Annotated in this window: 51 protein-coding genes (1 of these 51 running past the window's edge); 5 read left to right on the forward strand and 46 right to left on the reverse strand. The window is 63.0% G+C overall.

The features are described 5' to 3' along the window. From AB1792_05745 to rodA, 5 genes are all read right to left on the reverse strand, one after another. A partial coding sequence (locus tag AB1792_05745; GenBank protein ID MEW5701712.1) for a hypothetical protein occupies window positions 1–196 on the reverse strand: 196 nt, incomplete at its 3' end. Window positions 197–356: 160 nt separating this feature from the next. After that, window positions 357–1283, reverse strand: a complete 927-nt coding sequence (locus AB1792_05750; protein ID MEW5701713.1) for a GGDEF domain-containing protein — start codon at window positions 1281–1283, stop codon at window positions 357–359. 136 nt (window positions 1284–1419) lie between these two features. Then, the gene (gene xerD, locus AB1792_05755) at window positions 1420–2409 is read right to left on the reverse strand and encodes a site-specific tyrosine recombinase XerD (protein MEW5701714.1); all 990 of its coding nucleotides are present in this window, start codon (window positions 2407–2409) and stop codon (window positions 1420–1422) included. A 9-nt stretch (window positions 2410–2418) separates the two neighbouring features. Further along, window positions 2419–3183, reverse strand: coding sequence for a ComF family protein (locus AB1792_05760; GenBank protein MEW5701715.1), 765 nt, complete (start codon window positions 3181–3183; stop codon window positions 2419–2421). Between the two features lie 2 nt (window positions 3184–3185). Then, a complete protein-coding gene (gene rodA / locus AB1792_05765; GenBank protein MEW5701716.1) occupies window positions 3186–4409 on the reverse strand; it encodes a rod shape-determining protein RodA in 1224 nt (407 codons plus the stop codon). 299 nt (window positions 4410–4708) lie between these two features. On the opposite strand from rodA, the gene AB1792_05770 reads away from it, so the two are divergent. Further along, the gene (locus AB1792_05770; protein MEW5701717.1) at window positions 4709–5803 is read left to right on the forward strand and encodes a hypothetical protein; all 1095 of its coding nucleotides are present in this window, start codon (window positions 4709–4711) and stop codon (window positions 5801–5803) included. A gap of 96 nt (window positions 5804–5899) precedes the next feature. Here AB1792_05770 and mrdA read toward each other — a convergent pair whose 3' ends face one another. From mrdA to rfaE1, 28 genes are all read right to left on the reverse strand, one after another. Continuing rightward, window positions 5900–7708, reverse strand: coding sequence for a penicillin-binding protein 2 (mrdA, locus tag AB1792_05775; GenBank protein MEW5701718.1), 1809 nt, complete (start codon window positions 7706–7708; stop codon window positions 5900–5902). Next, window positions 7705–8220, reverse strand: coding sequence for a hypothetical protein (locus AB1792_05780; GenBank protein MEW5701719.1), 516 nt, complete (start codon window positions 8218–8220; stop codon window positions 7705–7707). The genes mrdA and AB1792_05780 overlap by 4 nt, the downstream gene beginning before the upstream one ends. Next, window positions 8217–9035: a rod shape-determining protein MreC gene (gene mreC, locus AB1792_05785; protein MEW5701720.1), complete on the reverse strand. Its 819-nt coding sequence runs from the start codon at window positions 9033–9035 to the stop codon at window positions 8217–8219. Before mreC ends, AB1792_05780 begins: the two co-directional genes overlap by 4 nt. Window positions 9036–9058: 23 nt before the next feature. Beyond that, window positions 9059–9511, reverse strand: coding sequence for a PTS sugar transporter subunit IIA (locus tag AB1792_05790; GenBank protein ID MEW5701721.1), 453 nt, complete (start codon window positions 9509–9511; stop codon window positions 9059–9061). A 49-nt stretch (window positions 9512–9560) separates the two neighbouring features. Further along, the gene (locus AB1792_05795) at window positions 9561–9725 is read right to left on the reverse strand and encodes a Trm112 family protein (protein ID MEW5701722.1); all 165 of its coding nucleotides are present in this window, start codon (window positions 9723–9725) and stop codon (window positions 9561–9563) included. 134 nt (window positions 9726–9859) lie between these two features. Next, entirely contained in the window at window positions 9860–10837 is a 978-nt protein-coding gene (locus tag AB1792_05800) for an acetyl-CoA carboxylase carboxyltransferase subunit alpha (protein ID MEW5701723.1), read from the reverse strand. Further along, window positions 10838–11920 carry an MraY family glycosyltransferase gene (locus AB1792_05805; protein MEW5701724.1) on the reverse strand — a complete coding sequence of 361 codons (1083 nt, stop codon included), beginning with the start codon at window positions 11918–11920 and terminating at the stop codon, window positions 10838–10840. After that, window positions 11917–12825, reverse strand: a complete 909-nt coding sequence (locus tag AB1792_05810) for a glycosyltransferase family 2 protein (GenBank protein ID MEW5701725.1) — start codon at window positions 12823–12825, stop codon at window positions 11917–11919. Before AB1792_05810 ends, AB1792_05805 begins: the two co-directional genes overlap by 4 nt. A gap of 185 nt (window positions 12826–13010) precedes the next feature. Then, window positions 13011–13757: a polyprenol monophosphomannose synthase gene (locus AB1792_05815; protein ID MEW5701726.1), complete on the reverse strand. Its 747-nt coding sequence runs from the start codon at window positions 13755–13757 to the stop codon at window positions 13011–13013. Between the two features lie 129 nt (window positions 13758–13886). Further along, window positions 13887–15083, reverse strand: a complete 1197-nt coding sequence (locus AB1792_05820) for a glycosyltransferase family 4 protein (GenBank protein ID MEW5701727.1) — start codon at window positions 15081–15083, stop codon at window positions 13887–13889. 8 nt (window positions 15084–15091) lie between these two features. Continuing rightward, window positions 15092–16561, reverse strand: a complete 1470-nt coding sequence (locus tag AB1792_05825; GenBank protein ID MEW5701728.1) for a glycosyltransferase family 2 protein — start codon at window positions 16559–16561, stop codon at window positions 15092–15094. Window position 16562: 1 nt separating this feature from the next. Further along, window positions 16563–18779 (reverse strand): hypothetical protein, encoded by a 2217-nt coding sequence (locus tag AB1792_05830; GenBank protein MEW5701729.1) that lies wholly within the window; start codon window positions 18777–18779, stop codon window positions 16563–16565. A 23-nt stretch (window positions 18780–18802) separates the two neighbouring features. Next, entirely contained in the window at window positions 18803–19900 is a 1098-nt protein-coding gene (locus AB1792_05835) for a DegT/DnrJ/EryC1/StrS family aminotransferase (protein ID MEW5701730.1), read from the reverse strand. Window positions 19901–20028: 128 nt separating this feature from the next. Beyond that, a complete protein-coding gene (locus AB1792_05840) occupies window positions 20029–21375 on the reverse strand; it encodes a dihydroorotase (GenBank protein MEW5701731.1) in 1347 nt (448 codons plus the stop codon). Next, the gene (locus tag AB1792_05845; protein ID MEW5701732.1) at window positions 21372–22358 is read right to left on the reverse strand and encodes an aspartate carbamoyltransferase catalytic subunit; all 987 of its coding nucleotides are present in this window, start codon (window positions 22356–22358) and stop codon (window positions 21372–21374) included. Before AB1792_05845 ends, AB1792_05840 begins: the two co-directional genes overlap by 4 nt. A 156-nt stretch (window positions 22359–22514) precedes the next feature. Beyond that, the gene (gene pyrR / locus AB1792_05850; GenBank protein ID MEW5701733.1) at window positions 22515–23123 is read right to left on the reverse strand and encodes a bifunctional pyr operon transcriptional regulator/uracil phosphoribosyltransferase PyrR; all 609 of its coding nucleotides are present in this window, start codon (window positions 23121–23123) and stop codon (window positions 22515–22517) included. Between the two features lie 198 nt (window positions 23124–23321). Then, complete coding sequence (locus AB1792_05855; GenBank protein ID MEW5701734.1) at window positions 23322–24734, reverse strand: ATP-binding cassette domain-containing protein; 1413 nt, start codon at window positions 24732–24734, stop codon at window positions 23322–23324. Window positions 24735–24831: 97 nt separating this feature from the next. Continuing rightward, complete coding sequence (gcvPB, locus tag AB1792_05860) at window positions 24832–26289, reverse strand: aminomethyl-transferring glycine dehydrogenase subunit GcvPB (GenBank protein MEW5701735.1); 1458 nt, start codon at window positions 26287–26289, stop codon at window positions 24832–24834. A gap of 17 nt (window positions 26290–26306) precedes the next feature. Beyond that, entirely contained in the window at window positions 26307–27179 is an 873-nt protein-coding gene (locus AB1792_05865; GenBank protein ID MEW5701736.1) for a tetratricopeptide repeat protein, read from the reverse strand. 26 nt (window positions 27180–27205) lie between these two features. Then, the gene (gene gcvPA, locus AB1792_05870) at window positions 27206–28597 is read right to left on the reverse strand and encodes an aminomethyl-transferring glycine dehydrogenase subunit GcvPA (GenBank protein MEW5701737.1); all 1392 of its coding nucleotides are present in this window, start codon (window positions 28595–28597) and stop codon (window positions 27206–27208) included. 26 nt (window positions 28598–28623) lie between these two features. Next, window positions 28624–29004, reverse strand: coding sequence for a glycine cleavage system protein GcvH (gene gcvH, locus AB1792_05875; protein ID MEW5701738.1), 381 nt, complete (start codon window positions 29002–29004; stop codon window positions 28624–28626). A gap of 348 nt (window positions 29005–29352) precedes the next feature. Then, complete coding sequence (gene accC, locus AB1792_05880; protein ID MEW5701739.1) at window positions 29353–30765, reverse strand: acetyl-CoA carboxylase biotin carboxylase subunit; 1413 nt, start codon at window positions 30763–30765, stop codon at window positions 29353–29355. Window positions 30766–30922: 157 nt separating this feature from the next. Next, window positions 30923–31105 carry a TRASH domain-containing protein gene (locus AB1792_05885; protein ID MEW5701740.1) on the reverse strand — a complete coding sequence of 61 codons (183 nt, stop codon included), beginning with the start codon at window positions 31103–31105 and terminating at the stop codon, window positions 30923–30925. Between the two features lie 300 nt (window positions 31106–31405). After that, window positions 31406–32518 (reverse strand): PilT/PilU family type 4a pilus ATPase, encoded by a 1113-nt coding sequence (locus AB1792_05890; protein MEW5701741.1) that lies wholly within the window; start codon window positions 32516–32518, stop codon window positions 31406–31408. Between the two features lie 238 nt (window positions 32519–32756). Further along, window positions 32757–33230 (reverse strand): acetyl-CoA carboxylase biotin carboxyl carrier protein, encoded by a 474-nt coding sequence (gene accB / locus AB1792_05895; protein MEW5701742.1) that lies wholly within the window; start codon window positions 33228–33230, stop codon window positions 32757–32759. 48 nt (window positions 33231–33278) lie between these two features. Next, on the reverse strand, window positions 33279–34367 hold the full coding sequence (locus AB1792_05900) for a Xaa-Pro peptidase family protein (GenBank protein ID MEW5701743.1): 1089 nt from the start codon (window positions 34365–34367) through the stop codon (window positions 33279–33281). 160 nt (window positions 34368–34527) lie between these two features. Continuing rightward, window positions 34528–35040, reverse strand: coding sequence for a D-glycero-beta-D-manno-heptose 1-phosphate adenylyltransferase (gene rfaE2, locus AB1792_05905; protein MEW5701744.1), 513 nt, complete (start codon window positions 35038–35040; stop codon window positions 34528–34530). Window positions 35041–35185: 145 nt separating this feature from the next. Continuing rightward, complete coding sequence (rfaE1, locus tag AB1792_05910; GenBank protein ID MEW5701745.1) at window positions 35186–36211, reverse strand: D-glycero-beta-D-manno-heptose-7-phosphate kinase; 1026 nt, start codon at window positions 36209–36211, stop codon at window positions 35186–35188. An 85-nt stretch (window positions 36212–36296) separates the two neighbouring features. Here rfaE1 and AB1792_05915 point away from each other — a divergent pair, with 85 nt between their 5' ends. Next, window positions 36297–36593, forward strand: a complete 297-nt coding sequence (locus tag AB1792_05915; protein ID MEW5701746.1) for a DUF3467 domain-containing protein — start codon at window positions 36297–36299, stop codon at window positions 36591–36593. A 142-nt stretch (window positions 36594–36735) separates the two neighbouring features. Here AB1792_05915 and AB1792_05920 read toward each other — a convergent pair whose 3' ends face one another. From AB1792_05920 to AB1792_05965, 10 genes are all read right to left on the reverse strand, one after another. Continuing rightward, the gene (locus AB1792_05920; protein MEW5701747.1) at window positions 36736–38541 is read right to left on the reverse strand and encodes a hypothetical protein; all 1806 of its coding nucleotides are present in this window, start codon (window positions 38539–38541) and stop codon (window positions 36736–36738) included. Window positions 38542–38763: 222 nt separating this feature from the next. After that, window positions 38764–40116 (reverse strand): TldD/PmbA family protein, encoded by a 1353-nt coding sequence (locus AB1792_05925; GenBank protein ID MEW5701748.1) that lies wholly within the window; start codon window positions 40114–40116, stop codon window positions 38764–38766. Beyond that, entirely contained in the window at window positions 40113–41555 is a 1443-nt protein-coding gene (locus AB1792_05930; GenBank protein MEW5701749.1) for a TldD/PmbA family protein, read from the reverse strand. Before AB1792_05930 ends, AB1792_05925 begins: the two co-directional genes overlap by 4 nt. 123 nt (window positions 41556–41678) lie before the next feature. Then, window positions 41679–42752 carry a lipopolysaccharide heptosyltransferase II gene (gene waaF / locus AB1792_05935; protein MEW5701750.1) on the reverse strand — a complete coding sequence of 358 codons (1074 nt, stop codon included), beginning with the start codon at window positions 42750–42752 and terminating at the stop codon, window positions 41679–41681. A 177-nt stretch (window positions 42753–42929) separates the two neighbouring features. Further along, a complete protein-coding gene (locus AB1792_05940) occupies window positions 42930–43808 on the reverse strand; it encodes a lysophospholipid acyltransferase family protein (GenBank protein MEW5701751.1) in 879 nt (292 codons plus the stop codon). A gap of 15 nt (window positions 43809–43823) precedes the next feature. After that, window positions 43824–44801, reverse strand: a complete 978-nt coding sequence (locus AB1792_05945) for a hypothetical protein (protein MEW5701752.1) — start codon at window positions 44799–44801, stop codon at window positions 43824–43826. 3 nt (window positions 44802–44804) lie between these two features. After that, a complete protein-coding gene (locus AB1792_05950; protein MEW5701753.1) occupies window positions 44805–47228 on the reverse strand; it encodes an AsmA family protein in 2424 nt (807 codons plus the stop codon). 257 nt (window positions 47229–47485) lie between these two features. Beyond that, a complete protein-coding gene (locus tag AB1792_05955; protein MEW5701754.1) occupies window positions 47486–48175 on the reverse strand; it encodes a metal-dependent hydrolase in 690 nt (229 codons plus the stop codon). A gap of 155 nt (window positions 48176–48330) precedes the next feature. Further along, the gene (locus AB1792_05960) at window positions 48331–49047 is read right to left on the reverse strand and encodes a sigma-70 family RNA polymerase sigma factor (GenBank protein MEW5701755.1); all 717 of its coding nucleotides are present in this window, start codon (window positions 49045–49047) and stop codon (window positions 48331–48333) included. A gap of 283 nt (window positions 49048–49330) precedes the next feature. After that, on the reverse strand, window positions 49331–50185 hold the full coding sequence (locus AB1792_05965; protein MEW5701756.1) for a M23 family metallopeptidase: 855 nt from the start codon (window positions 50183–50185) through the stop codon (window positions 49331–49333). A 1186-nt stretch (window positions 50186–51371) separates the two neighbouring features. Here AB1792_05965 and AB1792_05970 point away from each other — a divergent pair. From AB1792_05970 to AB1792_05980, 3 genes are all read left to right on the forward strand, one after another. Further along, window positions 51372–51941 carry a sigma-70 family RNA polymerase sigma factor gene (locus AB1792_05970; GenBank protein MEW5701757.1) on the forward strand — a complete coding sequence of 190 codons (570 nt, stop codon included), beginning with the start codon at window positions 51372–51374 and terminating at the stop codon, window positions 51939–51941. A 17-nt stretch (window positions 51942–51958) separates the two neighbouring features. Continuing rightward, on the forward strand, window positions 51959–53026 hold the full coding sequence (locus AB1792_05975; GenBank protein MEW5701758.1) for a DUF4097 family beta strand repeat-containing protein: 1068 nt from the start codon (window positions 51959–51961) through the stop codon (window positions 53024–53026). Window positions 53027–53260: 234 nt separating this feature from the next. Beyond that, complete coding sequence (locus tag AB1792_05980; protein ID MEW5701759.1) at window positions 53261–54448, forward strand: hypothetical protein; 1188 nt, start codon at window positions 53261–53263, stop codon at window positions 54446–54448. A 292-nt stretch (window positions 54449–54740) separates the two neighbouring features. On the opposite strand, the gene AB1792_05985 is transcribed toward AB1792_05980, so the two are convergent. The 3 genes from AB1792_05985 to AB1792_05995 form a co-directional block, all read right to left on the reverse strand. Beyond that, entirely contained in the window at window positions 54741–55604 is an 864-nt protein-coding gene (locus tag AB1792_05985; GenBank protein ID MEW5701760.1) for a sigma-70 family RNA polymerase sigma factor, read from the reverse strand. A 17-nt stretch (window positions 55605–55621) separates the two neighbouring features. Further along, a complete protein-coding gene (locus AB1792_05990; protein ID MEW5701761.1) occupies window positions 55622–57109 on the reverse strand; it encodes a Do family serine endopeptidase in 1488 nt (495 codons plus the stop codon). A gap of 355 nt (window positions 57110–57464) precedes the next feature. Then, window positions 57465–57671, reverse strand: the final stretch of a protein-coding gene (locus AB1792_05995) for a beta-galactosidase (GenBank protein MEW5701762.1). 2031 nt of this gene lie beyond the right edge of the window; the window shows 207 of its 2238 coding nt (coding positions 2032–2238); its start codon lies beyond the right edge, outside the window; it ends in the stop codon at window positions 57465–57467.

Consider the following 57671-nt stretch of genomic DNA (forward strand, 5'->3'; position numbering starts at 1 on the left):
CCTCGCCGACCAGCACCAAGAGCATCTCCTGGAGTTCCCCCCGCCGTCGATCCAGAACGACCGCATCCTCGGTCGGCAGGCGGCGTCGGATTTCCTCTGAACCCATCGCCGTCAGGCACATCCCGGCGGTGGCCTCGACAATCTTATCGAACTCCAGAATCGCCCGCACGCTGTCGGTGGACACTGACGACGTCATGGCGCGCAATATAATGCCACGATTGTGTGCCCGCGATCTCTGATCGCGGTTCTTCGTGTCGGAGTCGCCCCGCTATCCGCGATCAGAGATCGCGGGCACACAAGAACCGCACACACGGGGAGGATTCCAGAAACCAGAGGACGGGGGCTCCTGTGGCGTGTCAGTACTTGGCCCGGCGCTCGATCATGAAGTTCGAGCCGGGCAGGGTCTTCGTGTAGTGCTTGAGGTCCGCGACCATGTGGGAGATCTCGCCCACGTGGGAGAAGGTGTCGCCGTGGTTCACCACGACGGCGATTGAGAGAGTCATCAGGCCATACGTCTCCGGCATGCCGCGGCGGTTCTTGGAGATGATATAGCCGTTGCGGCGGTCGCGGGGCTCATAACACAGGCCGATCTCGGCATCGAACCGGTCCAGGATCGCCCGGCAGGTGGATTGGACTTTCTTCGGATCGATCAGAAAGACAAAGTCATCGCCGCCGATGTGGCCAACAAACGCATCCGGCTGATGTTCAAAGACAATCTCACGGATGATCCGCGCGCACATCTTGATCACGCGGTCGCCGTAGAAGTACCCGTAGTAGTCGTTGTAGGCCTTAAAGTCGTCGAGATCGGCATAGCAAACGGCGAAGCGCTCGTGCGCGGCGATCCGCGCGGCGATCACCCGTTCGATGGTGGTGGGGCCGGGCAGACGGCTGGAGGGATTCACATCCAAGTCCCGCCAACTGCGGCGAAAGGCCAGACGCAGACGGGCGGCTGCGGCCGGATCAGTCAGCGATCCGATGATCAGATCGTCGATCACGGACTCGAGAATCTCGGTGGCCGCGTCGCATTCGCCTTCGGTCTGCCAGAGAACCACCGGAACGACGGCCAGTGCCGGTAGCCGCTTGGCATGCGCCGCCAGCGACAGCATCTGCTTCCCCTTCGATCCCATGGGAAGGACGACCAAGTCGAGCACCGTGTGCATCGCCAGATCGGCCAACTGCCGCAGCCCGTTGAACGGGACGATTTCGGGATGAAACGGGGCCAGTGCGCGCTGCACTGCCCGCGGCCACTCGGTCGTGCCGTTCTCACAATAGGCGCAGATCATCGCATCACACTCCGCCTGCGAGGGCAGAGCCCGATCACGTGCATCTCTGTCCCGCCCGACCCGGGGAGCGCTTGATCCCCACTCGTATTTTCGACCGCGGAGGGAGACGAATTGACCGGCGTTTATGTCGAGCCGTTCAACCGTTCGACGGCTTCGGTGTGGCTTCGAGGGGATGGAAGCGCTGGTGCACGCGGCGCAGATGTCCTCTGTCCAGATGCGTGTAAACCTGTGTCGTCGATACGGATCGGTGTCCGAGCATCATTTGCACAGCGCGCAGATCCGCGCCGGCCTCGACCAGGTGCGTGGCAAACGAATGGCGGAACGTATGCGGCGAAACTCGATCGGCCACGCCGGCCCTCAGGGCCGCCTTGCGCACGATGCGCCAGAGTCCCATCCGGCTGAGCCCTTGGCCGCGCCGGTTGAGGAAGACGAAACCGGGATCGTCATCGACCAGATCATCTCTTCTTGCCCCGCGCAGGTACGTCGTCAATGCGCGTGCCACGACGTCCCCGAACGGAACAAGTCGCTCACGATCACCCTTCCCGCGAACGCGAAGGAAGCGCGAAGGGAAATCGACGTCGCTGAGACCCAGCGTCGCCGCCTCCGAGACGCGCAGACCGCACCCGTAGAGAACGGCGAGAATCGCCCGGTCACGGACTCCCAAGGGATCATCCATCGGCGGCGCGAGGAGCAATGTCTGCATCTGGCGAACCGAGAGCACATCGGGGAGCTGGCGCGGCAGTCGCGGCGTCCGGATGGCACGGGCGGGATTCTGTGGACAAATCTCATTCTGCAGAAGGAAGCGGTGGAAGCTCTTTACCGCCGATAGGGCGCGTGCCACCGACGCCGGCGACAATCCGGCCCGTGTCTGGCGCCCCAGAAACTCCCCCACGAGACGGGAATCGACCTGGCGGGGATCGCCGATTCCCTGGTCGGCGCAGAAGGCCGCATAGCGCGCCAGGTCACGACGATACCCCAAGAGCGTGTTGGTGGCACGTCCGGTCACCAGCACAAGGTGGTCGAGGTACTGCCCAATCCAGCGGTCGAGCGATGATCGTCCCGATGTGGAACCCGAACCCCGACGCGTCCCCGCCCGGGATGACTCAGAGACTCGCTGGCGCGGCACGCGGTCCCCTCAAGCGTTCCGGGCGGCAGGGCCCAAGTTGAGCGCCACAACGGCACCGGTGACTCGGATGGCCCCGGCCTCCATCAACACACGCGACGCTTCACCGATTGTGGCACCGGTCGTCATCACGTCATCGACAAGAACAAAATCTCTTCCTCGTACAGTCGAGTCGTCCGGCACCGCAAACGCCCCCTGGACGTTCTGGTGACGTTCGGCCGGCGACAGCCGCGTCTGGTCCGCCACCCGCCGCGTGAATCTGATGGCCCGGTCCACAAATGGGATTGCGAGTTCTTGGGCCAGGCGCTCGGCGATCACCTCGGCGTGACCGAACCCTCGTTCGCGCCGCTTGTGTTCTGTCGTCGGCACCGCGACAACGGCGTGGCATGAACCGAAGTCCTGCAGCCGAGCCGCCAGCAACCGTCCCAGTGGAGCGGCGACAGCGCGCAACTGATCGTACTTGAGCGCCTGCACGGCGGCGCCGAGAGCTCCGTCGTAGGCCCCCAAGGCCACCACGATCCGCAGGGAGGACGGCGATGCACCGTCGGAACAACAATGCTCTTCACCCGTCAAGAATCGCCGGCAGCGCGGACAAATCGGTTCCCGCCATAAGTGGACCGAGCGTGTGCATGCGGCGCACCATGGGTAATCTCGAAGCTCGGCTATGGCCCCGCACACCGGACAACGCAGAGGCCAGATCAGACCGAGGATGGCATCCAAGCTGTGGCCCAGACGAGACTTCAGGGCGGTCGAGCGCGCGGCTCGGTGGCGGTCCATCGTCAATACTCCTGCCAATGCCGGCGGATGTTGACGACCAGTCCGGTCAAAAACCAGAATAACACCAGCGAGCTGCCGCCGTAAGAGACGAAAGGCAGTGGCAGACCGGTGACCGGCATCAAGCCCACCGTCATGCCGACATTCACCAGGAGCTGGAAGGCAATGATACCGGCGGCGCCGACCGCCAGGAATCGACCGAAGTTGCTGCGTGCCCGATATCCGGTGTCGATCATCCGCCACAACAGCAGGCCGAAGAGAACAAGGACGATCATCGCCCCCCAAAACCCCAACTCCTCGCCGCACACCGAGAAGATGAAATCGGTGTGCTTCTCCGGCAGGAAATGCAGACCGGTCTGGGTGCCGTGCAGGTACCCTTTGCCCCAGAGCCCACCCGACCCGATCGCCACCTTGGACTGAATGATCTGGTATCCCGCCCGCTGGGGGTCACTCCCCGGATCAAGGAAGACCAGAATGCGCATTCTCTGGTACGGCTGCAGCTTGTTCCACAGAATCGGGGTGACAATGCCAAAGAGCGTATTCACGGTTACGACGCCCACCGACATCAACAACCGCGGCCGGGTGAGGTAGAGGGCCCCCAAAAGAACGGCGATGTAGATGATCCACGTGATCCAGTTGAACGCCAACACCAGACTGATCAGAGGTGAAACCAGGAAGAAGAGCGACATTGGGGGCACGCCGGCCCAGAAGAGCATCACCAACACCAAGGCCCAGAAGACCAGCGAGGTCCCCAGATCGGGTTGCTTGAGAACCAAGAGCCAGATCGGCACAACGATAACGGCAAGGACCAGCAAGGGTCGCCAACCGAAGACCGGGCGCTTCAGATACGCCAAATAACGCGACAGGGCGAACAGTAGCGCCAGCTTGGCCAGTTCGGAGGGTTGGAGGTAGGCCGGGCCCAGAGAGAACCACTGCCGTGATGTGCCCACCCCCGACCACAGAAGTGCCATGAGGACCAACCCGATGGCCACCAGATACACGTAGGCGAAGACGTCGTGCAGTCGCAACGGCAGCCATGCCGCGAGCGCGAAGGCGCCCGTGGCGACGAGCCACCAGAGCAGTTGGCGGCTCCAGAGGATCTGATCCCGGGGATCCGGCATGGCGTGCTGCGCCGAGTAAATCAGCAGCGCGCCGATGGCGGTCAGCCCGAATGCGCTTCCCACCAAGATCGGGTCCAACTCGCGGAGGTATTTCAGAATGGTCTGCATGGATCTTCACACGACGGTTCGGCGACACGGATTCTGCCCGAGCCCCGCGGGTTCAAGGTGTGCCCATGCCCACAAAGTGTCAATCGTGGAAACTCCCCGGCACAAAAACAGGGCGCGCGGACCTCGCGTGCCCGCGCGTGTTGGGACCGTCATGTGTAACAAGAGGTTGCATGATGCCGATTTTGCCTGCGCACAGGCATGTTTTTCGCTTTCTATTGGGTACGAAACGCCGGCTTCAGGCGTAATACACTTGGATGTTGGAGTCGACCCTGACCACAGGGGACTATGGGGTGATGACGATGAAACGGTTGATGATCACACTGGGATTCGTGGCCGCCATGGCGGTGAGCAGCCAGGCGATGAACACCGATGACATCCTGGCTCTGTGCCAGTCTGGGTTCGAGCCCGACAAGATCGCGCGCATCGTCGATGCCACCGGTCTCGATCAGCCGCTGACGACCGGCGACTGGGTGCGATTGAAGACTGAGGGATGCGGTGACGACGTCGTTGAGGCGCTGCTGGATGTCCTCGTGCCCGTCGACGAAGAAGGTCAGGAGGTGTACGATTCGGATACGGAGTACCGCGATCGAGACGTGAATGTGTACGTATCCGGCGACTGGGGCTGGAACGGTTGGTATGGATCGCTCTTCTGGGGGTACGACCCCTATTGGTCGTTCGGCTGGAATACCTGGGATCCGTGGGCGGGGTGGTGCTGGACGTCGCGTGCCTCTTGGTGGTATGACCCGTGGGGCCCCTCCTACTACCATCATCGTTATTGGGGTTGGGACGATCGGTTCTACTACGGTCACGGCCATCGCCCGGGATGGCACGGCTATGATGGGCGGTACGTACGCCACAAGGCGCTGCGGCGTGCCGGCCACAGCGCGGCCGAGTACGCTGTGGTGAAGTCCTCTCCGATCGCACGCCGGGCGGTCCATGCGAATGTGCAAACCAGAGCGTATCGTGCCACGTCCACCGTTGCGACCGGGAACGCGACTTCCGGACACATGACTGCGCGCACCAAGAGCGGGCGCGCCGGAACGGCATTCACGACACGCTCTCAGTCGCGCGGAAGCTCAAACACGAGCACAGGCGCACGATCATCGGGAACGTACGCGAAGCGCAAGACATCCGGGGCGGCGGGAAGCGGCCAGACGGTCACGCCGCGCACCGGTGCGCAGCCCAGAACAACAGTAAGATCTCAGCCGGGATCGTCGGGGACAACGTCAACGGCCAAACCAAAGGCCAAAAAGAGTTCCCGATCGGGCGGGACGCCACCGTCGGGATCATCGTACAGCCCTCCTCCGACTTCTTCGACGGGTCGGGCGTCCAGCGGTTCCCAGCCATCGCAGTCCTCGCACAACGGGACGCTCAAGCCGCGTCCCAAGCGATAAGCAGACCACTGTTCCAGAGTGAATGACAAGGGCCCCGATTCGGGGCCCTTGCCTATTGTGACACGGTGTGCGGCCCTGCCGGACCGGTGTCGCCGTTCACGGCATCGTCGTGTGACTGTCGGCCACAGCGACGTCCGGTGTCGACGCGGGCGGTGGGGGAGCGAGGATTGCCTTGGCCACTTGAAAGCATATGGGGGCAGCGTACGTTGACCCGTGCCCCACATTCTCCACCAGGGCCACAACGGCAATCTGAGGATCATCGGTGGGAGCATACCCGACAAACCACGCGTGATCCTCCCCGTGCGGATTCTGCGCGGTGCCGGTCTTGCCTGCCATTCGAACCACATCGTCGTTGATGCCGTGCGCGGTGCCGGAGCCGCCTTGAACAACACGGCGGCATCCTTCGCGAAGCGTGACCAACGCCGAGGGCGAGTACGGCAGTGCGAAGGAAACCTGCGGCGTCGTGTACTCCCATCGCCCGCCTGAGGACCGTGCCGCCATCACACAATGCGGACGCATGGCCTGACCATGATTGACCATGGCGGCATAGAAGACCAGAAGCTGCAACGGCGTGACGGAGAACTCCCCCTGCCCGATGGCGAGATTCACCATCAATGTGCGTGTCCACTTTCCCTTGCCGTAGAGTCGGTCGTAGTATGCCGCCGAAGGAACAATGCCGGAGACCTCGCCAATCAGGTCGATCTCCGTCGGCTTGCCAAACCCGGAACGCCTGGTCTGCTTGGACCATTCCTCCAAACCGAGTTTGGCACCCAATTGGTAGAAATAGACATCGCATGACTGCTCGATCGCGCCCAAGAGATCCAGCGAACCATGCCCCTCCGGCTTCCAGCATTTGAAGACGCGATTGCCGAAGCGATGGCCGCCGCCGCACGAGGCAAACCGCGATGACGGCGTGATCACACCCGCCTCCAACGCGGCGGCGGCAGTCAACAGCTTCGCCGTGGAACCGGGCGGATACATCCCCATCGCAGCCCGATTCAGCAGCGGATGCAACGGGTCGGAGCGCAGCGCTTCCCATTCCGCCGAGGACATCCCACCCGAGAAGGCGTTGGCATCAAACCCAGGACGGGTCACGAAGCACAGGATCGCGCCGGTGCGCACATCCATGGCGACCACGGTCCCGGCCACGTAGGCCGACAGCAACGAGTCGGCCAGATGCTGGAGTCCGAGGTCGATGGTCAAAAGCACATCGTCACCGGCGGTGGGCGCTACGGGGGCATACCCCGGCATCGCCCCCATGACTTGCCCGTAGGCATTCACCTGACGATAGACGATCCCGTCCAAGCCGCGCAAGACGTCGTCGTGGCGCTTCTCAAGGCCGATGGCACCGACTTGTCCGCGCAAGGGCGCTCCGCTTTTGTCGGTGCGGTTGGCGTCCTCGTCACTGACCTCGCGAACATACCCGAGAAGGTGCCCGCCCCAAGGCGCGGAGGGATACTGGCGCACCGGCTCACTGGCGACCATCACGCCGGGGAATTCCTCGATGCGTTCTTCGAGCCGGGCAATAACCGACAGATCGGCGTCGCGTTGAACGTTCACCGGCTCCAGCGGCAAGCCGGGACGGCGTCTCAGACGGGCGGCCAGATCATCACCCGAAAGATCGAGAACCGATGCGAGTCTGAGTCGCGGCCCGTCGCCGCGGAAGTCGGCCGGGAGAACGGCAATCGAGAACGACAGCCGATTGCCCACAATCTCAATGCCGTTGCGGTCGAGAAGCCGCCCGCGCGGCGCCGAAATCGGGAGCACGCGGATGCGGTTTTCGTCGGCGATTCTCCGGTACGCCCCGACCTGAAGGAGTTGCATGGTCGCCAGGCGAGCCGCAAGCACCAAGAGTATGGCGACGACAGCGGCGAGAAGGACATTGCGGCGCCCGGTCCAGTTCACAGGGATTCCTCCCGGCTCTGATCGGGAGCGACGACGAAGCGCCTGGGACGCGCCCGTTCCCAAAGCACGGCGATGCCAACCCCCGCTGTCGCTGTCAAGCCCGCGGACGCCAATGCGCCCGACCAGAGGGAACTCAGCCAGAGTCCGAGATCCCAGCCCGTCTGGAATAACAACTGGAATGCCTTGGCCACCAACAGGACGGACCAGAGGATCAGCCAACGTGAAAAGGTGTACTCAAGGAACAAGCGTTCCTTCCAAAATCCGACAATCCACCCGGCACCGGCTCCCAACAAGCTCCCCCACACCAGCCGGCCGGGGTCACCGGCCGCGGCGAGAAAGCCGATCGCCCAGCCCGAAAACGTGCCGATAAGCCGTCCCCGGTTCAGACCAATCAGCGCGATGACCATGAGGTCATAGTCGAGCCGCATGCGCGGCGGTGCCGGTGTGTCAGGAAACCAGACACGATACGCCACGATGCTGGCCGCCAGAGCGATCCAACTCACGACACTCACGGCAGGCCTCCCTGGCCGGCCGCATCTGATCCATCCAAGAGCGGTCGAATGATAAAGACCGCTTCCAGCCGATCCGGGCGCACCGCCGGTTTGACGCTCACTTGCAGAAAATCGCCGGCCGGTACGGTGTCGACCGTCGCGACGACCCCGATCTGCAATCCCTTGGGGAAAATCCCGCCCCACCCCGAGGAGATGATGGTGTCCCCCGGGACGACATCAGCGGCTCGCGTCAGGTAGTTCATCTCCAGATGAGACCCTGACTCCCAGCCCACGATTCCCGCGGCGCGGCTGCGTTGGTCATACGCCGCCACCCGCAGCAGGGGATCCCACAACGTACGCACGCGCGACACATCGGGCGACACGTCGATCACACGCCCCAGCAAGCCGTCCTCCGTCACGACCGGCCAGTTCACCTGCACCAGGCGCCGCGAACCGGCGCCGACCCAGAGGATACCCGAACCGGGCGCCAGGGGACCGATGACTTCAGCGGCAATCGCCCGGGCCCGCCAACTGGGAGCGAATTCCATGAGGCGGCGCAGCCGGGTGTTTTCCCGCCGCTCTTCCTGGAGTCGTTGATTCTCGACTTCCAGTGTGGCCACACGCTCGTGGAGTTGCTGGTTCTCAGCGAAGACATCGGCGCCGGCGGAAATACGATTATGAAGCGCGAAGAACGGGGCATAAACGAATCGCACGAGCGCCTGGGAAAGCGACAGACGCACTCCCTCCCCGACCAGAAGCAACAACCCTGACAGGACCACGGCCCAACGGAGCGCCGCGGGTCGCTTGAAGGAATTCCACAAGTGACTCCGCCACACGCCGTCAGCCCCCAAGGGAGGAGTTAGGGCGCCGAATCGAGAATCAGCATCACTTCACCGGCCGTCTTGGCCCGCATGAGGCGTTCGCGATTCTTCTCGCTCTTCATCACATAGGAGAGGCGCGCCATGACATTCAGGTGGGCCCCGATGGCGTCCTCCGGAGCGGCGATCAGGAAGAACAGATGTACCGGCTTCTTGTCCATCGCTTCGAAATCGACGCCGACTTCCGAGCGGCCGAAGACGATGATGATTCCCTTGACCGCCCGTGTCTTCGCGTGGGGAAAGGCGACGCCATATCCAACGCCCGTGGTCACGAGCTTCTCCCGTTCCAGAACCGCCGCCAGAAGCTCGTCTTTGTCCCGCACCATACTGGAGCGCGCGGCCATGTCGACCAACTCGGTGATGATCTCGGCCTTCCCCTGACCGGACAAATCGAACGACATCGAGTCTTCTTCACAGAACTTCGAGAGTTTCATCGAGAGGTCTCCAGCGAACTGCGCGACGGGCATTCAAGAATCGGCAACGTCAGCATGACTCGGCTTCCTCGACCAGCATGATCGGGATATCATCACGCACCGGGTACCGTAGCCGGCAACGGCCACACTCCAAGGTTTCTCTGTCCCGATCATACTGCAACGTCCCCTTGCAGGCGGGGCAGACCAGAATCTCCACAAGCCGGGGGTCAAGCATCGTCCCTCCGGCCCCACCCTGACCTGAGAGAAGGCACGGCGGTCGCCCTGCGTCCGGATGGGCCGGCATAACGGGCCGCACAGAGCGACACCGACGGACCCCATTCCGAAACAACCACGCCGCTGCCCGCTCCTTCAAAACGTGTCATCGTCTCCGAACACGCCGACCTGTCGATATTTAGCACGGCGTTGCGCGAGCAGCTCCGGCACAGGGACGGCACTCAACTCCACGAGACACTCCAGAATCGTCGCCCGCAGGAAGGACGATGCCGCGTCGGGATCACGGTGCGCGCCACCCAAGGGTTCGGGGATTACGCGATCGACGATTCCGAACTGGGTGAGATCTTCGGCTGTCAGCCGCAACGACTCGGCCGCCCGCGGAGCATTCGTGGCGGCTTCGCCCGGCCAGAGTATCGCCGCGCACCCTTCCGGAGAGATGACCGAATACCACGCGTTCTCCATCATCAGCAACCGATCGCCGATACCGATCCCCAGCGCACCTCCGGAGGCGCCTTCACCGACGACCGCGACGACGACCGGAACCGGCAATAACGACATCTCGCGCAGGTTCCATGCGATCGCCTGCGCTTGCCCTCGTTCCTCCGCCTCGATCCCCGGAAAGGCCCCCGGGGTGTCTATGAGGATGACGATCGGACGGCCAAACCTCGCCGCTAATTTCATGAGTCGCAAGGCCTTACGATATCCCTCCGGATGGCACATGCCGAAGTTGTTGGCCAGCTTTTCCTTGGTCGACCGCCCCTTCTGTTGCCCCAAGACCATCACTGGCCGGTCACCGAGCGTTGCCATGCCGCCGACCAAGGCACGGTCATCGCCGTAGGCGCGATCACCATGAAGTGTGAGAAAACCGGTGGTCATCCGCTCGATGTAATCCAAGGAACATGGCCGGAGGGGATGGCGGGCGAGTTGGACACGCTGCCACGGGGTCAGACTGGAGAACGTATCTCGTTTGAGGCGTTCCAGTTTGCGTTCCAGAAGGCGAATCTCACGGGACAACTCCACGTTTTCGCCTTGGGCAAACTCCCGCATGTCGCGGATACGCGCCTCTAACTCGGCGACCGGTTTCTCGAAATCCAGGTACGTTCCTGGGCTCATTCAATCCTCATCACCAACTCCGTGGCGGTGCCCGGTGCTCCCCAAGGTCCGTGGGCGCAAGATAATACCCAAGGCCACCAGTATCGACAACACAAAAAAGCCCAAGACAGCGGCCAGAACCCGCCGATTGGCATAGCGTAAGCCCACACAAAAGGTCCCGAGAATCACCGCGAGCACGTTATAGACAATCAAGATGCGCCGAGCGCTGAAGCCGTGCTCCAGCAGACGATGGTGGATGTGGCCGGCATCGGCGCCCAAGGGATTCGTACCCGAAAGCGAGCGCCGCCCCAATGTCATCGCCGCCTCCGCCAGGGGCAGCAGCAGGGCGAAGACCGGCACGAAGAAAGCGACAACCGTGAACCGCTTGATCGGCACCAGGAGGGCCACGACCGCGATGAAGTATCCCAGTGTGAGGGAACCGGAATCGCCCATGAACACTCTGGCCGGAGGGCGATTGAAGCGCCAGAACGCGACCAACCCGCCGAAGAGTGCGGCGGAACCGAGAGCGGTCGCCGGCAGGTGGTGAATCCAACTGACCCAAATCAGCGTCAACGTCGCCACCGCCGTTGTACTGACTGCCAAACCATCCATCCCGTCGATGATGTTGATGGAATTGACCAGGATCAGGAACCACAGGAGAGTCACCGGCCAAGATAGAATGCCGAGACCGACACCCCCGACAAACGGAATCCATAACCGGTCAAACCCAATTCCCACCGCATAGAGAAACGTCCCTACAGTGGCCTGAGCCGTCAACTTTACCGCGCCGCTCAGGGGATGGAAGTCGTCGATGACCCCCACGCCCAAGATGAGAATGGCCCCAGTGATGATCGGGATCGCACTGGGGAGAAACTCGGCCACGTGGGTGGGGGCGAACCAGACGGCGGCCAACAGGGGCACCCAGATGGAGAAGAACAGCGCCACCCCGGTGAGGCGTGGAGTCGGATGAGGATGCGCCTTCCGCGGTCCGGGCTGATCCAACCATCCGCGACGGTGACAGATTCGCGCCAGCAGCGGCACGAGGACGCTGGTGATCACCCACCCGGCCACCGCGGCCACAAGCAAGATCAGACCCTCGCTCATGACCCGCCTGCTCTCCCCGGCGACGACCGAGCCAGTCGATCCCAGCCGGCCGCCAAGGCAAGAGCCGTGAACACAGCGGCATTGCGCAACCGCTTTTTGGGGTGATGTCGGCGAAAGTACCTGCGGATGCCGTCGCGGTGGTGGCGCGCCAGCATGGGGTCCGGCATGACACGACTTTGCCACACGTGGCGCACCGTCACCGCCGGATCGCTCCACACCTCCCATCCGGCATCGTGCCATCGACGGCAGAGGTCGGTGTCCTCGACATAAAGAAAATACCCCTCGTCCATCCCTCCGACCTCTCGAAAGGCCGATGTACGGACACACAGGAATGTGGCGGCGACGGCCTCTATGACAGATGGTGACGGAGGATCAGTCAGAGTATAGGACCACGGAGACCGACGCACGGCGGCCGCTGGTCCCCAGGGAGACCGACGAGAAAACCAGATATTCGCATGGGTGGGGAATCGCCGGATGGACGGCTGGGGCCGCCCATCCGGGTACAGGAGCCGCGGCGCCACTGCCGCCGCTCGGGGATGTTTCCCGAGCAAATCCTTCAATCGATCGATCGCATTGTCACACCACGTCACATCGGGATTCGCCAGAAGCAGGCATTCACCACGCGCGGCCCGCGCCCCGGTATTGACGGCTGCCGCGAAGCCGCGATTTTGCGGCGATACGATCACGACGGCGTCAGGGATGCCGTCGTGAAGAAGGGCGATGGACCTGTCCCTCGAAGCGTTGTCCACCACGATCAATTCCCAAGGACAGCCGGGCGGATACGCGTGCAGTGAGTCGATGAGGCCGGGGAGCGATTCGGCCGAGTTGTGGGTGACGATGATGATCGAGAGCGAAGGCGTGCCGGGTCTGTGTCCCGCTCCCGACTCCGGAGTAGCTTGAGCCACCGTCAGATCCCGTGACAGCATGGCGATGTTGCGTGCTCCAGGAGGGCGAAGCTCTTGTTAACCCTGAGCGAAGCGTGAGGGCTGAGCCGTCTTCCGTTTGGTCGCCACGTGCGGCTCGGCAGGAGCATCGCCCTCCCCGTCTTCCGCCGGCGTGTCGGCGGCGATCTAATTCATCAAGAACGTTCTCACTGCAATTGCCCCGTCAGCGCCATCCACCGGAGCTTGGGCACCATCCACACCGCCTCGCGCACGATCGCTTTCGACATCTTGGAGTGCCCCTGCTCGCGGTCGGTGAAGACGATGGGAATCTCGCGCACGGAGAAGCCGCGCCGGACGGCACGGAACGTCATCTCGATCTGGAACGCGTAGCCGTTGGAACGCACGGCATCCAGATCGATCCCGGCCAGCACCTCGCGGCGAAAGCACTTGAAGCCGCCAGTCAGGTCTCGCACTCGAAGCCCGGTCACAATCCGGGCATACACATTGGCATAGTAGGACAAGAGCAGCCGCCCCATCGGCCAGTTGATGACGTTGACGCCGGAGACATACCGCGATCCCACGACAAGGTCGGCGGCCTCCGAGGCACGGAGCAAGTCCGAGAGATAGCGGGGGTGATGGGAGAAATCGGCATCCATCTCCATAACACGGTCGTAATCGCGCGCCAAGGCCCAGTGAAACCCGGCGAGATAGGCCTTTCCCAACCCCGCCTTGCTCTCACGATGCAGGACATGCACCCGACTGTCCGATGCCGCGGCGAGGTGATCGGCGAGCGCGCCGGTGCCATCGGGCGAATTGTCATCGACGACCAGAACGGAGAGACAGGGGTCCTGCGCCAGGACCTCGGGCACGATGCGGACGATGTTGTCCTTTTCATTGTAGGTGGGGATGACGACCAGCGCCTTCATGTCACCCCCGCGCCGTGGGTACCGCATCGTCTTGATGTCATCATGGAAGTGTCATCTCGGTGCATGCCGGGTTCCTCGGAGGGCCGCGGCACCCTGTCGGGCTCACGGGTCACCTGATGATACCGGAAGGGCACCCGACGTTGCAAGACCCATGGACTACTGCGGCCATTCATACCAGCCCAGAAACCGATCGACGATGGCCGCGGACGAGAATCGCCGTCGCGCCGATGCCCTTCCCTTCTCGGCCAGTCTCTGTCGCAGGGCTGGATCAGGCAGTACCCGCGCCAGCATGTCGGCCAGATCGCCGGGGTCCCTGGGCCGAGCCAAGAGCCCCGACTCACCATCTTCGATGATGTCCGTCAGGCCACCGGAACGCACACCGACAACGGCGCAACCGCATAACTGCGCCTCGACGAGCGCCATACCGAATCCCTCATCGACGGCGGGCAGAACGGTGACATCGGCATTCCGGTATTCGTCGGCCAGACGGTCTTGCGCCATGCTGCCGACCAACTCCACATGTGACGTCAGCCCCCGTCCGGCAATCTCCTGCACGACCTGGCCGCGCAGTGCCCCACCTTCGCCGACGATCCGACAACGGTACCGCACACCGCGATCACGAAGACGTGACAGCGCCTCGATCAAGTCACCGGTCCGCTTCTGCGCCGTGAAGCGGGTCACGCAGAGAATGATGGGTGGATCATTGACGGACCGCGGCGTCGCTGAGGGCATGAAAATCTCATCCTCGGGGGGCATCGGAGCGACCCGGACCTTCGCTGCCGCCGTCGGGAATGTGACTTGCAGAAACTCCGACAGCCACGATGAGACGGTTGTGATGATGTGCGCCCGGGCAAAGACGCGGCCGGCCAATAGACGCAGCCACGGCTTCATTTGCAGCAATCGGATGTCGGTCCCGTGCAGCGTGACGATCAGGCGATTCCCACGGTTGTGCTTCCGCGCCACCCAGCCGGCGGGAACCCACCAGTGCGCATGAACGACCGACGGACGATGAGCGGCCAACAGCATGCGCGTGGCGCGATCGAACGAGCGAAAGAACCGCCAGTGCGCCCACAGACCATGATCGCCGAGTATGGAAACACCCCCCCAATCGCCGCGGTACGCCAGCGTTTCCCTGGCATCCGGCGCATAGCGGAAGCGCCAGACATGGACGCCATCCATTTCCTCTTCGGCGGCCGAGCCGGGGCCATGCGGCGCCAGCACACCGATCGCACGTCCCCGTTGGTTGAGCAGCAGTGCCAGACGCGCGAGAAACCGTCCCGCGAAGTCCGTGGAGTGGCGGGGGTAGTTGTGAGTCAGAAAGAGGGTGTCGATCTGATCAGCGCGGCCGGTCACGACAATCCTCAGGGCCGATTGCGACGACCATATGGAGAGCGAGACGGCATGTCCTTGCTCAGATCGTTGGCGGGCGGTGTCCCACCCGGCAAATCTGAGGTGCTCGACGCTGATCCTCGTTCGGTCACCCGATGCTCAGGAATCTCCGGGGGAGGAGTCGGACGCCGTGGCGGCTCGTCGGCCCCTTCACGCCACCCCGAATCGGCCCAATCGGTCGGCGGGATGAACAGGTCGCCCGCGTCGGGTCCGGGCGTTACCTCGGGGGCTGACACCTCCACATCGGCACGTGCCAATGGCTCGGACCCGCCGGGCCGTCGATCAGTGGGGACCCCGGCACGCTCGGTCGATTCGACCTGCCGTCGTCCTCTCCGGGCCGGCTGCACCTTCGACGCCGGTCTGGCGTCGCGGTCCCCCGGCAATCGATGTTGCCGGCTGTCTGGGCCACGGCGTTCGCGTTGTCGATCCATCATATCGACGCCTCGCCGATCCGCACTGCCCGGACGTGCCGAGACCTGGGGGCGGGAACCGGGGCGATACGTGTGCAGGCGGGGCGCCGGTCGCATCGCGTCGATTTGTTGCCTGACTCCGGCGACCGACTCCGCCAGAAAACCCATCGCGAAGAAGACAATCCCGGAGATGCCGAGGGTCATGACCAAGTAGATGAGCGGGCGGTGCCCGTGTCCCTGCAGACGCTGGACGACGGCCACCAGACCGACCACAAACGCGGCCGCCAGAAGCAGCAATCCTGTCATCCCGAAGTACCAGAGTGGGCGTCGCATCGTGTGGTACTGGAACTTCACCGCCAACAAATCGAGCACGCCGCCGGGAATGCGCCAGAATCCGAACTTCGAACGCCCGGCGCCGCGCCGATAGAGCGTCACATCGACCTCGCCGACGCGATACCCGGCCTCGGCAACGATCGCCACCCAGAAACGGTGCCAGTCATGCCGGTAGTCCAGCACGCTGACCAACTCGCGCCGGAACGCTTTCACCGAGTTGAGATCGGAGACCGGAATGGCGGGAAACAGCCAGCGCGACAGGCGATTGTAGAAACTGGAGACGAAACGCTTGCTGTACTGGCCGATCTTACGGCCAGTGACCAGATCGTATCCAGCGCGCACTTTCTCAACCATCCGGGGAATGTCGGCCGGATGAAACTGGCGGTCGGCCGGATAGAACACGAGGATGTCACCCCGGGAGACCCCGAAACCGGCACGCAGTGCCTCGGTCAAACCGCGACGATGCGGCAGCGAAACGACACGCAGGAAGCGATGCTGCGCCTGGGCATCGACCACTCGTGGGAGCGTCTGATCGGTCGAGCCGTCATCGACCCAAACGACCTCCAGCCGGAAGCGGGCGCGTTGCGCCAACTCGGCAAACTGCTCGAGCAGGGGCAAGACATTGTCCTGCTCATTATGAGATGGGACCACGACCGAGACGTCGACGCGGTCTGTGTCGCTGGTAGGGCGGTGGTTCATGTCACCGGGCCATGGTCAGTCGATCAATCAGGTACTTGTTACCCGGCACCAGCCGGAGAGCACGGCTCCAGTAGTCGACCGCCCGGGATTTGTCCAACGGGCCTCCGACCGTGCTGTAGCGTTGCCAATAAACCTCGCCCGTCTGCCCGAGCAAAACAAAATCGTCGGGATAGAAGGCCAGGGCGCGCTCGTAGGCATAGATGGCCTGGTCGGGGCGATTGGCCCGATGGTACAAGTCGCCGGCAAACCACCACCCGGAGAAGTTGTCGGCGGAATCGGCGACCCGCTGTGTCAGCTCCTTGAGGAGCGTGTCGAGCGGCTGCTGACCCAAACTGCCCCGCAGTCGCTCAAAGAACGACGGCCGGTAGCTACTGGCCTCCGGATTGCCGCCGATTTCCGCCACACGCAGCACGGCGTACCGCAGGTTCCGGACCGTGTAAGTGGTCACGCGTTCGGCCGCCTGCGCGATCTGGGGGTATTCCTTGAAGAACGGCGCATCGCTCTTGTCTTCGACGACGACGTGCGTGATCGGCCGTTCGGCGAAGAAACGCTCCGATTCCTTCAGCACAAAGAAGTGGTTCAGACTCTTCGGCGAATCGCGCCGCTGGGTCAAGGCGGGAGCCATCTCCCCGGTCACGACGGCCCCGGGACCGAGAATGACACTGAGGTCCCGGTTGGCCGAGGCAATGGTCGTCTGCGGATGCGCCCACCACCGGACGAAACGACGACCCTGACCCACGAGAGACACAAGCAAGATGACGGCAATAATCACCTCGACCCAGGGGCGCAGTCCCGGCCGTCGTCCAACGGTCGTCGATGCACCCGCCCGGCCGGCCCAAGCAATCCAGGCGACCGCCACCGCGAATCCGACGAGGAGGGGCGCTGAGTAGCTTGTGGACGTGAACACGCGCCGCGACCCGCCCAAGAGAGGGGCAAACAGGAAATGCTGCAGGCCCATCGAGACGAGGGCGAACAGAACCGGCGTCACCCACCAGATCGCCCGCGGTCGATCAGCCGCGCGTCTCGGCCCCGAACGCTCAGCCCAGTATTGGAGCAGCCAGCCGGCGGCCGCGGCCAGCGGAAGAATCAGCACGATTTGGTAGCGGACGGGGCGGTAGTTGAACGGGGAGAATGCCAGATAGGCGCTGAGGAACCACCCGACGATCAACCAGACCGCCGCCGGAACGCGAGTCAAGAAGTGGCGCAGCGTCGTGACCCGTCCATAACACACTGTCATCGTGGCCATGCCGATCAGGCCGATGATCCCGACAACCGGCGCACGCGTCAGTATGCCGGTGTCCGTACCGAACGAGAACCACATCCCCAGAAAGCCCGAAAGAGACGACAATCCCACTGGGTCGCCGTAGAGACTGCGCGACTGCTCACGCAAGTACTTCAGCACTTCTGCGGAGGCCAACTGGTAGACGAAGATGTACCAAATCAGGGTGACAACACCCATGCCGGCGGCGTAGCCAATCGCCCGTCGCCAACGCGCCAGGTTGCCCGACGACGTGTGTCCTGATTCGGAGAATCCGACGACGATCGCGCCGAACAGGAAGATCGGGGCGGCGTGCAGGGCCGTGACCTTGCCGAATACGGTTCCGATTCCTGCCACGATCCCGGCCACAATCGCCCACCACCATCGGCCCGCGCTGGTGATGACCGCCCAGAAGGCGACCGCCAACGACGCGTTGGCGGCAACCTCCAGAAACGGCTGGCGGCTATAGGCAACGAACAAGTAGTGCACCGCCAGGAAACATCCGGCGCACGCTCCGGCGAGATATCCGAAGGCCCGGCCGACGCCCCACGCCAGGAATCCGACGGCCACGAGATTCAGCAGGACCGCAGTCAGGTTCGCAGTGGAAATGTCGGTGCCAAAGACGGTGAATACTATATACGCGAATAGTCCGGTGATGTTCTTCCGGAAGAAGACCAACTTCTCATCGTTGAGGGGGTTCCACTCGCCGAAACTGATCGCATTGCGCGCGTAGGCCGTGTACTGCGGTGGATCGGTGAGCAAGTCCTGGCTCCAAGACACGTCCGACGGCGCATCGGCACCGAGGTACGGAAGCCGTGTCGCCAGGGTTAACAATGCGACGAGGAGAACCGCCGCGATCTGCCACCGCTTCTCCTGCAGATAGTGCGTCCATCCGGCCCACGCAGTCCGGGTCTTCGGAGCCGTTGGCCGGGCGTCGGGACGGCGGGAGGGTTTGGTCATGACCGGAATGGGGTGGGCGACGATTAGAGATCGACGGAGTGCCGCGCGACGGCGGCGACATGGTCGATCTGCTCGTCCGTCAACTCGGCGTACATCGGCAGCGAGACAATCCGTCCCGCCAACGTCTCCGTGACCGGATAGCGCAGCGAACTCATCTGCGCATACGCTTTCTGCTTGTGCACCGGGATAGGGTAGTGAATCAAGGTATCGATTCCTTCGGCCTTCAGGTCCTCCTGGAAACGGGAGCGGTCATCAACCTGCACAACAAAAAGATGATAGACCGATTGCGCGTCATCATCAGGAGGGGGCAACACAAGATTGGCACCGGCGAGTTTCGCACGATAGCGGGCGGCGTGGGCCCGCCGGGCTGAGTTCCAATGATCCAAGTGCTGCAATTTCACGTCCAACACCGCGCCCTGGATGCCCTCCATCCGATAGTTGTACCCGAGGACGTCATGGTGGTATTTCTGCAACGAACCATGATCACGCCACATGCGTATTTGCCTCGCCCACGCGTCATTGTCGGTGACTACCGCGCCGCCCTCACCGTAGGCGCCCAGGTTCTTCCCTGGATAGAACGAGAAGCAGGCGGCTGTCCCCCACTGTCCGGTACGTCGCCCCTGGTACGACGCGCCGTGTGCCTGGCAAGCGTCCTCGATGACGACAATCCCCTTCTCGTCGGCGATGGCATTGATGGCGTCCATCGGCGCTGGACGCCCATACAGATGCACGGGCAGAATCGCTTTGGTCTTCCGCGTGACGGCCTTGCGCAGAGCCGACGGATCGACATTGTAGGTCTTGGGATCGACATCGACCAGGACAGGAGTCGCGCCGCAATAGGAGACCGCCGCACAGGTGGCGATGAAGGTGTTGGCGGCGGTGATGACTTCATCCCCCGGCCCGACACCGGCGGCCAACAGCGCCAGGTGCAGCGCCGAGGTTCCACTGTTGACCGCAATGCAGTTCTTCGCGCCGCAGTAGGAGGCGAAATGCGCTTCGAATTCCTGCACGTGTTTGCCGAGGATGAAGCCGCAGTCCGCGACGACCCCGGCGATCCCGGCGTCGACCTCGGGTTTTATTGTCCCATACTGGGCCTTCAGATCAAGGAATGGAACACGCATGAAACGGTCCTTTGAACGTAGGGACACGGCGTGCCGTGCCCATAGGGCGCCTCGTCAACATAGGGGTTATGGGCACAGCAGGCTGTGCCCCTTGTAGACGTGGGTTCATGTTCGGGGCATCATCACAGCTACGACGGCAGCGCCCGGCCACGCGCGCCATTGGACTCGTGCACCAGCCGCCCGTCCACGATCGTGGACTTCACCAAGCCCGTCAACTCCCAACCGTAGAAGGCGGAGTTCTTGGACTTGGAGGTCAGTTGATCCGGCGTCACGGTCCAGCGCGCATCCGGATCGATGATTGCGATGTCGGCGGGTGCACCCGGCGCGATGGCGCCCGCGGGAAGATGGAAAACCTGAGCGGGGCGACGCGACAAGCAATCGATCAGCAGCAACCACTCCATCAAGCCGGTCTCCCGCAGTGCCTTGACACAGACACCCAGCGCCGTCTCCAGTCCCACCGTGCCAAACGGTGCCAGATCAAACTCCCCATCCTTTTCCTGCTCGGCGTGCGGCGCGTGATCGGTGGCGATGCAGTCGATCGTTCCATCCGCCAACCCCGCGCGGAGCGCCGTGACGTCGTCCGCGGTCCGCAGCGGCGGATTGACCTTGTAGAGCGGATCGAAATCCCGGGCGACCCAGTCGTCGGTCAGCATGAGATGGTGAGGCGTGACCTCGGCGGTCACGTTCACACCGGCGGCTTTGGCGGCGCGGATGATGGCCACGGAGCCGGCGGTCGAGACATGCGCCACGTGCAGGTGGGTTCCCGTCTCCCGGGACAGCGCGATGTCGCGCGCCACGCAGATCTCTTCGGAGATCGCCGGGATGCCGCGCAGCCCCAGCTTGGTCGACACAAGACCCTCGTGCATCACGCCATTGCCGGACAACTCCGGCGTCTCGCAGTGCTCGACGATCGGCACGCCGAACATGTGAGCGTACTGCATGGCACGGCGCAGCAGCCCCGCCGACGCCACCGGCGCTCCATCATCGGAAAAAGCCACGGCGCCCGCCGCGACCATCTCGGCGATCTCGGCCAGCGATTTGCCCTCGCGGTCGCGGGTGATCGCTCCGACCGGATATACACGCCCCGGCGCCGAGGAGGCGCGATCAAGGACAAAGCGCACCGTCTCCTGATCGGCAATCGCCGGCTCGGTGTTCGGCATACAGCAGAGCGTCGTGAATCCGCCGCGAACACCGGCCGCCGAGCCACTCGCCACAGTCTCTTCGTCCTCGCGACCGGGCTCGCGCAAGTGGCAGTGCAGATCGACGAATCCCGGGGCCACGATCATGCCGCCGGCATCGAGAACCGCCCCAGGCACGCGTTCATAGCGACGGTCACGACCGGCGCGCTCGATGCGTTCGACTCTTCCCTTACCGTCGAGAATCACGTCGGCGACGCCGTCGAAACCGGAAGCGGGATCAATCACCCGTCCACCGACGATCACGCCAACCGCGCGGAATGTGGAGCGGTATGTCATTCGCCTTCCCGTGCGGCTGCCGCCGGTACCTGTCCACCGCATAACAAGTAGAGAACGGCCATACGGACCGCCAGCCCGTTCGTGACCTGATCGAGGATGACGGAGGCGTCACCATCGGCCACTTCGGACGTTATCTCCACCCCACGGTTCATCGGTCCCGGATGCATGACGAGCGCCCCCGGACGAAGACGCGACGCACGGGCGGCATCAATCCCGAAGAGACGGGCGTATTCCCGCAACGAGGGCAGAAAATCGGAACTCTGTCGTTCGCGCTGGATGCGCAGCACGTTGACGGCATCGAAACCGGTGTCCAAGGCCGCGTCGACGTCGGTGAAAACCTCGATGCCCAAGTCGGCCAGACAGGCCGGGACCAGCGTTGCCGGTCCACACACCGCCACCTGGGCGCCCATGGTCAAAAGCCCCCAGATGTTCGAACGCGCCACCCGGGAGTGAAGGACATCGCCCAGAATGAGAACGCGCTTCCCCTCCAGTGTCCGCCAGCGCTCCCAGAGGGTATACATGTCCAGCAGTCCCTGGGTCGGATGCTCATGGGCACCGTCGCCGGCGTTGAGGATGATCGCATCGGTGGCACGGGTCAGGAAGTGCGGCGCCCCCGGCGACGGATGGCGAATGACGATCACGTCGGTCTTCATCGCCAGGATGTTCTTGACGGTATCGCGGAGCGATTCCCCTTTCTGCACCGAGGACGCGGCCGTCGTGAAATTGACGACATCGGCGGAGAGGCGTTTCTCCGCCAGCTCGAATGAAATGCGTGTGCGCGTGGAGGGCTCATAGAAGAGGTTGACAATCGTCTGCCCGCGCAGGGGCGGAACCTTCTTGATGGGTCGATCCAGCACTTCCTTGAAGGACTCCGCCGTCGTCAGGATCTTCTCGATGTCCTCGCGACAGACGCCCTCCAATCCCAGCAAATGGCGGATTCGCAGCCGTCCGGGAGGTGGTGCCGGCGTCGCATCGGAGGCCATGGGCGCAATCGGGGCCGGTCGACGCCCCCGTCCTGTCTCCGCACTTCCGCCTGCCCTGCGTTCGCGATCAGATACGACCATGTCTCATCCCCGAACGTCAGGAGCCCAGTTCGGCTCCGCTCACTGCAAGCAGGGCTCCTGACCTACGCGTCCACTTCAATGGTTGTCTCCGAGACCGAAATCCAACGTCGGTTCCGCGGCGGCCCTACGACGCGGCGCCAAACGTCCGACGATCACACCATCTGTCCCATCAAACTCCAGCAACTGCACGACCACCTGCTCGCTGCGCGAGGTGGGCAGGTTCTTGCCGACATAGTCGGCGCGGATCGGCAATTCCCGATGGCCGCGGTCAACCAGCGCCGCCAACTGGATTGCCCGGGGTCGTCCCAGGTCGATCAGCGCATCCAGAGCGGCACGGATGGTCCGGCCGGTGAACAGAACATCGTCCACCAGAACGACGATCCTGCCGGCGATACCGAAGAGAATCTCCGTCTTCTGAACCACAGGAGCAGCCAGCGAGCCGGCCAAATCGTCGCGATAGAACGAGATGTCCAAATAGCCGACCGGCACCGAACGCCCCTCGACACGTTCGATCACCGCGGCAATCCGATCGGCCAGCGGTGCTCCGCGGGTGCGGATTCCGATCAGCACGACGTCATTGACGCCGCCGTTGTGTTCGAGAATCTCATGAGCAATGCGCTCGATCGCGCGGCGCATTGCGGCGGCGTCCATCACAGGGCGAGAGGAGATCAGTTCAGCGACCATCCCCGCTCCCCACGTGCAACGGTCTTCGGGTTTCGCCGATCGGACGGGATCTGGAGGTGACGGTGGGAGTCGTGCCGAGCCCCATTGTTGCCGATCATCCTTTCCCGGCCTCGCCGGGCCGGGTTAAAAGGCGGTGGTAAGAAACGGTGCGTCGAAGCGCAAGTCCACCCTTTTTGCGGCGGTTGCGTTCGGGGTGTGTCATCGGAACCCGATCGCATCGAGAACTCCCCCGTGCCTCTCCAGCGCCGCCCACGTTCCGTCGAAGATGATCCGCCCCTTGTCCAAGACCCAGACACGACGTGTCAGCCGCCGGAGAAACTCGAGGTCGTGGGAGATGATCACGTAGGCGGCCCGACGCTCCAGCCAGTCACGCAACAGCGATTCCAGACTTGCCTGGCCTTCAGCATCCAGCGACGCTTGGGGTTCGTCCAAAAGATACAGACGCGATGGGATGGCCGCGATGCCGGCGAGCGCCGCCCGTCGCCTTTGGCCACCGGAGAGCGAGAACGGTGCGCGTCGGGCAAACGTCGCCGCAGGGAGCCCGACTCGATCAAGTGCGATCGTCACGGCCGTTGCCAGCTCACCCGACTTCAGCCCGCGGGCTTTGGGTCCCACAGCTACATCATCGAGGACCGTCGAACAGAACAACTGGCGCTCGGGAAACTGCATCACCATCGCGGGTGCTTCATGACCGGGCATGTCACACCAGGTCATTTCCCCCTCCCACCGCTCAATCAGTCCCGCCAGATGCAATGCCAGCGTGGTCTTGCCGGCACCGATCGGACCGCACAGCCCAATCGCATCCCCCGCTCGTATCTCAACGGTAATGTCTTCGAGGGGATGATCGGGAATCGGCCACAGATGGGAGTCGACCTGTCGCAATCCCCGCGCACGTACGATCACCGGGGCATCAGGAGGCGCTTTTGGGACCGGCAGACCGGGTCCATGGTCATTCTGCGCGCCGGCCCAACCTGCACTCGGGCCGTCGTAGACGATCCTGCCTGCGTCGAGCGCGATGATCCGCGGTAGCCGTCTTGCCTCTTCTTCATACTGGGTGACCAGGACCATCGCCGGGGCCGCACCAACTCCTCCTTTAGTTGCCGCCTCCAGATAGGCGAAGAACTCCCGCCGACCCGATGCATCGAGATGCGAGGTCGGCTCATCGAGTATGATCAACCGACGCTGCGACGCGCGTGCGCAGGCCACCGCGACCTTCTGCTTTTCTCCTCCCGAAAGACTGTCGGTGGAACGGTCGATCAGATTGCCGAGTCCGTAGGATTGCAGCGTCTCTCGTGCAATCGCCTCAACGGGGCCGCCATCGACCACATGCTCCAGTGTCAACATCATCTCTTCCAAGACCGTCGCCCCGATCAGGTTGTCCTCGGGCGACTGAAAGACGATGGCACCGTACGGCGGAATTGCCTGCCCGCTCTCGACGATCACGCGACCCCGAGTCGGAGCCAAAAGACCGGCGAGAATCAAGGCGAGTGTCGACTTGCCGGAGCCGTTCGGGCCGACGATCGCCACGCGCTCGCCGGAAACGACTGTCAGAGACACGTCGGTCAAGGCGGGAATGGCATCGCCCTGATCTGGCGCGTACGTTGCCGACACCTGGTCACAGCGATACAACACAGGAGGCCATGATAAGCGAAAAGCTCCGCCGGCAGTAGCGTCGACGGAGTCCGATCACTGCTCGCCCGAGGGGCTATCAGCCGCAATCGAGATCGCGACCGGCGCGGGCCTCATCGACCCGCGAACGCGGGGTGTCATGGGGCGCAGAGTTCACAAGTTCGGGATCGGTCTCGGCCTCACGCGCAATCTGTAGCAGGATTTCGGCGTAGGCATCGAGCCGCTCCCGACTCTCCGTTTCGGTCGGCTCGATCATCAGCGCCTCGGGGACGATCAGCGGGAAGTAGACCGTGGGGGCATGCACGCCGAAATCGAGGAGCCGTTTGGCGATGGCACCGGCGCGGACGCCATGCTTCTTCTGACGCGCGGCCGAGGCAACGAACTCGTGCATGCAGGGGCCGGGATGGGGGATGTCGTAGGCATCCCGAATGAGCGTACGCAAATAGTTGGCGGCCAGGATCGCATCGCGCGACACTTCGGCCAGTCCATCCGGCCCCAGGCTACGAATGTAGGTGTAGGCCCGTACCAGGACGCCGAAGTTGCCGAAGAACAAGTGCACGGAACCGATGGACTCCGGCCCTGGGGCGACCCGGGCATACGATTCTGCACCGTCCGAGACGGATCGGACGATCGCCGGGCCCGGCAGGAAGGGTATCAATTCGCGCTTGGCACCGACCGCAGCCGCACCCGGCCCACCGCCGCCATGGGGTGTCGAGAATGTCTTGTGCAGGTTCAAATGCAGGACATCGAATCCCATGTCGCCGGCGCGGGCCAGCCCCAGCAGGGCATTCGTATTGGCGCCATCGTTGTACAGCAACGCGCCGCGCGCATGCGCCATGGCGGCAATGCGGACGATGTCGCGCTCGAACAACCCGAGCGTGTTCGGATTCGTCAACATGATGCAGGCCACGGTCTCATCGAGCACCTGCCCCAGCACATCCGGGTCAACCAGCCCCTGATCGTTCGATTTGATCGCCACGGATTCGAAGCCGGTGAGCGTCACCGAGGCGGGATTGGTTCCGTGCGAGGAGTCGGGTATGATCACGCGTCGACGGTCCTCACCACGGCGACGGTGATAGGCGCGCGCCATCAAGAGCCCGACCATTTCTCCCTGCGCCCCGGCGGAGGGCTGCAAGCGCACCTCATCCATGCCGGTGATCTCCGCCAGGTCGCGCGCCAACTCCCACAGGACCTGTAACGCCCCCTGGCAGTCGGAATCGGGGCTCTCCGGGTGCAGCCGCGCCATCCCGGGGATTGACGCCACGCGCTCATTGATCTTGGGGTTGTACTTCATCGTACACGACCCCAGAGGATAGGTGTTCTTGTCAATGTGGTGGTTGCGCGTCGACAATCGCGTGTAGTGGCGCACGACTTCGATCTCTGAGACGTCGGGCCAGTCGGGCGCGGACACGCGGCGCAGTTCCGACGGAAGTGCCCATACCGGGCCGATGGCGGGAACTTGGGACGTGGGAATCGTGACCCCGACCGTGCCTGCGGCCGAGAGGTCGAATATGGTCGTGTTGTCCGGATCCCTCATCGGCGCACTCCCCGCTGTCACTGGGTCGGTTCAGCGGGCTGGGGCTCCAATTGGCGGATACGCCCCTCGACCCACTCCCGTTCCTGTGAGCCCTTGAAGTCCTTCAGGAATGCCCGGTAGTGGCGAAGGGCCTCGGACGTGTCGCCCGCCTGCGCATAGAGCCAGGGAATGTAGATGGCCGCGTCCTCGAGCCATTCCGATTTCGAGAACTTCTTGGCAATCTGCTTGAACTCCTCAATGGCCTTGTACCAGCTTTCCTCGCGGCGGTGCATCATGCCCATCGCAAAGAGAGCGTCGTCCGCGCGTCCGGAGCTGTTCTTCGGATCGCGCGTCAGCACCTGATCGAACTGCCCCCGCGCCTTGGCGAAATCGCCGCGACGCATGTAGATCTCCCCCTGCGCAAATGCGGCGGACGGGTCGCCCGGCTTGTCCCGGGCGCGCTGCTCCCAATCCCACAGGACACCATGACCCTCAAGGTAGTCTACGATCGTCTGCCGAAACTGCGCTGGAGGAACATACCCCACGACGCGGTCCACTTCCTGCCCTTCACTATTGGTCAGCACCATCGTGGGGTAGGCCCAGACGGCAAAACGCCGCGCCGTCGCGGTATCGATTTCGGCATCGACCCGCACGAACACGAGTCGCTTCTCCAAGTCGATGACCCCGGGATCGGCGAAGGTCGATTCGTCCATGACCCGGCACCAGCGGCACCAGTCGGTGTAAAGCGCCAGTAGAACCTGACGTTTGCTGGAGTCAGCCAGTGGTTTGGCCTCCGCAAGCGAATTGAACCAGCTGATTCCGGTCGAAACCGTGTCCGACGGCTCCTGGGCAGCCAGAGGGACAGCCCAGAAGACCAGGAACAGGATTGTCAGCAGACTGCGAATACGCACGGCTTCACCCGGTGAATGACGGAAGATCAGGGGCTCGGCGACAGACCCTGGGGCACCGCCTTGGATCTTTCCCCTGTGCCGCTGGTGGCCGCCGACAACTCGCGGACATAGCGGTCGAGCTTCTCACGTGAGTGTTTCTCCGTGACGCAAACGAGGATCCGGCGGTCGAAACCGGGAAACCGCCCGGCCAGATCGATCCCGCCCAAGATCCCCTGCCGGCGCAACTGCGCCAGGACAACGCGGGAGCTCACCGGTGCTTCGATTACGAATTCATTGAAGAAAGCGCGACCGAACGGCACGCGGAAACCATCGAGACCCGCAATCTGCTCGGCCAAGTAGTGTGCCCGTTCGCAGCACGTCTGCGCCAGAGCGGTGATCCCCTGTCGGCCCAACAGCGACATGTAAATCGCAGCGCGCGTGGCCAACAGCGCCTGCGCCGTGCAGATGTTGGAGGTGGCCTTGTCGCGCCGGATATGCTGTTCACGTGTCTGCAGAGTGGTCACGAATGCCATCCGCCCGTTGGCATCGACGGTCCGACCCACAAGCCGGCCCGGAAGGCGACGGATGAACTCACGGCGGACAGCGAACAGCCCCAAGAGCGGTCCTCCAAATGATGGAGGATTGCCAAGGCATTGCCCCTCGCCCACGGCGATGTCGGCGTCCGCGTCGCCGGGCGGAGTCAACAACCCCAAAGAGATTGGGTGAAACACGGCCATCAACAGCGCACCCGTGGCGTGGGCGACGTCCGCCGCTTTGCGCCAATCGTCGATGCCGCCGAAATAGTTTGGCGATGGCATGATGATCGCCGCTGTTTGCTCTCCGACCAGTCGTTCCAGTGACGGGAAATCCGTGCAGCCGTCGGCCGCGATGGCGTCCTGGATCTTGGCATCCTGCGCCGCCAGGTATGTCTCCAAGACGGTGCGATAGCGGGGATTGAGCATCCCAGCCAGGACGATCCCCCGGCGTCCCGTCTGCGCCATTGCCAGCAGCGCACCCTCGGCCACGGCGGATGCGCCATCGTACATCGATGCTTGCGCGACATCCATCGCGGTCAGACGGCGGATCAACGACTGGAATTCATAGGTCGCCTGGAGCGTTCCCTGGGCCACCTCCGGCTGATAAGGCGTGTACGCCGTATAGAATTCGGATCGTGATCCCACATGGTCGACCGCGGCCGGGATGTGGTGGTCATAGACACCTCCGCCCAGAAACGACACAACCTCGGGCGCCACGGCATTACGGCGCGCCAGCGACTCGACGAGCTCCTGCACTTCGGCCTCGGACAATCCGGCCGGAATGTTGGCGGGGGTCTTCTGCCGGATCTCCGGCGGGATGGCGGCGATCAAATCCTCGAACTGCGCCCCGATGGTGCGCAACATTTCCCGGCGGGAGTCATCGGTGTGCGGACTATAGGACACGTGAGCGGACCTATCGGGGGGAAGAGTCAATGCTGCTCAAGCAACTCGCCGTATTCCTTCGGCGTCAGCAGGCGGTCGACCTCTTGCGGGTCCGACAACTTGATCTTGATCATCCAGCCGTCCCCGTAACAGTCCTGATTGATCAGACCGGCCTCGTCCGCCAGACGTGCGTTGATCGCCGACACGGCTCCCGAGACCGGAGCGAACAACTCTGCGACCGCCTTGACTGCTTCAATGGTGCCGAATGACTGCGCCGCCGCCACCCGCGTGCCGACCGACGGGAGCTCGACGTACACCACGTCACCCAGTTCGGCCTGGGCAAAATCGGTGACACCGACCGTGCCGGTGTCACCCTCGACCAGCAACCACTCATGGTCCTTGGTATACTTGAGATTGTCCTTGATCACGTCGCCTCCCATCGAAAGCCAGAACATACCCCAAACGGGTCACGTCAGCAAGCGCGCCGGCGGCGAATCTGACAATGATTTCTGGTAAGGACGTCTAACAAACTGAGAAGCTCAAGGTGCGTTGGGGCTTCGGCATGTGCAATGCGACGGTGACGACCCCTCACCCCTTCGGCTTCCCTCGACTCTGCTCAGGACAAGTCGCTCAGGGCAAGCCTGCCCTCTCCCCAGAGGGGAGAGGGGAAGCTCAACCTCTCCTTCCGGGAGAGGTCGATCCGTCCAGAGGACGGATCGGGTGAGGGATCTCTTTCGCCCGTTCATTTCGCTACGGCCCCAAGGAGAAGCGAGAGCTCAGGCCGACGGTGAGGGCACGGTGGGTGCCGCCGAGAGGGACGTAGTCTCCGGGGAGGGCGGCGTGCGCGCTCCGGGGAGGAACCGCTCGACAAACGACGTATCAAACCGCCCCGAGCGGAACTCGGCACTGTCGAGGACCCTCTGGTGGAAGCCGATGGTCGTGTGGATCCCCTCAACCACGAATTCGTCCAAGGCCCCCAGCATGCGTGTGAGCGCCTCATCGCGGTTCTTGCCGTGGGCAATCAGCTTGGCCAACAGCGAGTCGTAGTAGGGCGGAATCGTGTACCGGGCGTAGGCATGCGTATCGACCCGCACACCGTGCCCGCCGGGAACGTGCAGCGAAGTGATCTTGCCGGGAGACGGCCGGAAGTCGTTGTCGGGATCTTCCGCGTTGATGCGCACTTCCAGCGTGTGCCCGGAGAATCTGACATCCGATTGAGCGATGCCCAGCGTGTCACCGGCCGCAATGAGAATCTGCTTTTGGACCAGATCAATGTCGGTTTGCTCTTCGGTGACGGGATGCTCCACCTGGATGCGCGTATTCATCTCCATGAAGTAGAAGCTGCCGTCCTGGTCGACAAGGAACTCCACTGTGCCGGCGGAGTGATAGGCGGCGGCATCGGCCGCCAGAAGGGCCGCCGCACCCATCCGGCGGCGGGCCGCGTCATCGATAGCGGGCGACGGAGACTCCTCGATCAGCTTTTGGTGCCGCCTCTGGATGGTGCAGTCACGTTCGCCCAAGTGCACCAAATTGCCATGCAAATCCCCGAGAACCTGGAATTCGACATGGCGGGGTGCCTGTAGGTATTTCTCGATGTAGACGTCGCCGTTCCCGAATGCGAGTTTGGCCTCGCCCTGAGCCGCGACGATCAACGCCTCCAACTCCGACGGCTCGCGGCAGATCCGCATGCCGCGACCACCACCGCCGCCCGCAGCCTTGATGATGACGGGGAAACCGACCGCGTCCGTGACCGCCCGGGCCTCCTTGAGGTCGGATACCGGCCCCTGCGAACCCGGCAGGACGGGAACACCGGCATCCGTCATGGTCTGCCGAGCCACCGCCTTGTCGCCCATGCGCCGAATCGTGTCTGGCGCCGGACCGATGAAGGTGAGCGCGCATGCTTCGCAAATCTCGGCGAACTCGGCGTTCTCCGCCAGGAATCCATAACCGGGATGGATGGCCTCCGCGCCGGTCAATTCCGCGGCGGCGATGATGCGCTTCATGTTCAGGTACGACTGCGACGGCGAGGCAGGTCCGATGCAGACATCCTCATCGGCGAAGCGCACGTGCAGCGATTCGCGATCGGGCTCCGAGTACACCGCGACGGTGGGGATCCCCAGCTCGCGGCAGGCCCGAATGATCCTCAGGGCGATTTCGCCCCGGTTGGCGATGAGAATCTTCTTGAACATGGCAAGCGACCTCCGGCCTGCCGCCGATGCCGCCTGAGGTCAGAGGGAACAGAACAGGGGAGGACTTGACGGCCGCTGTCTATCCGACTGCGTTGGGTGGACCGCCCATCCCGTCGGGTCCCGAGCGACCGCGTCCGGAGCACCCGTGGGTCGGAATTCAATCGTACGGCTCTTCTTCCTCCTCTTCCTCCTCGACCTCAAGCTCGGCATCGTCATCCGATGCCGCGATCTCAAACTCGTGTTCTTCCGCACAGGTCCGGGAACAATACACGTGTTTCTTGCGGCGCAGCGGAGCTCCCTCGATCTCCGCGCCACAGTAGTCGCAATACTGCATCGCCATTCCCTCACGTTACACGTTCTGGACGTGTGGATATGCCCCAACGGGGACGTGCTGTTCCTATGTCAACCGACCGATGGACTCCGATCCTCGCCCATCCACAATCCTGAGGTAGTGCCGGTCCGGACCCCGGCGACAGGAAATCGACACACGAACCAACCGCAACGTCCGCGGCGGGCCGCCCTTAATATCCGAAATGGTCCGATAAGTCAAACAAAAAACCGGTGAGAGCGCATCTGCCCCGGCGCGGCCGGATGCGCCATGGGACGCGTACCGCAGGAAAGCTCGGAGATGGCGACAGCGTCACCCGTTGCTGATTTCGAATTCTCGCCAGCCGCGATCGGCGGCGCCGGTGATCCCGCGCAGCCGCAGGTCGAAATCGTCGGGGTTCGTCGTGTTCACGATGGCCGTCTCGTAGGCGATGACGTTCTGTCGGTACCAGCGCATGATCGATTGATCGAAGGTCTGCATCCCGTACTGGGTCGAGCCGCTCTCGATCAGATCATGGATCAGATTGGTCTTGGCGGGATCGAGAATCGCATCCCGGATCGCCGCGCTGGCGAACATGATCTCAATGGCGGGCACACGTCCCGGGCCGTCGATCCGCGGCAGCAACCGTTGGGAGATGACCGCCTGCAATGTGCCCGACAGCAGCAAGCGAACCTGCTGGTGCTGGTGCGGCGGGAAGAAGGAAATGATGCGTGAGATCGTCTCGACGGCGTTCAGCGTGTGCAGCGTCGTCAAAACCAGATGACCGGTGTCGGCCGCCATCAGCGCGATCATCATGGTCTCCAGATCGCGGATCTCGCCGATGAGAATGACGTCCGGGTCCTGCCGGAAGGCATGTCGTAGCGCTGATGCGAACGACTCCGTGTCGCCGCCAATCTCGCGTTGGGAGACGATGCTTTGACGATCGCGGAAGATGTACTCCACGGGGTCCTCCACCGTGAGGATGTTCTCCGCCCGCGAGGCGTTGATCTCCTCGATCATCGCTGCCAGCGTTGTCGACTTCCCCGATCCGGTCGTCCCGGTCACGATGATCAATCCGCGACGCAGCTGGCACAGACGTCGTACCGTGTCCGGGAGGTGCAGATCCGCGAACGACGGGATGGTCGTCTGCACGGCGCGCAGCGCGATTCCCGGCGTCCCGCGTTGCCGGTAGAGGTTGACGCGGAATCGTCCCAACTTCGCGACGCCCAACGCCACGTCCATTTCCATCCGACCGGCGAAGCGGCGCTGCTGCTCCTCGTTGAGGATCTGCCCGAGCGTCTCCTCGATCTGTTCGGTCGTCAGGGGCTGGGCTTCCAGTGCCATGAGTTGCCCATCGACCCTCAGGTACGGACGCACGCCGACTCGCAGATGAAGGTCGGAGGCGCCCCGCGCCATCATCTCTTCCAACAACGCCTTGAGTGCCATTGCCGTCTCCCGTTTCAATCCCTGCGACCCCGTCGCACGATTCTCGGGGCCCTCTCATACTGGGTATCGGCAGGACATCCACAGGAATGAACTCGGCGGAGACCGTAGCAGCTGCGACCCACGTCCGGATCATCTGTAGGGGCGAGGCGATGCCTCGCCCTTGGGCGACCCGACATTACGGTTCTGTTGGCTGGGACTCGACCGCAGAACCCGGCCATTCAAGACTTGAAGCTAATGCCTACGCCGTGGGATCAAGCAGGAAGAGTGGTTGGCCGAACTCCACCGGCTGGGCGTTCTCCACCAGCACCTTGGCGATCCGTCCGCCCTGTTCGGCCTCGATCTCGTTCATCAACTTCATCGCTTCAATGATGCAGAGGACGTCTCCCGGCTTGATGGTCTGCCCGACGTCGACAAACGGAGGCGACGACGGCGAGGGTGCGCGGTAGAACGTCCCCACCATCGGCGACTTGATCTCCAGATAGTGGGACGGAGTCGGAACCGGGGCCTCCACCGTGGTCGGTGCCGTCGCCGGCGTCACGTGGGCGGGAACGACGGCAGACGGAGCCCCCGCGGACGGCACGATCAACGGCTGGTCCGGGCACGCGCGGTTCTTCGTGATGCGAATCGTACGGAAGAAGCGCCGGATCTCCAGTGAGTCGATCTGGGATTCTTCCACGATCCTAATCAGGCGTCGGAGAGTATCCTCATTCATCACATTCACCTGCACCGGACGAGGGCAGACATCGTCCCGTTCGCGCCATCACAGTTCCAACAGCGTGCGATCGGCCGATGTCAGCACGTCCGCCGAACGCGCTTGGACGAGAACGTCATCTTCGATCCGCACGCCACCCCAGCCGGGGAAGTACACGCCCGGCTCAATGGTGACGACCATGCCCGGCTTTAGAACGGTATTGCTCTTGGCGTTCACTGCCGGCCCTTCGTGCACGACCAGTCCGATGCCATGGCCCAGACCGTGATCGAACCGTCTGCCGTGACCGGACTTCTCGATAATGCCGCGGGCGACCCGGTCCAGTTTCGAGGCCACGACTCCGGACCGGACCCGGGCGACCGCCGCGCGTTGAGCACGGGCCACCAAGTTGTACACCGCTTTCTGTCGCGCGGTGGCACGCCCCACAACGACGGTCCGCGTCAGATCGGACACATAGCCCTTGTAAGTGGCACCGAAATCGAGCGTCACAAAATCCCCGGCCCGTATGCGCCGGGACGATGCCCGTCCATGGGGAAGCGCGGCCCGCGGACCGGAGGCCACGATGGTCTCAAACGACGTCTTCTCCGAACCGGCCTTCATCATCGTGTACTCCAACTCGGCGGCGACATCGCGTTCGCGGACCCCGGGGCGGATCACCGGCAACACCGCGGCAAATGCGGCATCGGTGATCGCCGCCGCGCGTCTGATCAGAGCCAGTTCCGCCGCATCCTTGATCTGTCTCAGCGGGGCGACAGGATCGTCGACCGGCACGAACAGCGCTTTGGGAAGCGCGGACCGGAGAATCCGGATGCGATCCTCCGAAACCTGCTGCGGGCAGTACGCCAGCTTGGGGCGGCTGTTGGCCAACCACGAGATGCGCCCCAGGTGACCGGCCAGATCACCGGACACGACATGGATCCTCGCGCCTTTGACTTCCCGGGCGGCCTGTTCACGGTAGCGACCGTCGGTCAGAAAATCCGCGCGGCTCTCTCCCATGATCAACAGACCATTGGAGCCGGTGTAGCCGATCAAATACTGTAACTGCGCGCATTCCGCCGTGATCAGGGCATCGAGGTCTTCCTTGCCCAGCCATGTCCGGATTGCCGCGGCCCGCTTGCGATAGTCGTGCCCACCAATCACAGGTCCCTGCTCTTTCTCAGTCCGCCGTACACTCGTGCACCCTGTGCCCGGAGGTGACCTGGCCGGCGCGCTGGGGCAACGTGTTGAGATTGGTCCAAGTTGCATCCACTGTCAAGGGAAATGTCCCCTGTGTCAGGACCGGCGTCCGTGCCCCCGTCGTCTAAGACCTTGCGCGACGGCCGGATGTCGCGACGCACTGAATCAGGTTGGTCGAGGAGTATCCCGCGCGCATCCGCACCCGCCTAACCGTTCCACCCCAGCCGGTGACGAGATCCGCACCGACGATCGCGTCACGGTCGTACTCGGCTCCCTTGACGAGGACATCGGGATGCAGCTCGCGGATCAGTCGCAGCGGCGTCGACTCGCTGAACAGACAGACGCAGTCAACCGGCCGCAGGGACGCCAGCAAGGCCGCGCGGTCGCGCTGGGAATTGACCGGACGGCCCGGACCTTTCAGACGTCGCGTCGAAGCGTCGCTGTTCAGACCAACGACCAGCACATCGCCGTAACCGCGCGCCTGGACCAATAAGTCCAGGTGACCGCGATGAAGCACGTCAAAGACACCATTGGTGAAGACGACACGCAGTCCGCGCCGGCGCCACTGCCGCCGTAGACGCACCAGCGTTGCGAGTGACACCACGCCCCAATTAGTCGATTTGTCAGTCGGCACCATCGTCACATCGCAACTGTCGACAGCACGGATGAGCCCAAAGCGCCCTCACCCCTTCGCTCCGCTCAGGACAAGCCGATCCACTGACGGCGGATCGACCTCCTCTAGAAGAAGAGGTCGGACTACCATGCACCGCGGTGGAGTTCCCTCATGCGGTCTGATTGAGGATCGGCTCAGGGATCTCTTGCAACGCCCGCCGGATGGCCGGGACCGTGGTCTGAGCCGTACCCAGTTCCTTGATCACCTCACCGGCCGCCACGTTGGCGGTGTAGGCCGCCTGCAACATGGTTCCGCCCGCCGCCAGGCACAATGCCACGGCGGCAATCACCGTATCTCCCGCCCCCGTGACATCATAGACCTGACGCGCGACTGTCGGGATGGTGGTCATGCGGCCGTCACCATCCGGTTCGAACAGCGCCATCCCCAACTCACCGCGGGTAATGAGCAGCGAGTCCGCTTCCAACGAGCGCAACAAATCGAATCCCACCGCACGCAACGATTCCTCGTCCCGGATTCGCCGACCGGCGACGAAACCGGCCTCATGGTGATTCGGCGTCAGGGTCGTCACACGGCGATACGCCGGGAAGTGCGTGTCCTTGGGATCGACAACGACAAAGCGGCCGCGCACCCGTGCTTCGCTCACCACGCGCTCCAGCAGCGGTCGGTTGATCACGCCTTTGCCATAGTCGGAAATCACGAGTCCCGCCGCGCCCTGATCCAGCGCCTGCTCGCACAACGCGGACATCCGCTCCGATACGGACGCTTCGATCTCGGTCGTCGATTCGAAATCGGCCCGTACGACCTGCTGGTGGTGCGCGACAATCCGCGTCTTCAGCGTCGTCGGGCGCGAGGTGTCCACGAGCAATCCGTCGGTCCCCAGACCTTGTGCCGCCAGTTGTTCACGTATCGTATCGGCGGGGCGATCTCGACCGACGACGCCCAGGAGCGCCACCGTGCCTCCCAGCGAACGGATATTCTGCGCCACGTTGGCGGCTCCCCCCAGCTTGGCGTCCTGTCGCTCCACAGCGACGACGGGAACCGGCGCCTCGGGGGAAATCCGTTCGACCCTTCCCCACCAGTACTCATCCAGCATGACGTCACCGAGCACAATGACGTTCTGCCCGGCGAAACGATCCAAAAGGGGCTCAATCCCCAAGTGAACGGGTACGGTCATCTGTCGCTTTCGACGGGGAGCCACGGTTGACTTTCATCGTCGGATGGTATACCGTGGCAGCGCACGTACACAAGGAGGATTTACCGTGCAAGGCAGACCGCAAATCAACGTTGAAGTCGGACCGACAGAAGCCGAGGGGATCTACTCCAATCTCGCGCTCATTGTGCACTCGCCGCAGGAGTTCGTTATCGATTTCGCCCGGGTCACGCCCGGATCGCCGAAATCGAAGGTCTACGCGCGCATCATCATGACCCCGGCCCACGCCAAGATGCTCCAGAATGCCCTGGAGGAGAACATCAAGAAGTACGAATCTGCCTTCGGTGCGATCAAGCTGGCCGGGGTCGACGAAAAGAACATCGGCTTCCAGACGCCACGGGAGTAGGTTCCGCAAGGCGCCCACCCCAGTGACCGACCGGAACCCACCGGGAGGGCGACGCTCCCGCGGAGCCGCACTGCGCTCCATGACACATGACGGTGCGGTTGATGCGACAGCTTCCCAAGAACGATCAATCACCCACGATGCTTCAATTCGGGGCCTGGTCGGCCAGAGTCAGAGTGACCCCCCAGCCCGCTTGATCCTCCGGCGGGGCGGCATTCCAATCGCCGAAGGCATGGGAATCGTCGGTCACGAAGCGCAGCAGGTACTCCCCTTTGTCCAATAGAATCGTCTGATCGACGACGCGGTTCTTCTCGGTGCCGCCGGCATGGGACGTCTTCCGGTACGTCATCTCCCAGACGACGTCCCCGGTGCCGATCTCCTCGATCCAGCCGTAGTCGCTCATGCCCGATCTCGTGCCCTCGCCGACCGCGTGAATGTGCACGCGGGTGGGCGAACTCAACGTGAAGCGCTGCTCGCGCTCCTCGTCGTCGCCGACCTCGGTGAGGGCCGCAATCACGCCCGGCGTCCTGAGCCGGGATTTGGGTACCACCACAAAGGTCGACGTGTCGAAGCCGTCGGTCGCGGGAAACAACGTGACACCGTACGATTGCTGATCGTGGGGCGGCGATGTATTCCATCCCCCCGCGTAGGAATGCGAGCCGTCGGAACTGTAATACAACAGGAAATCACCGGCGTCGAAATGCACGATGCCGTCGAACTGGCGGTTCTTCCTCGCCCCACCCGCCGGTTCGGTGTTGTCCCACGTCATCTCCCAAACCTTGCGCTTGTTCTCTGCCTTGACGACCCAGGCGTAGTCCGCCATGCGGTTGTCGTATTGGTCATACTCCCCGATCGCGTAGACGCGGAGCGGTTCGGCCCGCGTCAGACGAAACGCCTGGGACTTCAGTTCGTTGTCACCGATCTCGACCATCCGGAGCAAGGCCGCACGGGAAGTTCCGCCCTCATACGGGATAATCAACGGGCGCTCCGCTTCATGGATCGGGATGATCTGCAGGCCCCACGCCCCGGGATCATAGGGGGGCGGCGCATTCCAGTCGTCGTAGGTATGGGAATCGTCGGTCACATAGAAGGCGACATAGTCCCCGCGGGGCAGGTGCACGCGATCGTGGAATCGTCTGTTTTTCGCCGCGCCGCCGGCCAGATCGGTGTTCTCCCGGGTCATCACCCAAACGCGTCGACCGAGCCGGGCATCGTTGATCCATCCCCAATCGACCATCGCGTCGCCGGACTGGGAATACTCCCCGATCGCGTAGATCTCAAGGTCCAAGTCGGCCTGAAGCGTGAATCCCTCCTGTCGGTACGAATCGTTGCCGGGACGGACAAGGCCGACAGCAGGTGCGCGCTGCGTCCCCGCGACGGTCTCCCGCAGGGCCGCGGCGTCACCCGTGATCACGACGTGATAGCGGGGAGCAAGAGAGCTCAGTCCGTCGTTCTTGTCACCCCTTCCCAGACGCGATAGCGCCTCGCCGAGCCGCTTGAAAACCTCCCCCAGATTCTCACCGTCGAATCCACCGGGAAAGATGTCCGGCCAGCCGACATAGTAGTACAGCTCGTACGACCCCCGCCGCAACCTCACGTTACCCTCGAATCGGCGGAGCGACTTCGAGTCGGGAACGGGTTCGGTAATTTCCTCATCCAGGGACCAGACCATGGTGCGCGTCTTGGCATCCAGAATCCAAGGGTACGCAAAGAAGCTCTGCCCCGATTCCAAGGCCGCACCCACCGCCGCGATCGTGACATCCAGATCCCGATCAACCGTGAAGTAGCGATGGACCAGATCTCGTGACGACAGATCAGCAATCTCAATGGTCCCGTCGGCCCGCGCCGTCCTCGGCACGAATGCGTCCCACGCGGCCGCGGCAACCACCAAGACGGCAAGCGTGATGATGCGCGTGCCGGTCACGGTATGGGCGTGACAGCGCGCCCGCATGCCCCGCATGGGCGGGGAAAGCGGCTCAGGTTGTGCATCTCGGACCGTCATAGTTCCATTTACGAGAATCGGCGCCGCCGGTTGCACCTGTATCATAACCTCTCCCTGCGGGAGGGGTCGCTTGGACCGGAGGTCCAAGCGGGTGAGAGAGTTCTCAAGTCGTATGGTCCCGTCATACCCCTTGGCCGGAGGTCCAAAGCCGAGGCAGCCCTCGACCCGGGGTCAGAACCCGGTCTGGCCGGAAAAACGGAACGATCCCAAGTGCACGGCCGGCGCGGTGATGCACCCCAGTGAATCCCACCAGGCGTTGATGCACTGCCGCTGGGCCGACAGCGCTTTCACCGTGCCAAACGCCCTCAGCATGCTGTCTGTGAAACGCAGGTTCTTCACGCCCCCCTGCAAACGCCCGTCCTTGATCCGCATCAGGCCGTCCCGCGTCATGCCCGTCAGCACGGCATGCGGCGTGTCCAGGAAGCCGTTGATGTAGTGAAACCGGGTCACCAGAAGCCCGTCGCCGACACCGGCGATCATCTGCGGCAACGAGGAATCGCCTGGGGCCACAAACAGATTCAGCGCCAGAGCGCCTTCGCCGGAACTGTCCGGTGTCAGCGCATGACCGGTAGACACCGTCTTTCCCCGGGACGCTGTGAGGGAATCGTAGACGACTCCTTTGGCCACACCGGCCGTGATCAGCTCCACCCGCCGTTTCGGCACACCCTCGAAGTCAAACGGCATTGCCACGCCTGCGGGGTCGGTACCATCGTCGTGGATGCTGATCTCTTCCCCGGTGATTCTCTGTCCAATCCTGTTGCACATGAAGGAGGTGCCGTCGAGCATCGCCTTCGAGCCAAAGCCGATGTAGTTGACCCACTCCATGAGTGCAGCCACCGCCGCCGGTTCGAGCACGACCTCGTACTCGCCGGGAGATAGAGTCTCGGGGTCGGCACAGGCGACCGCCTTGTCCACCGCTGCCCCGGCCACGGCGCGCACGTCGAGCGCACCGACGTCGCGGGAGAGACCCTCGGCATACCCCGAAGAGTTCTTCGTCATGGCGATCACCGACAGCGATGCCGAGGTGAGCGGCTGATACGCCGCGACGCCGCGCGTGTTGACGACCGCGACTTCGCCCGTCCCTGTGGTCAACGATCCGGCGACCGTGCACCCCCGCCGTGACGCTACTTGGACAATGCTTTTCACTTTGAGCCCACGGGAACGTGGCGTGAACTTCGCCGTTTCACTGAAGAAGGTGGAGACGTCCGGATATGTCGCCGGTCCCGGCAAGGACTCAAAGTGCGGATTCTCCTTCTGCGCCTTGGCAATCTTGATCGCCGCTCGATAGGCCGCTTTCAAGTCGCCGCGTGACAGGGAGTTGGTCGATGCCACACCGAGCTTCCGGCCCATGGCGACGCGGAAGAACACTTTGCTTTGCGTCTCAGCGACGTTCTGGTGGATGATGGAATTGGCGAATCGTGTCAGCCCCGACTCGGAGCCGACGAAGACAGCTTCGCCCTGATCGGCCAGTTTGAGCGCCAATGTGTCGCCCAATAGCGTGACAATCTTGTCTTTGCCGATCATCGGCTCACCCCCACGGTGATCTGGCGAAAACGCGCCGGGGCGGCGCCATGCGCGACCCGCGCCACCTGCATCGGCTGCCCTTTGCCGCAGTTGGGAACACCCCACACATGCCAGTGATCGCGGTTGCAGATCGCGTCGCAGGCGTTCCAGAACTCCGGCGTGATCCCGGTGTAGAGAGCGTTCTTATATAGTTGTCCTTTGCGTCCGCCTTTGATCTCCCACGCCGCCTCGACGCCGAACTGGAAATTCAAGCGGCGGTCATCGATCGACCACGAGTTGTTGGTGTCGAGGAACAACGCCCCGTCGGAATCGGCGAGAAGATCATCGAAGGAGACCGACCCCGGCTCCAAGTTGATATTGGTCATGCGAATCAATGGAATCCGATTCCAACGGTCGGCGCGCATCGTACCGTTCGAGGTCCGATCGATCACCGGCGCCGTCTCGCGCGACGTCAGGTAACCGACAAAGACCCCTTCGCGGACCAGATCGGTTCTCTGGGCCGGCACACCTTCGTCATCGTATCCGAATGTCCCCAGCCCCTCCGGCGTGGTGGCGTCCGCGACGATGTTCACCAGCCGGGAGCCGTAGCGGAGTTTCCCCAGTTGATCGACGGTCAGAAAGCTCCCGCCGGCCAGCGAGACCTCGGTTCCGAGCACGCGATCAAGCTCGGCCGGGTGACCGCAGGATTCATGCACCTGCAAGGCCATCTGCGAGGCGCCGATGACGATGTCGCGCGAGCCCGACGGGCAGACCGGCGCGGTCAGAAGGGCAACCGCCTCCTCGCGGACGCGCTCCGCCTCGTCCTTCAGATTCATGCGCTCGATCAACTCGTATCCGCCGGTCCCATAGTCGCCGCGGTGCGAGTTGGGATAGGAGCGTCGCTGAACCTCTCCCGAGTCGACCGCGGTGGCGGTATACCCCGCTCCCGATTCGGTCAGCACCTGTTCGATCAGGGCACCCTCAGTTGAGGCGAAGATCTTCTCAGTACGGAAAAAGTCCATCGACGCTTCGGCAACTTGGATCTTGCGATCCCGGCGCAACACGCGGTTGACGAAGGAGAGAAGCTCGAGCTTTTTCGACAGCGGAACCTTGAACGGATCGAGCGTCACCGGCGTTTCGAAACGTCCGGTGGCAGGCACCAGGGGCGCGAGCGTCACGTCGTGTGTCTTGACCAGGGCGCTGGCCTTGGCAATCGCCAGTGCCCGACCGGCGACCTTGCGCATCTCCCCCAGCGTGCAGATCGCCGAGGACGCAAACCCCCAGGCACCGTCGGCGAGGACCCGGATGCCGAATCCCTGATCGAGATCACGAGAGAGCGTGTCCACCGTCTCATTGGTGAGTTTGATGTTCTCGGTGGTTGTGCGGACATACCGGATGTCGGCATAGGTGACGCCCCGGGACTTCAAGAAGTCGATTGTGGTGAGTAGTCGATCCTTCATAACCCTCCAGTGGGCGTCGTGATTGCTGACACCCGGGAGCGAACATACCCGTCAAAGCGACGGCAGTCAACCCGAGGGTGGCACACGCGGACCCCTCTGTGGGGGCAGCTTTGAGACCTGCCCCTAAGCATCGATCGTACGGGGCTCAGAACCGCCCCCACCGGAGCGGGCATGCAGTGCCACGAGTGCGTTCCAGACGTCGTCCACAGTGACGAGCATCTGGCATTCGAGCGGCAGATCGCGACGCCAGCAGTCGTTGCGATAGCAGGGAGAGCAGAACACCGGCTTCTTCACGGTGACGGCAATGGGGGTGTACGGTGCGACCTCAGCGGGATCGCCGGGGCCGGAGATCACGACGGTCGGTGTACCGACGGCCGCGGCGAGGTGCGAAAGACCAGAGTCATTCGCAACACACATGTCCGAACGGCGGATGATCTCTGCGGAAAACGCCAGATCACCCACCCCGGAGAAGTCGAACACCGCCGGTTTGTCGACGGCGCGCGCCACACGGGTGCAGAGTTCCCTCTCGGCGGGACCGCCGACGAGAACCACGGCCCCGCCGGTGGATTCGATCCAACGGCGTGCCAGGGCGGCGAAGCGCTCGTCCGGCCAGAGCTTGTTCGGCTGTGCAGCGCCGGGACCGACGGCCAGAACCAACTCGAAGTCGACGGGACCGGATTGCTGCCAGAGTCGAGAGACTCTATCCTGTACGTGCTTGCCCGCTCGAAAAGAAAGGGCCCGCACTTTCTCGCTCCCCGGCCAAATCAGATCGAGGAGCGCCAGATACCCATCCGTCCGATGTGGGCGATGACCATTTCGGCCATAGGGAAGCGACCGTGTCAGCAGCCAACGTCGCCCATCGGCAGCGTGGCCGACGCGCTCGTTGATTCTCGCCATCCAGAGCATCAGGGCCGAGCCGAACGACGGTGGGAGGCAGAAGACCATATCGAAGCGCTCTCTTCGCAGCGCACCGGCATTGCGCCACTGGGACCGCAACCCACTTCGACCGGCAGACTCGTCGAGGATGATCACCCGATCCACACCCTCGGCGTCCGCGTAGAGGGGGACAAGATGTGACCGGGTCAGGCAGACGACATTGGCGTCGGGCGCGTTCTTCTTCAAGGACGCGAAGAACGGGAGCGACATCACCGCATCGCCAACCCAGTTGGGAGATCGCGCGAGGATGGACTGGCTCATTTCACATCAAGGGTGCGTGCTCTGCCTGTGGCGAGCGACTTGTCCTGAGCGGAGTCGAAGGAAGCCGAGCCGCACGCAACATCTCAGAGGGCCGGAGACGCACTGTCCCTGAGGAAGACTGGTGGGTGCAGAGCACCCACCCTACGTCTCGTGCAGATGTGCCGCCCATGGCACGATCTAATCCCGCCAGCGACGGTGCGTCCACAGCCATTGCTCCGGGTGCCGACGGACGTGCTGTTCCAAACGACGGGTGTATTCCTGTGTGACGGCGACAAGGTCCTGCTCCGCATCACCCGTCTGCGGAAGCTCAATCGGACCGTCGATCACAAGCGTGAAGCGCCCATGGGCCTCACGTACCAGACATCCGGTGAGAACGGGACACCGAAACCGCAGTGCCAATGCCGCCGGACCACGCGGTGTCGAGACCATCCGACCGAAAAACTCCACCTCAATACCCTCCGCGCCGGCATACTGGTCGGCGAGAATCGCGACGAAACGCCTGGCCTGCAACGCGCGGGCAATCCCCAAGGTCGCCACCTGCGTGTGGATGACCCCCATTCCGGCCCGGAGGCGCAGATCGTTGTAGAACCGGTCGGCCCACGGGTTGCGCGCGGGCTTGACCACGACATCCAGAGGAAACCCCTGCGCACACACCCATGCCCCCAAAAGTTCCCAGTTGCCGAAATGCCCAGTCAGCAGCAACGCACCCCGCCCCTGCGCGATGACCCGTTCGAAGTGCTGAACGCCCTCCGGGTCGATTCGAGACAAGATCGTTTCCTGTGTCTGGCGACCCAAACGCAGGATTTCGAAGGTCGTGCGCCCAAGGTTGTTGAATGTCGCTTTGACAACGTGCTCAACGCGGTCCGAATTCCATTCGGGAAACGCCCGACTTAAGTTGCCATGGGCGATTCGCCGACGCCGTCGCCAGAGTCGGCCGACGATCCTCCCCGCCATGCCGCCGACCCACCACGATAGTCGTTCCGGGAGCGCATGGGCGACCAGCTTGAGTAGCCACAGTGCCGTCCATTCCAAGCGAAATCGCAGTGAACGGATCATGTGTGCAACCAGCGGCTACGGTCCATGATTTGCGATGTCCTCGCCGGCATTTGGGCGCTGAAACGGCGCATAGAGCACGTCTTCCCTCGCTTCCTGACGCTCCCAGTCGGCCCGTCGGGCGGCGCTCTGCCGCCTCTTCACCAGGTACAGAATCACAAACACGATCACCAAGCCGATCCAAAGCAGAACGGTGTCACCGAGGAAGGACGCCCAGTTGTACTTGCCGGACAGGAAGGTGTGGAACTCGCGCTGGTAGGCGGCGTAGTCGGCCCCGGTGGCCGCGAAGAACGCCTCGTCCCAGGTTCCCCCGGCGCGGATCCGTTGCGCGAACAACAGCAGGCCTTCCCACCCATACGAGTCCAGGAAGAGGTGCATCGCCAGGTACGATTCGGCATAGGCCAGTCGCGCGGAGGCATCACGAAATGAATTGACGCCGTCGATGTCTCGCAACGGGATCACATGCCCGGAGAACGCCGCGCGCGCGACGACCCAGTCATCGCCGAACTGCCACTGGTGCGCCGACTGCTGGGCGTACCCCTCCTGCATCCAACGCGGCACTTGACGAAGACCGACGAGGGCGTCGAGATGCAGGTGTGCCAACTCATGCCGAAGGATCGAAGCCAGATCGCGCCCGATCGGGTGATCGCGCGGCGAACGCACGGCGATCAGGTTCCGCTCGGCCACGGCGGCGGCCACGCCCCAGTCGGGAAAGCGCCCGCCGACCACGGAGTCGAACGACATCCCCCGCCCGACATAGATCACGCGCACCGTGTCGGTGAGCGCCACACCACTGGCCGCCGCCATCTCTGCGTGGGCCGCAGCGAGGATGGCGACGGTTTCACGCGAGAGTGCAAAGTCCGCTCCTTCGACGGCGAAGACCAATGCCGACCGGTGCGGCCATTCTTGTCCCTGGACCGTGCCGGCGACACCAAGTCCTTGGATCAGGATTCCGCCGACAATCCACAGCCAGCCAGAGACTCGGTGAGGGGTCATCGCTTACGGCTTGGGACCTTTCAGGAGATTCTTGAGGGCCTTGTCGATCCCCTTTCTGAGCGTGTCCGACGCGGCCTCACGGAGGTTCTTCAACACCGTCTGGCCTGTCTCCCGCAGATCGACGCGTACAATCGGCTCGGCAACGGTGCCGCCGAGATCGAACTTCACACCGGCTCCCGCGAGGGAACGCGGCATCCCTGCGGATTCGCACGGGGTGATCTTGACCTTGTAGTCGAGTGTGTGGTCGAAACCGAATGATCCTGTCGCGGAGTACTGCGCTTCATCGGTGGTGAACGTGAGCCGATCGGTGATGATCTGTCCCGAGGCGATCCGGAACGGCAGCCCCAAGTCGCGGATCGATCGCGGACGATCCAACCCTTTGATCCCGATCTGCTCGCCGATCTTGGCCAAGAGCGGCGCGGCCTCAAGACGCCCCGAACTCAGGTCGAGTGAACCGGCGGCTGTGAGAGCGGGCAAAATGTCGCGGGCATATCGCCCATGACCGGAGAACTCGCCTTGGAAGGCCGCCTGTCCGAAGACGCCGCCGGCCCAACCGAAGTAACGCGCCAGCAGATCATTCGTTTCGATCGAATCGGCCCGCAGCGAAGTGCGAAAAACCGGATCGGGCCACGTCGAGATGTCCCACACTAAGGATCCCAACAAATGCCCTCCGAGAACCTCTCCGTCGATCGGATCCAGAATCAACACGTTGTTCTTCAGTTGGAGTTGAGAGCGAACCTGTGTCAGCGTCAGGCCGGAGTAGATGACCGTGTCGCTGGACACCTCCCCATTGGCGACGACCGGAGGAACCGCCAGGGCAACGGCGACGGCACTGCCGACATCCGAGGGCGGCGGCTCTTCACCGATCATCTGGTCCAAATCGAGGCGGCCGCATGTGATCGTCAATTCGGCGCGCGGCACATCGGGCGACTTGAATCGCGACAGCACACACGGGACCACATCGGCGATCTGCCCGGTCATCGCCCCATGGGAATCCCCGGCACGCCAGTCGCAACGCCGGATGGCGATGTCAGCCCCCGCCAGTTCGATGTCGAGGGCCGCCGCGACCGAGTCGACAGTCCACGCTGTGTCGGTGACCGCGAGCCGATCCGAAGTCAGGTGGCCTGTGAATTGAGCCGTCTGCCATGCCGCAAGGTCGGCAAACCCGGTGATGTCGGCCTTGATTCGGCCCGCCGTCGACAGCCCGTGGGCACTTGGCATCAGGGCTTCCAGCCCCGAGACCGGCATGTCGGCCTCCAACCGTCCTGACAAAGTGCGCTGGCCCGTGAACACTTGGTCGACGGTCCCCGTGGTTGCGAAGGTGCCATCACCAAACCGACCGGCCGTGACGGCCCAGGAGATTGTCTGGCCGCCGCCGCGCAATTCGACTCGGGACGCAGTCATGGGAGGTGGATTCCCAGGAAGCGTCCATGCGAGATCTGATAGGTCGAGGACCATCCGCCATTCCGGCAGCCGTCCTTGCGGCAATGGCCAGACGAAGGTCGCCTCGGCGGATCCTTGCGCCGTAGCCTCCAATCCGGCCAGCAGCGGCATCGGACGCAAGCGCTGGATTTCCGGGAGTATGTCCTGAACTGGCGTCGGCAGCAGGCGTGCGTTTACTTCGATTTCCCGAAGTCCCGGATTGGAACGCATCGAGCCCTGTGCAAGAACGGTGACGCCCCACCATCGGAGCGCCAGGGAGTCGGCGCGCAGCGATCCCGAACGCCGATTCCACTCGCCCGACAGAAGACACCTGGGATCGCCGCTGGTGATCGACCAATGGCGGTCTTTCTGCACAAACTCCAGCGAATCGAAACTCACCCCAATGGCGAAGGGCAACTCCTGCGACTCCACAGGCGGCGATAGACGCAGATCCACGTTCAAGCCACCCGCGTCGAGCCGTCGCGGCACACGGGCGTCACGGAGCGAGAATCGCCCTCCGGCAATGATGACGTGCTGAACGAAGAGCCGGGAGGCCGCGAGGCTGTCGGCCACTTGAGCGGGTTCGCCCGGCGTCGATGTTGATGTGGCTAACAGACCATCGAGGTTCGATCCCCCCATGGCGTCATACTCGATAGTGACCGCAGGATGCTCCATGCGCACGTGATCAACCTCGGCCCGTCCGACCAGAAGCGGCCAGAACCTCGCCTTGACGTCCAAGGCCTCCACGCTCAGAAACGGCTGTTGTGAGAATCCGGGCCGATTGCCGATCGTGATCCCGGTCAACCGCACACCGATCCCGCCCCAGAACGTGATCCCGGCGTCATCGATGCGCACGGGGCGATGGAGCATCGCCTCGATGCGAGGCGACAACAGGGCCAGGATGCGCTGCTTGGTGAAGACGAACTTGGCGACGATGATCGCCAGCACCGCCAGAAATACCAGGACGCCGACAACGAGGATGAGGATGCGCAGCGAGCGTTTCATCTCTATCAGGCTGCTGAAAGACCAGCCGACGCTGTCATTCTGAACCCCGCCGTTCTTTGGCGGGGTGAAGAATCTGCTGTTTCTTCATCGGGGAGGGAAAGCAGATGCTTCGCTTCGCTCAGCATGACAAGCCTGTTCCCCCGACATGGTAATGCACTTCTCAGCACTTTGCCATAGTGAGTGTCACAACGATAACCTCTCCCTCCGGGAGAGGTCGCCCCCCCACGGCGGGCGGGTGAGGGAACCACCTCGTCCGCTCAATACCCCAGTCGCTCGCCGATCTTCATGATGGTCACCTTGGCGCCGTGCCGGGACGCGCCATCGGCGAAGACCTGTGGATCGGCCTTGATCAGATCGAACGTGTCGTAGTGCATCGGCACTACATGCCGGGGGCGCAACAACTCCACCGCCTTGATCGCATCGCTGACACCCATCGTGAAGTTGTCGCCGATCGGCAGAAGGGCCAGATCGATCGGGTGCATCTCGCCGATCAACTTCATGTCGTAGAAGATCCCGGTGTCCCCGGCATGATACAGTGTCTTCCCCTCGGCGGTGATTAGGAACCCGCATGGATTGCCGGTGTATTCCCAGCCATTGGGACCCGGCCCCGCGGCGGAACCGTGATGAGCGATCGTCAATTTGACCCGCCCGAAGTCGAAGTCATGGCCGCCGCCGATGTGCATCGGATGCACCTTGGCTCCTTTGTTCTCGCACCAGACCGCCAGTTCGTTCGGGGCGATGATCACCGCCCCGGATCTCTTGGCGATCTCCAAACCATCACCCAAGTGATCGCCATGACCGTGAGTCAGCAGGAGGTAATCGGGTTTGATCTTGTCGGTGCCCTGCGGCGCCTTGGGATTCCCCGTGAAAAACGGATCAATGAGGAGCGTCTTCCCCCCCGCCACGACGAGGAAGCAGGAATGCGAGAGATACTGTACCGTCGGCATGATTCCCTCCGTGTCGCGTCGTACGCTGCGCGTACGGGGGGAATATACACGGGGCGCGGGGAAAAACCCACTGGTGGGAGACCGATCCTCGTGGCACCGGCCGTGGTGGTCATAGCCTGAGACTTGGAATGACCGCCGATGGCATGGGACGTCACTCAGCCTCCCTCCCCGATCCCCATCTTGCTGAGAATCGGGCCGAAGCGGCGGCGCAGGTCGCTGCGGAGTTTCTTGCGGGCGCGGTGGAGGTACCAGCGGACCGTGGCTTGGGGCATCCCCATAATTTCGGCGATCTCGTCGATGTCCTTCCCCTCGAGGTCCTTGAGGACAAAGGCGGTGTGCTGCTTCTCATTGAGCCGTTGCGCCGCCTGCAGGACAAATTCGCGCAGTTCCTTCAACTGAAAGGCCTGCTCCGGGGTTACCGAAGAGCTGCCCGGCTCGTTGACATCCTCCAGCTCCTCGAACTTGTGCTTCTTGAACTTGCGGATGTAGTCGATGGAGGCGTTGACGGCGATGCGATAGAGCCAAGTGGAGAAGCGCTTGGTCAGATCGAAGCGCTGGATGTTGTAGAAGGTCTTGACGAACACCATCTGCGAGATGTCTTTGGCGTCGTCATAGTCGCCGACCATCTTGTAGGCGATTCCCGCCACTTGGGCGCGGTAGCGGTCGATCAGCATCTTGAAGAGGTGGGTCCTGCCCTGTTGGATCTGTCGAATGATCTCGCGAACTTCTGTTTCGTCCTTGTCGGAGCCGAGATCTTTCCCGTCCAGCGACGGCTCGGCGATCGACTTCGGGCCCACCGCCGTGCCGGTCACTGCGTCCTTCCGCCGCACCCGTCTGCGTCTCGGCCGGTCGATGGTTCTACGTTTGGGCATCCGTTCCTTCCGGGTCCCGACAAGAGGAATCACTGTCACTGGGCGCCCACGACAGAAGCGATGGCGTCGACCGACCGGCATTGTGTCGTCGCGCTGCCGGCATGATCATGGGACGTGAACGCACCATCAGCACTGCTCTTTTCTGTTACCCGGCATCGCCACATCGGCCCATCGCAAACAGAACCACCTCGTGCACCCGATCAGTTTCCACAAAAAGACACCGGCCGGCCATTCCTTGGGCGGAACGGGCCATGCCGGTGCAACAGTGCAAGCAGCCAGTACGCTAAGACTTCTTCTTTTCGCCTGAGGCCGACGACACATCGGCCTGCGGCGCCCGGTCATAGATGTACCCCATCGGGTCCACCGGTCGGCCGTTCAGCACGACCTCATAGTGCACGTGGGGACCCGTCGAATAGCCGCTGCTGCCCACATAACCGATGATGTCGCCGCGGCGGACGACATCGTGCGGCTTGACGGCGAAGCGGCTGAGATGACCATAGCAGGTCTCGATCCCGTAGCCGTGGTTAATGGCGATGAAGTTGCCGTAGTGGGACTGCCGTTCGCAGAGAATTACAGTCCCCGCTGCCGGCGCGAAGATCGGCGTCCCGATCGGGGCGGCCAGATCGAGCCCGGTATGCATGCGTATCTGGTTGGTGAACGGGTCGGCTTTGTAGCCGTACCCGCGTGCCAGACGACCGTTGATCGGGTAGATCGAGGGTGTGTGGTCGAGCTGGTTCTTGCGCCCCATGAGACTACGCATGACCGACTCGTAGTTCTCACGTTCGAACTCGCTGCGCCGCAACAGACCGGCGACCTCGGTCTCGATCGCGTAGATCATCCGGTCGGTTTCGTTCTGCGGCGGTTCAGCAGGGGCGACCGAGCCCCCGGTCCCGAGAGCGCGGACTGTCGGATCGATTTCCGGAAACCCAAAGACAAGACGCACAGATTTCTCGGCATCCTCCAGGCGCTTGAGCTGTTGGCGCAGCACTGTGACGTCGGTACTGATGTCCACCAGCGCGGCCTTGAGCGCCGCGTTCTCTGCCGCCTGATCCTGATGCTGGTCCGCCTTGTTCAAGCCATAGGTGGCCAGCCCCATGGAAACAAAGAACCCGATGATGAGGAGCGTTGCGGCAGTCAATGCCGCACGCACTATCCATTGTGGTAGGGAGTACTGCTTGACTCTACCAGTCGAAGGCGGGATCACCCAAACATTCAATCGTCGTCTCGACATTCCATATCCTTTCGTCCTCATCGGCACGGAATCCCTCCCCGCCGAGAACGGGCCATGTTATCCGTAACATGCCTGTAATGTCAAGAGAAACAACGGGTGCGGTCGGCTGAAATGTCTGTCCGGCCCGACACCCCCCCTCGTGTGGGCCTTCCTCGAGCTGTCAGGACCGCTGCTCCCCGTTAGGCCGCCTCCCTGTCGGCCGAGACCGTCCGCAATCCATTGTCGCCGAGCGAGATGCAGTCCACCTACTTGATCAGGTGGTACTCATGCCTCAGGATTTTGTTGACCACCTTTATGAACTTCTCCGAGTTGAGGGTCTGGAGGCTGTACAGATGCCAGAAAGTCTTATGCGGCACCCTCACATCGGATTTCCGTTTCTTCGTCACGCCGCCCTCCTCCCGTGTGCACCTCGAGGCAGAAGGCGGCTGGCCTTTCCCCAAGGTCTGCTATCGGCAATGAGCCGCAGATTTTAACTGCCGACTGCACTTCCGAGGTAGGCAACGATCTTGCCGTGACACGGCGTTGCTTGGCGAGATGACGTCAACGCGCAGTGTATCAATGAGTTGTGCGGTGGCCGGTCGAAGGATTGTGTGGCGACGACCAGACTACAAGATCACAGAAGAATCCTGAGGGGATAGGGTTGAGACCCCATTGATGGGGATTCGGACAATCTCACGTCACCTCCAGACATGGGCACCGACAGGATCGCCGACGGCTACCGCTCTGCAAGAGCTTGCAAACTCACAGACGGATCGACGCGGTATCTGCCTCCCTCTCGAATCAAACGGACAAGTGATGGGAACCCTTCGTCAGTACGGCCGGTCGTGCTTGGGCCAAGACGAACCGGCTTCGGTCGGTGCGGGGTGGATGCATCCGCCAACCCAAGACGCACCAGCACACCAAGATCAGGACTTGGCGATGTGCTGCCCCGGATCCTGATCTGAATCGCCGAACAAGGCAGTGACGGAAGGGCCTTTGATGTGGCCGGTATGTGAGGCAAGGGATTACATTGCCGAGCGACCCTCCGGGAGGCACGGATCGCCGCCGGAGAAACAAACAATTGGGAGTTCCGTACCGGAAGGTGTGTCGCACGGTGGCCGAATCGGACGAACGCCTGATCAGAGATGCCCTGGCGGGGGACCAGAGTGCGTACAGGGAGCTTCTGGCTCGCCACCGACAGTCGATCTACCACGTCATCTTCAAGATCGTGCGTAACCCGGACGAGGCGGCCGACCTGGTTCAAGAGACATTCATGAAGGCCTTCGGGTCGCTGGCCTCGTACCGGTTCGAATACCGGTTCTCAACCTGGCTCTACAAGATCGCCGCCAACAGCGCCATCGATCATCTGCGCAAGAAGCGCATCGAGGCGTTGTCGTTGGACAAGCCGGTGCCGACCCACGACGGCGAGGTCGCCTTGGAGATTCCCGACTGGTCCCACAGCCCGGAAGAAGATCTGTTTCGCAAGCGTCGGGCTGTCACGATCGGGGAGGCAATCGAGGCTCTACCCTCGAAGTACCGGGAAGTCATCATCTTGCGCCACCAGCAGGACAGGTCGTACGAGGAAATCGCGGTGCAGCTCAATATCCCGGTCGGCACGGTCAAGGCACGGATTTTCCGAGCGCGCGAGCTGCTGAAGAAGAAACTGAAGGGTCTGGTGTCATGATCCTGGGGAGGTAGCCCGTGGACAGGCAGACAGCGGTACATTGTGTCCTTGTGGCGGCGGTCGCCGCGGCCGGTTGGGGCGCAGTCCCCTGCCTGGCCACTGAGGAATTCCGCTCGAGCGATACCAAGTCGTTTGTCGTCGGCACGCAGCCCGACATCGCCATTGAGACCATCAACGGCGACATATCCTACGTGGTCACGGAAGGGACAACGGCCACGGTCACCATCGAGACGATCGTGCGCGCGGACAACGCCGAGGAGGCGGAGCGAATCCGCCAGAAGATCCGTTTGACGGTCGAGGGGGACGAAGGGTTCCTCACCGCCCGTGTGGATTATCCCGACGATTTCCACCGGTGGCTGCGGGAGATCTTCGGCACACAACGCTCCATCACCGTGAGCTTCCATGTGCGCGGCCCCAAGGGGGCCGATGGCGTCCTCGGCTCCGTCTCAGGAGACGTAGACGCTGAGGGCGTGTTGGGACATCTTGAGATGCGCAGCGTGTCGGGAGACATAGACGCGCGACGCCTGGGGGGGCGGCTGCGCATCAACTCCACTTCGGGGGACGTTCATATCACGGCAGCAGGGGCGTCCACCAGCATCCGCACGGTCTCCGGCGACCAATGGATCCAGACCTGCGCCGGCGACCTGGAGGCGAATTCGGTCTCCGGCAACGTCGAGGCCCACGCCGTCAGGGGAATGACCGAGGTGGGAACGGTCTCGGGTGATGTCACGCTGGACGGGCTGGAGGCGACAGTCCGCGTCGGTACGACATCGGGGGAAATCCGCATCGTGCAGGAGTCGGGTGGCTTCGATTTGCACTCGACCTCCGGTGATATCACGATCGAGTCGTCGGCTCCTGAGGAACCGTTGATTGTTCGATCCACGTCCGGCGAAGTCAGTGTGTCGGTCAGACCCGAATCCATCGGGCAAGCCGTCCTGGAGACATCCTCCGGCGACATTCAGGCCGACCTGGAAATGACGGTCCGGCAGCATACGCGGCATCGCCTTGTCGGGCGAGTCGGGCCAGGGGACCAGGAAATCAGAATCTCGACCGTCTCCGGCGACATCGTCCTCGGAGAACTATAACGGGCAGTCTGAATGAGGGCCGCACACCAAGTGATCGCGGGACGATTCCGCCCGGCCTCGAACCGGGTTGGGTCTGTGCGGCGGTATGTCCACTTCGCCATCATGGCGCTGATCGTTGTGGCTTGCCCATCTCCTTGCGGCAGTCACACGGCGATGGCGGCTGACCCGACGGCGACGGTTGCTTCCCCTGCGCCTGCTCCACCACGACCACAACCGCGGGCGCACGTGGTGGTCGTGACCGACTCTCTCGCCGTTTCCCCCGAGGCGATGCCCGGTGACTCGATTTATGCCAGGGAAATCACCATCGATGCCAGTGGCATCAGCGTGGTTGGACGAGACGGACGGCGTTTGCGCTTCATGACCAGCCCGGGCGGGCGAATCGAACTGCCGGATATCCCCGGCGTGATTGTGCCGCCTCTCCCCGGGGGACACCCAGTGGTCTTGTCGGAAGACAAGCTGAGCAACTTCGTCCTGGCAGGAAACATCACGATCGATCCGGATGATGTTGCCGATGGCGATGTCGTCGGGATCTTCTGCGACGTGCACGTGCGGGGGCAGGTCGACGGCGACGTCGTCGTGGTCTTTGGCGACATTGACGTCGAAGGTACGATCAACGGCAGCGCCGTGGCGCCGTTCGGCACGGTGCGTCTCGGCCCGGAAGGATATGTCAGGTCGGACGTCACTGCCTCGCGGGTTCTCCGCGAGCCGGGGGGACGAATCGGCGGTCAGAGGCAGGAGACACGAATCGCCCCGTTTGGCGTCGGTCCGGGGGAAATCGGCCGTACTTGGGGTAAGCCAACGGTCACGATCTTGATTCTTCTCAAGATTGTGCTGTGGCTGTTCCTCGTCCTGGTGGCCTATGCCTTGGCGGCGAAGAACATCACCAAGGTCAAAGATCGTGTCCGTGTGTCGTTCTTCAAGTCGTTTCTGATGGGCGTGCTGGCGCAGATTCTGGTTCTCCCGCTATTCCTGCTGCTGATTGTCACGATCGTCGGAATCCCCGTGGCCCTATTCCTGATGCCGCTCTTGATGTTTGCCGGTCTCATCCTGGCGCAGGCGGCCGTCGGCCAGTATGTCAGCGATCTGCTCGCGGAGAATGCCGACCTCACCCTAAGGACGCCACTGGCACGAACCATCCTCGGTGTCTTGGTGCTGCAAGCACCGGCGCTTCTGATGATCATCTCGATTTGGGGAACGGGCCCGACAGAACTCGGTGGTGTCTTCCGCGTCACGACCCTTAGTCTGCTCACGCTGTCCATCGTGATTGGGTACGTCGTGATGACACTGGGAACCGGCGCGGTTGTGCTCACCCGCTGGGGCACACGTCCGAAAGACGTTGAGGCACCTCCCCCACCCACCGCCCCTCACACCGAACTCCCTGGCGCGACACCTCTGCCGCTCGCGGGGACTGGGAATTCGTAGCTCCGTGCTTTGCACGCACCGTCAGGGGGCTGAAAGCCCGCTGTCCTTATGACATAGCACTTCGCGGACAGGGGGCTTTCAGCCCCCTGACGTAGCCATCGGGGGAAGGTGCGCCTTACCGGACCGTCCGCGAGGGAATCAGTCCCCCACCCGCAGGGTGGGGTTGTTCTGACAAATGCACGGGGCAGATTCCCACCCCTCGGGTGGGGCACTTACGGAGGACAGCAACATTAAGGCCCCGTTCCAGCGGAACGGGGCCTCAGGGTCCGTTTTCAGTTGTGTGTTGGACCGGTCAGTCCAAATAGGCGCGCAGCGACTTGCAGCGCGAGGCGTGACGGAGACGGCGGATCGCTTTCTCTTTGATCTGGCGCACCCGCTCGCGGGTGAGGTTGAAGCGCACGCCGATCTCCTCCAAGGTCAGGGCTTTCTCGTGGGAGAGCCCGAAGTAGAGGTTGATCACCTCGGCTTCGCGGGGCGTCAGCGTGTCCAGCGCCTTCTCGATCTCCAGACGCAGCGAGTCCTTCAAGAGCGACTCATCCGGTGCCGGCTGCAGTTCGTCTTCGAGAACGTCGATCAGACTGTTGTCTTCCGACGTCGAAAACGGCGCATCCAGCGACAGGTGCGTGTTCGAAATCTTCAGCGTGTCGGACACCTCCGAAGCCGAGAGCTCCAACTCGCGCGCGATCTCATCCGGTGAGGGCTCGCGCCCGAACTCCTGCTCCAACGACGAGGCGATCTTGCCGATCTTGTGCAGCGTGCCCACACGGTTGAGCGGCAGACGCACGATGCGCGACTGCTCGGCCAACGCCTGCAGGATCGCCTGGCGAATCCACCAGACGGCGTACGAGATGAACTTGAACCCGCGCGTCTCGTCGAAGCGCTTGGCGGCTTTGATCAATCCGATGTTGCCCTCGTTGATCAGATCGGCCAGGGACAGGCCCTGGTTCTGATACTGTTTGGCAACCGAGACCACAAACCGCAAGTTCGCCTTGGTCAGACGCTCAAGGGCGGTTTCATCGCCCTGCTTGATGCGCTTGGCCAGAGACACTTCCTGGGCCGATGTCAACAGCGGTGTTTCGCCGATCTCCTTCAGGTACAAATCGAGTGACCGGTCTTCATCCCGGTACTTGCGAGAAGTTCTGACGCTCGTACCCATCCTCCTATGCTGGGGTGTTAGTTCTGCCGCGCCGGCCGGACCGCGATATAGGCGGTCTGTCCCTGCTGGCCGTACACCAGAAGCGACACCGCCTTGGTCTGATCGCCGATCTGCGCGACCTTCTCCTCGTATTCGCCACGACTCCGGATCGGTTCGTGGTTGATCTCCGCAATGATCATCCCGATGCGAATACCCTTCTCATACGCCGGACCGGCGGCGTCGATGTCGGTGACCAGGACGCCGGGATGGAATTCAGACTCATACTGTACCGCCAGTTGCGGCGTCGCCGTCGTCACCTCGATCCCGAGCCAGAGGGTCTCCGCACTCGACGGAGCCGGTTCGTCGCTCTCGGACGAGGCCCGGAGGGCACGGTCGCGATCTTCGAGCGTCACGGCGAACGTCTGCGGCCGCCCGTTGCGCAGCACGCCAAGGCGCACCGTTGTCCCGGCCCGCGCCTGCCAGATCAGACGCATGAACTGCTGGGTATCGGTGATCTTCTCGTCGTTCACCGTGACGATCACGTCACCGGGTTTCAACTCCGCCCGTTGGGCCGGTGTATCGTCCATCACCCGGTCGATGATCGCCCCCTCGGCCGTCTCCAATCCCTCGGCTTCTGCGTCATCCCAGGAGACATCATGCAACTGGATGCCCAGCCAGCCTCGGGGAACCCTGCCGGAAGCCAAGAGATCGGGAATGACCATCTTGGCGAAATTGACCGGGATGGCGAAGCCGATCCCGACATTGGCACCGGTCGGGCTGGCAATCGCGGCGTTGATGCCGATCACTTCCCCCTTCAAGTTCACCAGCGGCCCGCCGGAATTCCCGGGATTGATCGAGGCGTCTGTCTGGATGTAGTCCTGATATGTCGGCGTCTCCGAGCCGAAATTCAGACTCTTGCGGCCGACGGCCGAGATCACACCGACGGTGACGGTGCGATCCAATCCCTGCTGAGGAAACGGATTGCCGACCGCGACCGCCCAGTCACCGACCAGTATCGAGTCGGAATCTCCCAGCGTCACGGCGGGTAACTCGTGATCCGCCTTGATCTGCAGAACCGCCAGGTCCGTCTCCCGATCCGTGCCCACCAGTTCCGCCCGGAGCTCCATCTTGTCGGAGAGGCGCACAGTGATGTTGTCCGCTCCATTCACGACGTGGTAGTTCGTCAGAATGTATCCGTCAGGGCGAAAGATGAAGCCCGACCCGAGGGACTTCTGCCGACTGCGCCCCGTGTCGGGGCCGAACCAGTCCTCGAAGAACGGTTCGAAGGAGTGGAATCGTCGCGCATCGACGACCTTCTCCGCCGAGATGTTGACGACGGCATCCTTGACGGTTTGGACGACGTTGACGAACGGGCTGTGGCCGTTGCCGGTGACCCATCCTCCGGGCGGGGCGCCTTGGCCCGCTGCCGGGACGCCATGGCCAATGAACAGGACCAACAGGGAAGGAACGAAGACCGCAAGCCAGCGTCGGGAAGACGACAACGAAGACGTCAGACGGGTAATCACGGTACAATTCTCCTCAAGAGCACAAACTTGTATTTTACTACCCACAGGCCCTCGTTTCAAGGCCTTTCTCGACCTCATTTTATACGATTTGCGGTCGTTTTGTTCCCACCAGTACGGCGGGCCCGGCCCCGTGCGGAGACACATGCCTGAAGCCGCCGGCGACCTCGCTTTCCATCAGCACAGGATGTCGCCCGCAACTTCAGCCGAAGCCTATGTCAGAACGTGCGTACCCCATCGCGCCATTGCATATACGGCCCGAACCCGATCCTGTTGTGACAACGGTCTGCCTCGGACGGGATTTCGTCACCCGCAGGAGAACCCCTGACGGCGTGATCGATCCCGCAGAGACCCGTGGTCACTTCCGTTCAATACTGAAGAGTCTGGAATCGCCGCGGCTCAGACGGATCTCGATACCCGCCTTGAGGTCCCGAGCTGAGAGTTTGTGGGACTCCGTGCCCAGAATGTCCGTCAGAACGACCCGAGGCGAAGTGAGGCCCAGCGCCCCGAGGTCGGCGCCGACGATGACTCCCCGGCCTGCAGAGTCGCCGCTGTCTTCGATCAT

The sequence above is a fragment of the Candidatus Zixiibacteriota bacterium genome (genome assembly GCA_040752595.1).
Lineage (GTDB): Bacteria > Zixibacteria > MSB-5A5 > WJJR01 > WJJR01 > JACQFV01.

Coding starts and splice junctions, on each gene's coding strand:
- AB1792_05835 (MEW5701730.1), bottom strand. CDS start 19,900: ATGCGTGTTCCATTCCTTGATCTGAAGGCCCAGTATGGGACAATAAAA.
- AB1792_05920 (MEW5701747.1), bottom strand. CDS start 38,541: ATGCGGGCGCGCTGTCACGCCCATACCGTGACCGGCACGCGCATCATC.
- AB1792_05770 (MEW5701717.1), top strand. CDS start 4,709: ATGAAACGGTTGATGATCACACTGGGATTCGTGGCCGCCATGGCGGTG.
- AB1792_05960 (MEW5701755.1), bottom strand. CDS start 49,047: ATGCCCAAACGTAGAACCATCGACCGGCCGAGACGCAGACGGGTGCGG.
- AB1792_05885 (MEW5701740.1), bottom strand. CDS start 31,105: ATGGCGATGCAGTATTGCGACTACTGTGGCGCGGAGATCGAGGGAGCT.
- AB1792_05815 (MEW5701726.1), bottom strand. CDS start 13,757: ATGCGGTACCCACGGCGCGGGGGTGACATGAAGGCGCTGGTCGTCATC.
- AB1792_05805 (MEW5701724.1), bottom strand. CDS start 11,920: ATGAGCGAGGGTCTGATCTTGCTTGTGGCCGCGGTGGCCGGGTGGGTG.
- AB1792_05790 (MEW5701721.1), bottom strand. CDS start 9,511: ATGAAACTCTCGAAGTTCTGTGAAGAAGACTCGATGTCGTTCGATTTG.
- AB1792_05940 (MEW5701751.1), bottom strand. CDS start 43,808: ATGATCCGTTCACTGCGATTTCGCTTGGAATGGACGGCACTGTGGCTA.
- AB1792_05840 (MEW5701731.1), bottom strand. CDS start 21,375: ATGACATACCGCTCCACATTCCGCGCGGTTGGCGTGATCGTCGGTGGA.
- waaF (MEW5701750.1), bottom strand. CDS start 42,752: ATGAGCCAGTCCATCCTCGCGCGATCTCCCAACTGGGTTGGCGATGCG.
- AB1792_05750 (MEW5701713.1), bottom strand. CDS start 1,283: ATGATCTGCGCCTATTGTGAGAACGGCACGACCGAGTGGCCGCGGGCA.
- AB1792_05845 (MEW5701732.1), bottom strand. CDS start 22,358: ATGGCCTCCGATGCGACGCCGGCACCACCTCCCGGACGGCTGCGAATC.
- AB1792_05930 (MEW5701749.1), bottom strand. CDS start 41,555: ATGAAGGATCGACTACTCACCACAATCGACTTCTTGAAGTCCCGGGGC.
- AB1792_05795 (MEW5701722.1), bottom strand. CDS start 9,725: ATGCTTGACCCCCGGCTTGTGGAGATTCTGGTCTGCCCCGCCTGCAAG.
- rfaE1 (MEW5701745.1), bottom strand. CDS start 36,211: ATGACCGTACCCGTTCACTTGGGGATTGAGCCCCTTTTGGATCGTTTC.
- AB1792_05825 (MEW5701728.1), bottom strand. CDS start 16,561: ATGAACCACCGCCCTACCAGCGACACAGACCGCGTCGACGTCTCGGTC.
- AB1792_05985 (MEW5701760.1), bottom strand. CDS start 55,604: ATGGGTACGAGCGTCAGAACTTCTCGCAAGTACCGGGATGAAGACCGG.
- AB1792_05830 (MEW5701729.1), bottom strand. CDS start 18,779: ATGACCAAACCCTCCCGCCGTCCCGACGCCCGGCCAACGGCTCCGAAG.
- AB1792_05890 (MEW5701741.1), bottom strand. CDS start 32,518: ATGGCACTCAAGGCGTTGTTGGAAGAGATGATGGCGCGGGGCGCCTCC.
- accB (MEW5701742.1), bottom strand. CDS start 33,230: ATGAATGAGGATACTCTCCGACGCCTGATTAGGATCGTGGAAGAATCC.
- AB1792_05925 (MEW5701748.1), bottom strand. CDS start 40,116: ATGATCGGCAAAGACAAGATTGTCACGCTATTGGGCGACACATTGGCG.
- rodA (MEW5701716.1), bottom strand. CDS start 4,409: ATGCAGACCATTCTGAAATACCTCCGCGAGTTGGACCCGATCTTGGTG.
- gcvPB (MEW5701735.1), bottom strand. CDS start 26,289: ATGAGGGATCCGGACAACACGACCATATTCGACCTCTCGGCCGCAGGC.
- AB1792_05760 (MEW5701715.1), bottom strand. CDS start 3,183: ATGGACCGCCACCGAGCCGCGCGCTCGACCGCCCTGAAGTCTCGTCTG.
- accC (MEW5701739.1), bottom strand. CDS start 30,765: ATGTTCAAGAAGATTCTCATCGCCAACCGGGGCGAAATCGCCCTGAGG.
- AB1792_05950 (MEW5701753.1), bottom strand. CDS start 47,228: ATGAAACGCTCGCTGCGCATCCTCATCCTCGTTGTCGGCGTCCTGGTA.
- rfaE2 (MEW5701744.1), bottom strand. CDS start 35,040: ATGGTGCCGACTGACAAATCGACTAATTGGGGCGTGGTGTCACTCGCA.
- AB1792_05955 (MEW5701754.1), bottom strand. CDS start 48,175: ATGCCGACGGTACAGTATCTCTCGCATTCCTGCTTCCTCGTCGTGGCG.
- pyrR (MEW5701733.1), bottom strand. CDS start 23,123: ATGGTCGCTGAACTGATCTCCTCTCGCCCTGTGATGGACGCCGCCGCA.
- AB1792_05800 (MEW5701723.1), bottom strand. CDS start 10,837: ATGAGCCCAGGAACGTACCTGGATTTCGAGAAACCGGTCGCCGAGTTA.
- AB1792_05945 (MEW5701752.1), bottom strand. CDS start 44,801: ATGACCCCTCACCGAGTCTCTGGCTGGCTGTGGATTGTCGGCGGAATC.